The sequence below is a fragment of the Algoriphagus aestuariicola genome, assembly GCF_017254835.1.
GTDB lineage: Bacteria > Bacteroidota > Bacteroidia > Cytophagales > Cyclobacteriaceae > Algoriphagus > Algoriphagus aestuariicola.
In genome coordinates this window covers 1123635-1180235 of record NZ_JAFKCW010000002.1, presented here as the reverse complement: position 1 = coordinate 1180235, position 56601 = coordinate 1123635, and the positions used below count along the sequence as shown (strand labels likewise).

Genomic DNA, 56601 nt, shown 5'->3' with positions numbered 1-56601 from the left:
GGTGGCATTCACCTTTTTCAAGCTTGAATCGATGATAGGGGAAAATTTGGAGGAAAGGGAGTCCGTCGTTGTTCTTTGGAAATATTGGGTGGCCGCATCCGACTCGCCGAGTAGGATATTCTGCACGTCCTGGAAGGTCATCTTTTTGATGGCAGCAGTAAAGATGGGCTTGGCCTCCTTGGCGGCGTCTTCCGCAGCGCGGTTTAGGCTGGTGATGGCTTGGTCGCAGAGTGAGCCCAAACCCAGGCTCCTCAGCGTTTTTTCCACTTGCTTCGCTTCGTCGGGAAACAGGATTTTCACGTCGAGATTTTTGAGATAGCCATCCGTCAGCGAGAGTCGATCGGTGCTGATTCCGGTCCCCTTTTCCAAGGCCTCCTTTAGACCCATGCTGATCTCGGAGTTGGTGGGAGTGCCGGTCAACCCTCCGGCTTGTTCCAGGATTTTGGAAATCTGCGCGGTGGACTGACAGGAATAAAGAAGGAGAGTGAGCAGGAAAGATAGGGATAGAAGACCCTTCTCAAGCTTGGCTATGTAATTCATGCGATTTGTTTTACACCTTATCAAGGAAAAATTAAGCCAACTTGTCCGTAGCTCATAAATCAACAAGGAGCGGCGGGCAGTATTCGTTTTTTATTTCCTTAGAAAAATTGTGTATATTTTTAATATTGTATAATGAAGTGTGCTGATTATTCTTGTAGACAGAATATAATAGCTTTTCAATTGAATTTTTGTCAAAGATGAATCTTAGAATAAACTCCGAGTTTGGGACCTTGAAGGCGGTCTTGATGCACAGGCCGGGAAAGGAAATCGACAGACTGACGCCATACAACAAGGAATTTTTGCTGTTTGAGGATGTGCCTTATCTGGAGGCTCTGCAAAAGGAGCATGACACTTTTTCGAGGTTGATCAAGGATTCTACAGGCGCCCAGGTCTATCAATTGCGGGAATTGCTGATCCGGGTTTTGTATGACGGGGAGATTTTGCTGAAGCTGATGCGGGATTCCCTGAAGCGCTCTGGGCTTTCGCACATAGCAGAAGATATTTTGGACCGCTATTCCACGGCGGAGTGCGCCGGTATCTTGACTGCCGGCTTGAAAATCCACGAGCTGAAGAAAAAGCTTCCCAAGCTAAACGCCGGCGAACTCTATGATTTTGCCTTTGCGATCCCACCCTGCCCAAACCTCTACTTCCAAAGGGACCCGATGGCATTGACTCCCGGGGGGATTATTTTTTCCTCCATGAAGATGGAAGGCCGACAACGTGAAGCCGATCTGCTCAGGACAGTCTTCGAAAATCACCCCGACTTCAAAAACCATGTGAAGACCATTTACCCGATCGACGGGCATGATTCTCCGCCAAGCATAGAGGGTGGAGATGTGATCATCCTTTCGCATGAGGCCGTGGTCTTGGGAAATTCAGAGCGTACGGATGAGAAGGCGATCTACCATGCCGCCAAGGCTCTCTTGGCAGAAGGATCTGTCAAGCGGGTTTACGAAGTTCACCTGCCTAAAAAACGGCAGTTTATGCACCTGGATACGGTGTTTACGGTTCTGGATGAAAATCTCGTGTTGACCTATCCAGATGCGATGAACTCGGTGCTCCAAACTTCCCTTTACACATTGAAAGATGCCAATGGCGATAGGGTAAACATCAAGCGAGAGGTACTGAAAGAGTCGCTCCTGACCGTATTGGCGAGAGAAATCCCGCACTTGGAAATACTGAGCACCGGCGACGGCAATCCTGATTACGCGATGCGGGAGCAGTGGTTTGACGGGGCTAATGTATTTGCCATCGGCCCCAGGCGGGTAATCTCATATAACCGGAACATCCATACCAACCGTGCGCTGAGAAACTTGGGAGTGGAGGTTCTGGAGATTCCGTCGTCAGAACTTAGCCGCGGCTTGGGTGGACCCAGATGCATGACTATGCCGCTAAGCCGAGCCAGGATATAGAGAGTTCGACACCGAAATATAAAAAAGATTTTTTCGCTTAGAGGTCGAAGAAAGAACGTCTCCTTGACACCTTGAGATCCTGCAGGATGCTAGATTTTACCCGGATATCTATACTGTAGGAGGTAAACTTGCCAAAGGGTACCCAGGAGACGTTCATCTGCCAGCAGTGGAGATCCCGTGAGATGCCTATCATGGTTTGGGTGATTGCCGCTGCCTGGAAGTCAAAGCCGGTGTTGAAATTGATTTTCCATTTTTCGGAAAGGGACAAATCCCCACTGACGTTCATCGTCTGCGTGATGTTTTCCTGGTTGTTGATCTGCTTGGAGTAGGACAGGTTATAACCCAGAGATACGTTCCAAGGGATGTCCCAGTCGATGTACTGGCTGGGATCGGAAACAATCCGGTTGATTTCGTTTTGGGCAAACTCGTCCATCACCCCACCCCGCTCGAGGAAGTCCTGGGTCAGCTCATCCCGGACCTCACCGGGTGTTTGCCCACTGCGCGGATTGATGGACATGTTCATATTCATGGATGCCGATCGGATCTTGCCAATGCCCTGACCGGCTGTCCAGGCGAACTGGTTGACGCGGCGAAAGCTGCTGCTACCACTTTCTAAACTTGTTTCTTGGACAGCGTAGGGGTCAATGCTGCTGGTAAGGTTTACGGAGAGCTTACGCTCAAAAAAGCTCGTTCTGGCTGAAATGGAAAAGGGGGAAAGCTTGAATGAGTCTGCCGCAAAGTTATATGCCGTGTTGATGTTGAAGGATTCCAGTAGCGGAATCTTTTTCGTCGCGTTTTCGGTGGTACTGTCCTTGAGGTTTAGGATTTTGGCTTCCAGTACATTTCTGATGCCAATGCTCAGCGCTCTGGATTCTCCCAAAGGAGCTCCGCTGTAGACAAATCCCTGATGTCTGGAGAAAAGTTGGGTTCTTCCTGTGCTGTCCACCTGAACGCGCTGGTAGTAACCGTATGAGGGGTCTGAGAAATCAGGGGTATAGTTGAACGCAAAGGTGGGGGCGATATGATGGCGGATGGTCTGCATCTTGCTCCCTGGCTTGAAATTGTAGTAGCCGTAGAAGTTGGTGTTCATCGAAAATGAACTATTGTAAAATCCCACTCGATTGAAGCCATCTTCCACGATTCTATCCACTCGTTCTTCGGTGGGATTATAGTAGTAGTTGATTCGCTGGAGATACCAGAGTTCGTTATAGTTGACGGATGCTGTACCTGTGAAGTAGTTGAAAAGCGTGAAGTTGGATGAGATAGGAATGGTATTCCTAGCTCCGTTGTTCGCGTTTTTCAGGAGCAGGCTCATGTTTTCCAGTGTAAAGTCAACGATTTCTGGTCCTGTGCCTATCTCGGGATTGTTCACTCCGAACTGCTGCTGTATGCGGTTGGAGATCGTGTTTTGCATGTTGAAATTCCAAGCCACGTTCAGTGTCTTTAGCGGCTCAAATTTTAAGTTCTTAAAAGGGCTTTGCCGGTTCATGTTGACCGCGACGGTCGGCAGATCGAGCCGCACTTCTCCGGTCTGTACGCTTTGGGAGTGGCGGAAGTTGGCCGACATCGAGAAGGGAGTGCCGGAGAAAGTCTTAGAATAGGAAATGTTCGAGTTCAGGTCAGCGGTGACGTTGTTGGTGAAGTTGTTTTGGCTCGCTACGTTGTTGAAGTAGCTGGTCGATCCCGCATTGACCGAGGCGGAAAACCGGCTCGTGCCCCGGCTCACAGGCGTGTGGTTCCACTGTACTCTAAAAGTATTGTAGTCGACCGGATTGAGTTCAGTCTCCGGGCTTTTGAACTTTTGGAAATCCACGTTGAATCCCCCATTGAACCGGTAGCGCTTGGTGTAAATGGCTTGGGACTTTAACCCCCAGCCTCCCTTGGAGTAGATGTCCCCCGTCACTCGGGCGTGGATATAGTCGTTGAAAGCGAAGTAATAGCCCAAGTCTTGGAGGAAGATCCCACGGGTATTTTCCTTTCCCCAAGTTGGAAAGACAACTCCAGAAGCCTTTTCTTCTGGAGTATCCGGGATCAAACCAAATGGAAGTCCCAGCGGCGTTGGGATTCCATTGAAATAGAGGTTGAATGGGCCTGAAACGACCTGTTTGCCAGGGATGGCCTTGATCTTGTTGGAGGAGATGTGCCAGTGCGGAGTCGTCAGTTTACAGGTGGTATAGTAGCCATGATCCAGATAGATACTTCCGTCTTCGGTTTTCTTGATGGTTTCGCCTCGCAATACACCGTCTTGCTGCTCAGTGACCACATCTTTGATGATGGCTTTTTGGGTCTTGAAGTTGTAGCGCATCTCCTTTCGGATCTCGTAGGAGGTACCACGATCGGTGAAAAAGGGGTTTCCTGTCACTGCTCCTAAGCTATCCGTGACTCCCGTCGCATAGAGTTCGGAGTTTTTCCAATCGATGACGATCCGGTCGGCTTCGAGCTTCATCTCCCCATACTCAAACCATGCTTTTTTGTAGAGGTAAACCTTGTTTTCTGTAAAATCGGTGATGATGCTGTCCTCCGCGAAATAAAGAATATCTGTTTGGATATCGCTTGTGGGCATAATTTTTGCCGAATCGAGCTTGATCAAAGTGTCTTGCTTGGCAAAGAGGCTGTCTGAGGAAGGAAGGGTTCGCGGCGGTACAGTCAGAGTATCTGGAGCGATTAGGACTCTTTCACGCTGGGATTTAGTCGGTCGCTGCGCCAGTGCAATCTGCGGGAAAATCCAAAGCCCTGAAATAATCAAAAAAAGGATTCTGAAACCCGACACTGCTGCTTGCGCTTTGTTTAATTTGGTTGAAATTTTGCGTAAAGTTAATTCGATTGCCCTCATGGAACGGTTCAATAACAAAAAAATTCTCTTAAGTTTTCTTATTGCTATTCCCTTTTTCTTCGGTGGATTTATCCCCAATGAAACGATGATGCCAGCCTTTAGGATGAAAAAAATCGTGTTAGATGCGGGACATGGAGGAAAAGATCCAGGAAATCTCGGTTCCAGGTCCAAAGAAAAGGACATCAACCTCGCCGTGACGCTTTTGGTTGGTAAGTATATCAAGGAAAACATGCCGGATGTAGAAGTGATCTATACCCGCGATGACGACAGCTTCCCGGAATTGAAAAAACGTCCCCAGATCGCCAACAACAACAAGGCTGATCTCTTTGTGTCCATTCATTCCAATTCTGCTCCCAATAAGTCCGCCTACGGCACGGAGACCTTTGTGATGGGTACCAAAAACTTTGAAGCCAATTTCGATATTGTCAAAAAGGAAAACTCGGTAATCCTTCTGGAAGAAAATCATGAGGAAGAATATGAAGGCTTTGATCCGACATCTCCCGAATCCTACATCATGTTTAACCTGATGTCCAAGGCTAATTTCACTAACAGTGTAACGTTGGCAGACCATATAGAAACCCAATTCCGAGATCGCGTAGGAAGAAAAAGCCGTGGTGTTAAGCAAGCGCCTTTGTGGGTTCTCTGGACTACATCGATGCCTTCGGTTCTAGTTGAGGTTGGCTTTTTGTCTAACTCTACGGAAGAGCAATTTTTGATGACCAAACAGGGTCAGGAATACATGGCTTCCGCGATCTATAGATCAATCAAGCAGTATAAGGAGGAAATTGAGGCGAATTGATTGAGTCAAGCTGCCCTTTAAGCATTCAAGCCCTTTTCTTCGCGGAAAAGGGCTTTTCTGTATCTTAGCTTTTCGGCTTTCCGTGAAAAGAAGGTCAATAGCATTCATTGTTTTCCAACTAGACGAGTTACCGGAATGGAGAAAATAGCCCAGACTTGGGAGGATTTGCTTGCTCAGCTGCATCAAAAATCAGCTGAAGTGAAGCTTGGTGGGGGAGAAGCCAGAATAGCCGCTGAACATAAAAAAGGGAAATTGACGGCCAGGGAGCGCATCGACCATCTGGTAGACAAGGACGCCCGTTTTCTGGAAGTAGGGGCTTTTGCCGCGGACGGAATGTACGAGGAGGAGGGAGGATGTCCATCCGCTGGAGTGGTCGTCGGGATAGGATATGTCAGCGGAAGAATGTGCGTGATCGTAGCCAACGACGCCACTGTAAAGGCCGGAGCCTGGTTTCCAATGACAGCCAAGAAAAGTCTAAGGGCTCAGGAAATTGCAATGGAAAACCGCCTGCCGATTATTTACCTTGTCGATAGCGCGGGGGTTTTTCTGCCTATGCAGGATGAGATTTTTCCAGACAAAGAGCATTTCGGGAGGCAGTTTCGCAACAATTCCAAGATGTCTGCCATGGGCATAGTGCAGGTCGCAGCGATCATGGGAAGCTGTGTGGCAGGAGGAGCTTATTTGCCAATCATGTCCGATGAAGCGCTTATCGTGGACAAAACCGGGACTATCTTTCTTGCAGGCTCCTACTTGGTCAAGGCAGCCATCGGTGAAAGCATAGACAACGAGACACTGGGTGGCGCCACCACCCACAGTGAAATTTCCGGCGTAACGGACAACAAATACGATTCGGATCAGGAATGCCTCGAGGCGATTCGCAGGATTTTTTCAACTCTCGGTGAAAATCCCAAGGCCGGCTTTGATAGGACAGCCGCGAAAGAGCCGAGTCTCTCGGGAGAGGAACTTCTGGAAGCATTCCCACTCGAAAGGGTGAAGCCCTATGAAATGCTGGAAATCATCGCCGGATTGGTGGACGGAGGCGAGTTGGACGAGTATAAGAAAGACTACGGAAAAACCCTCATCTGCGGCACGGCCCGCATCGAAGGTTGGGCGGTGGGAATCGTTGCCAACCAGCGCAAAGTTGTGAAGACCGCCAAAGGCGAAATGCAGATGGGTGGCGTGATCTATTCCGACTCGGCGGACAAGGCGGCCCGGTTCATTATGAACTGCAACCAACGTAAGATTCCGCTGCTGTTTCTGCAGGATGTGAGCGGATTTATGGTGGGATCCAAAGCGGAGCATGGAGGAATCATTAAAGACGGAGCGAAAATGGTCAACGCAATGGCCAATTCCGTCGTCCCGAAGTTTACGGTCGTACTTGGCAACTCCTACGGCGCGGGTAACTATGCGATGTGCGGCAAAGCATACGACCCACGACTGATTTTCTCCTGGCCAACGGCCCAAATGGCCGTGATGTCTGGCTCATCCGCAGCCAAGACCTTACTCCAGATCAAAGTTGCTTCGCTCAAAAAAACCGGAAAAGAAATCTCAGAAGAGGAAGAAAGCAGGCTTTTTGAAGAGATTACCAATAAATATGAAGAGCAACTGAGTCCGTACTATGCCGCTGCGAGGCTGTGGGTGGACGGGGTGATCGATCCTAGGGATACCCGCCAGGCGATCAGCATGGGGATCGAGGCCGCCAACCATGCTGCAATTTTGGAGAGATTTAATGTAGGCGTGATACAGACCTGAACCTTTTTATTAATTTAAAGAAAGTGAACTAGCACAAGTATGAGTGAATTGACCCCCGCGCAGCTGGACGCATTGGTTTCCCTGTTGGACGATCCTGATCTGGAGGTGAAAAACCACGTTCGGGACAAGATCATTTCTTTGGGCGCAGAGATTATTCCATTCTTGGAGCAAAAATGGGAAAGCAGCTTCAATCCCGAAGTGCAAAAGGAGATCGAAGAGTTGGTTCACGACTTGCAGTTTTCTCTCGTAAAGTCTCGGCTGGAGGAGTGGAAAAATACCGAAGATCGTGACCTGCTGACTGGGCTCTGGATTGTAAATACCTACCAGTATCCGGATTTGGACTTTGCGAAGCTCAATGCGGAAATGCATCAGATCTATTTCGAGGTCTGGACTTCCTTCAAAAATGACTTGCAACCCTACGACCAGATCAGGATTATCAACAATGTCTTGTTCAACACACTTAGGTTTTCCGCGAATACCAAAAACTTCCACTCTCCCGGCAACAGTATGCTTTCTACGGTGCTGGACACCAAACGGGGAAATCCGATCAGTCTTTGCGCGATCTACCTGCTGGTAGCCAAAAAGCTGGGCCTGCCTATTTATGGGGTGAACCTTCCGAATCTTTTTGTCCTCACCTATAAGTCTGCGGACATCACCTTCTACATCAATGCCTTCAACAAGGGCCTGATCTTTAGCCGACAGGATATCTTCAACTATCTGGAGCATCTCAAGATCGAACCGCGGGACAATTTCTTTGAGCCCTGTGCCCATCTGGACATTATTCTCAGGTCACTGAGAAATCTCGGAAATGCTTTCGAAAAGCTCGGCGAGGCCAACAAAGTGGAAGAGGTGCGGGAAATGATCGCGATCCTGGAAAATCAGTAAGTCCTGAGGTTGCAGCCTACAGCTCTCACTTGGGCGGGAGTACTAGTTTCGCCTCTTAGGATTTGGTTGAGGGCCCGCTCAAGATGCTTTTCGCTCACTGCGGTTTCGGCTTGGGGATTGTTGTCGATAGCGCCTCGATAGGCGACTTCAAGACCATTTTGTCCTTTGACCAGCACGATGACCTCGGGGATTTTTGTGATGCTAAACTGTTTGGCCCATACTTGGTTTTCGTCGATAAGGTAGGCCATGTTTAGCCCGCTTTGGTCGATGTGGTTTCTTAGGGGAAGCTGATCTGCTTCGGTAGTTCCTACCTCGGGATTTACTAGCGCAAAACCGATTCCCTGGTTTTGGAAGGTCGATTTGAGAGCTTTCAGCCGACCTTCGTACATCTTGGTAAAGGGACAATTGAGGCTGTGAAACACCAGCACGATTCCTTTTCCGCTTACCATCGAGCCGAGGGTTTTGCTGGAGCCGCTGACGGCATCCACGGCGGACAGTTCGGCGAAATTCTGGGCAAGGGCGGAAAAAGTCAGCGAGATGAAAAGAAGAAATGCGGTAGCTGGGTTTTTCATGGATTACCAAATCGTATAGGTCAAGATAACATTTTCTAGCTGCCTTACTTCGACGGTATAGTGATGGTCGGCAAATTCCGTCCCCCTGATCCTGCCTTTGATCCGAGTGGTATTCACGTCAAAAGGATCGAGCAAGATGTTGTCCCTAAAGGAAACTCCCTTCCTTCCTTGGCATTTGAAAATGGACTCTTTCGCCGACCAGGCCATAGTATAGTGCGCCGGGTCCTTTTCGAGAAAATCCAGCTCGGAGCTGTCCAGAAAGCGGAAGCCTATCTTCAGGATTTTTTCCCTAACCAGATCCATGTCAATCCCTACCGGCTGCTCCCGGTGGAAGATGGCACCGGCAAAGCCGGGAGTGTGGGTCAGTGAGACGTATCCCTGTCCATTCATTGCGTGTGATTTCCCATGTTCATCTTTGAAAAAGCCGGGATAAGGTACCTGAAGCGCTTCCAGTGCGTCGTGGATAGCTATGCGGGCGGTGGCCCATTCCTTTTTCTTTTCAGGATGGGAAATGTTGGCAAACGAGAGCCTTTCCCGAAAACTAAGGAAATCAAGCTCATGACTCTCCACCACTCCGATAATCTTCACGGCAAGGGCTGAGGAAGAATCAATTTTTTCTATTTTTGTTTGCATAGGCCAAAAGGGCGCCGCTGAGTGATCGTCCAATATATGTCAAAAATCCAAGTAAATAAATTACACACGCTGACCGGCCACAACGACTGCATCTATGCGCTGGTGGAGGGGAGTGATCCCCGTTTTTTTTATACAGGGGCGGGTGATGGAATGGTCGTAGAGTGGGATCTTGATCAACCGGAAGATGGGCGTCTGATCGCCAGACTGCCGCATTCTGTCTATGCCCTGGCAGTCGACCATGAGCGAAACCAACTGATCGTAGGCCACAATTTCGAAGGCATCCATGTCATCGATCTCACGGCCAATAAGGAGATCTGGAGTTTGAAGCTGACAGACCAGGCGATCTTTGATATCAAAGTCTATGGAAGTGATATCCTGATCGGGACAGGCGACGGCCTGCTCATAGTCGTGGATACGGTTGATCGTTTTGTCAAAAAACATGTCAAGCTCTCTTCCAAAAGTATCCGTGTGATGGCTATCGCTACAGAAAAAAAACAACTGGCGATAGGCCTGAGCGACCACAGCATCAAGATTCTGGATTTGATGGATGACTTTCAGCCATTAGCCAGTTTGACTGGCCACACCAATTCTGTCTTTGCCTTGGCATACTCTCCGGACGAAACGCAGCTCGCGTCCGGCGCGCGTGACGCCCAGTTGAAATTCTGGGAAACGGAGAATTACACCCTCACCGAAAACGTCATCGCCCACATGTATGCCATTAATTTTTTATCTTTCAAAGAAGACGGGAAGTATCTGGTCACCTGCTCGATGGACAAGTCCATCAAAGTCTGGGATGCAGTCAATCCCAAACTTTTGAAAGTCATTGACAAGGCCCGAAATGCAGGGCACGGCACCTCTATCAACAAAGTGCTTTGGAGTACCTATTCTGATGATGTCGTCTCCGTGTCAGACGACAGGACCATTTCTATCTGGAAAATTGAAGCTGAAACCCTATGAAATCTAGCATGTCTATGTCTGACTACGGTGGAATGATGATCTCCCATGCGAGACTCCATGTGGCAATTAAAAAACAACTATAAGCACATGAAAATATCCCCAACTGCCATTCGGCAAAAAGCGTTTGAAACAGCGTTTAGAGGTTACGAGAAAAAAGAAGTATCTGCGTTTCTTGAAGAAATGAGCGTAGCTATGGAGCAGATCAACCAAGAAAATCTCGATCTCCGCTCCAAACTACAGCAGGTGGAGGCGGAGGCGAAGCGGTTGAAAGACGTGGAGGATTCACTTTTTCGAACCCTAAAAACGGCGGAGGACACGGGAGCCAGCATCATTACAGAAGCGTCAGAGGCTGCAGACCAGATCATCTCGGAGGCAAATTCCATCGCCGAGCAAGCCACCAAGCAGGCTACCCAGTATGCACAGCAAGTACAAAAGCATGCCGAGGATCAGGCAAGGATCATCACCTCGGCCGCGGAGGCCAAAGCAAAATCAACCATCAAGGAAGTACGCGAAAGCATGCGGAGCCTGATCAGAAGCTACGAAGGGCTACTCGATCAGCGTGAAGCTTTGGTGAAAAGCCTGAAGCGTCTTTCCCAAGATGCGCTTAATCAAATAGAACTTTCTGACGCGCATTTTTTCAGGATTGATGGCAAAGCCTATCAGCGTGCCATGGAGGAGTTGAGCCATTCCAACCATTTTACCGTCGCCAATATTGCGGCGCTGACGGAGGATCCAAACCAGCATGCGGAAGAAGACATGGCCAGCGCCACGCTAGACGAGGAAACCCAGGAGACCATCACCGCGATGGAGCATGAGCTGGAGGAAAAAGGTGAACTTCCTGTCCTAGTGGAGGAAACAGAGGAAATAGAAGAAGTGGTAGAGGAGGAGCCTGTCCAGGCGAGTGCTCCCGAGGAGGCAGTTCATCAGATAGAAGAAGAGATGGAAATCCAAGAGGAGGTTCCCGCAAAAGTTGAGGAAAAAAGACAGGCCGAACCTCCAAAGCCCGAGACACCGAAAAACTCCTCTGGCTCATTCTTCGACCAATTTGACTAATGGGGAAGGTAGCACTGGAGGGGATAGAGTTTCATGCCTACCACGGCGCCTATCCCGAAGAATCCATCTTGGGAAACCGGTTTACGCTCGATCTGGAACTGGAGACGGATTTCAGAGAGGCGATGCTCCACGACAGCCTCAAGGACACCGTGGACTACGCCAAGCTCTATCAACTGATCAAAGCTAGGATGGACGTGAAGGTAAAATTACTTGAGCACCTCGGGCACCGGATCATCACCGATATCCTCGAAGTATATCCTCAGGTGAAATCGGTACGACTCACCTTGAAAAAACATCATCCGGCACTTGGTGGGATCGTACAGTACTCGGCTGTAACTGTCTGTTATCCGGAGGACTTTGGCTAAAAACCTTTATGTACAGCAGAGCTGAGACTTCCAAGATCAGGGCTGATTTTTGGACTGCCTTTGGACAATACATGAAGCCAGTACCCAACGCGCAGAGAAGGCGCATCAACTGGCCCAATTACCGCACAGGAGTCAAAGACATCTACTTCAGGATGCGAGCGGAGCGGGACTATGCCTCGATCGGAATAGAGCTGGGACATGCTGACGAAGAGATGCAGGAACTTTTTTTTGACCAGTTTGTCCAATTGAAAAAGCTTTTCTCAGCCAGTGTGGGAGAAGAATGGGACTGGAAGCTGCATGCCAAAAACGAAATGGGGCAGACCGTATCCAAGATCGAGACTATTATGCCCAATGTCAACGTGATGGAACGGGAAGACTGGCCAAAGATCATTTCTTTTCTCAAGCCAAGAATTATCGCATTGGATGAATTTTGGGACAATGTGAAGCCTGGGTTTGAGGATTTTTAAAAGAGAAAAGGATGACTTTCTATTGGAAAATCATCCTTTGAGAGAGAGTGGGGAATTTCTGTAATTCTCTATTTCAATCCCGCAATCAACTGATCCAATGCAGTTTTGATCTTCTTGGTATTCAAGACTTCATTGGCGGTCAAAACCCCAGTTCCGGTTCCCATCCAGAGCACTTCGTTGGTTTTTGCATCTTGGATGAGGAAAATCACTTTGCCGTATTGTCCTGATTCTTTTTTTGGTGGCGAGTAGGCTGAATTGTCTGTCAAACCCACAGTGGAAGAAAAACCAAGCTTTTCAGTTTCAAAATTGACTGATGAAATGGCTGTTTGAACCAGGAGATCTGGATTTTCGCTTTGCACCAAAAATCCGTTTTCAATCAGTTTATTTTCAAATAGACGATTTAGCTGGACAATGTCTTTTGGAGCATCGGTTTGTTCAATGACTTTAAATGTCTTCTTATTCGCAAGTTCAGCAGATTTGCTGACCTGATCATAAACCAATTGCTCTGTGGATTTATTGCCTTCATTCGCAGTGGCGGAGTCAGTGGATTTACAGGAAGTAAAGGCGAAAATAGCGATGAAAAGTAACAGGAGGTTTTTCATGGACTTTGGGTTTGGTTGAAAATTAGAGTAATTCACGATTCGTTTAAAATCTAGTTTAAAAAGTTAGCTGTCAAATGTTTACAGCTCCTTTTTGGTTAGCTTAAACACCTCTATCCGCCGCTCTCCTTTTTCCGTTAACGCGAGGCTGATGATCAATTCATTGCCCTTTCGCTCGTAAGTAAGTCCGTTAAACCAAGCGGCATTTGGGCCAAGTTCCACAAGTTTAAACGTTGTCCATTTTTCCTTTTCCTCCCATCCCGTCAGATCCGGGTTGAAGTGCTTCAGCTTCACCGAGACGCTTTCACCATCTTGGACAATATTCATGAACTCGGAAAAGACCAATTTCCCCTCGCTCCAAAAACGGAACGTCCCGATCATATGCCCATCTGCGGCTGGCAGCCATGCCTCCTCGCAGTCCCCGCCCAGACCCGTTCCTGTCCAAAATCCAGCGAGCCAATTGAGCTCTTCGACTTTCGCCTTCCCGGGCGCTTGATCGGCTTCCAGCTGGCGGACTTGCGAATTGGCGAAATGACCAATTGTCAGAAATAAGGTGAAGGTGAGGAGAGTTTTCATAGTGCCGGGAGTAAGGCACTGAAATTAAAAAAATAATCAGATATCGTGGCGTTTTGGGAGGTCGGGGTTGACAAAAGTAAATCCCCTGGCCTCGTCGCCTTCGAAGAAATCAATCTGCATTCCCATCAAAAACATAAAATGTTTTTTCTCAATCAATACGCGGATTCCGTCAACCTCAAACTGCTGATCTTCAGGCTTTGGTTTGTCAAATCCCAAGGCGTAAGACATGCCGCCACAGCCTCCGCCTTTCACCCCGACCCGAAGAAAATAATCCGATGGGATGTTTTTGTTGGCCATGATGTGCTTGATCTCGGCCTCGGCCTTCTCGGTGATGGAAATAGGAATCAGCATGCGGGGAAAATCGATTTTGCGGGTTTTTGGTTCGCAATTTGGATCAAAATTATCGAATCGGCCGGTTTTTTGACAAGCCATAAATGCTGATATTCGAAGCAAATACTCACAATGGATTACATACTCGACTTGTTGAAAATCATCCTGCCGGCGGGCATCGTGCTGTATGGGATGTATTTGGTGGTGGTTTCTTTTCTTTCCAAAGAGCGGGAAAAGCTGCTGGTGGATCTCAAAACCCAGAACACCCAGATTGTCCTCCCCATTCGCCTCCAAGCCGCCGAGCGTCTTTGTTTGCTCTTGGAGCGTGTCTCCCCAAATAATCTGGTCAGAAGATCCAATCCCAGCCAATTTACGGCTGCCGAGCTTCATCCCATGCTCTTGGCGGAAGTCAGGGAGGAGTTTAACCACAACCTTAGCCAGCAGGTTTACTTTTCTGACGAGACTTGGGAAGCCGTGCGCCGCGCCATAGAGGATGTGGTCACGCTGCTAAACTTGAGCAGACAAAGTCTCGAAGCGGAATCGAGCGGTATGGAATTGGCTAGGGCCATCTTTGCCCAATCCCTCGATCAAAAGAACGATGCCATCACCTTTGCGCTCAGGAAAGTGAAATCCGAAATCCAACTTTATTTCTAATCCTATGGAAACAACCAGTAAGACGGCAGAAATGATAGAGAGGGCAAAGGCGCTTTTTGGCAAACAGGTCGACATGATCGTCCGGCAAGAGCAGAAGGTAGTGGAGCTGGTACAGAATGTTGGCGAGAAGCTGGCTAAGCTGGCCCAAAACCCCAAAGTCAAACGACTTACCGAGCCGGTTCAGATTTTTATCAGAATGATAAGGGCGCATTTCAAAGGGGAACACAAGATTTCTTTTGGGACGCTTGGCTTGATCGTCTTGGCGATGGTTTACTTCCTTTCCCCCATAGATTTCATTCCGGATTTTCTGGGATTCTTTGGTTTTGCAGATGACTTATCCATCGTTTTGGCGGTCTACGCGAAAGTGAAGGATGAAGTGGAGGTTTTTTTGGAATGGGAAAAAAGCAAGCTTTGAACACTTGTCACCCAATTTATCGAGTAAAATCATGGAACATGTATTGGGGCCAATCACCCGGGAAATATTCAATAGAGGTCTGTCGTATCAGGATTTCAAGAAACTGACGGACCAGTTGGTCTTAGAAGGTAAAACCACCGGAGCCAATCAAAGCCAGGCCTATCTGGAATACACTCGGCTCAACCAGCAGCGCATGCACCGTTGGGACAAGACCCTGAAGGTCTCCGCCCGAATGGCAGAACTGGTCCAGTCCATATCAGAGCATCAAGCCTGGACGGTCATCACCGAGGCCTGGTGCGGCGATGGCGCACAGTCCATTCCCTACATCGCCCGACTGGCGGATCTCAACCCGAATATCGAGCTGAAAATCATCATGAGGGACGAATGCCCGGAAGTGATGGATGCCTATCTGACCAACGGAGCCCGGTCGATTCCAAAGCTGGTGGCTATGACGGCCGATTTGGTTTGTGAGCTTTTCACCTGGGGCCCTAAGCCAACCTACCTGATTGAGAAACAAAAGGCCTACAAGCACGATTCGCAGGGAGTGTCCTATCAGGACTATTCCGCTGAAGTGCATCTCTGGTATGCCAAAAACAAGAACCATGACCTCGAGCTGGAGCTCTATCCCTTAATTCAGTCTTCTTTGATCTTATGAAAATCGCCCTAATTTCCGGTACCTCAGGCTTGGTCGGTATGCAGTTGCTACATCAGCTCTTGAACAGAGGCGAGTATTTGTGGATCATCAGCGTTGGGAGACGGAAGCTCGCTATCAAGCATGGCAAATTGATCCAAATCGAAGGTGATCTGGCTAAAATCATTGACTGGGACTGGGAGGAAAAGATCAAGGAGCAGTCACTCGGAGGCGAGTACCATGAGTTGATCAGTGCCATTTCGGGAAAGACCGCGGAAATCCACGCATTTTCAAGCTTGGGTACCACGATTAAAGTTGCGGGTTCCAAGGAAAAGTTCTACGCAATAGACCACGATCTGGTGCTTGGCTTTGCAAAGTGGGCCAAGGGATTGGGCGCGGAAAAATTCCTTTTCGTTTCCGCAATGGGTGCCGATACGGGTTCCTCTATTTTCTACAACGAGGTCAAAGGGAAAACAGAGGAGGATCTCAAAACCTTGAAATTTGGTTATTTGGGCTTATTCCGGCCTTCGCTTCTGCTGGGAAATCGCCACGAGTTTAGGTTCGGTGAGCAGGTGGCGACGATTCTGATGAAGCCATTGGTGTGGCTAAAGCTGGCAAAGAATATTCGGCCCATCTATGACTATCAGGTCGCCAAGGCCATGGTCCTCACCGCAAACCAATCCAAATCCGAGCCGATGGAAATCATCACTTCCGGCCAAATGCAAGACCTAACCCAATGATTGTAGTAATACAGCGAGTTTCCGAGTCTTCGGTGAAGATTAATGGAATGATCAAATCTGAAATCGGAGAGGGAATGATGATTCTCTTGGGCATTGAGGATGCGGATACCCATGAAGACATTGATTGGCTTTCCAGGAAAATTGTTAATCTGAGAGTCTTCCCCGATGAAAACGGAGTGATGAATCGAAGCGTACTTGACGCAGGAGGCGATATTTTGCTGATCTCACAATTCACGCTCCATGCCAGCACCAAAAAGGGCAATCGTCCTTCTTACATCAAGGCCGCCAAGCCGGACTTCGCCATTCCCATGTATGGAAAAATGATTGCCGCTCTTGAGGCCGAGTTGGGCAAGTCTATCAGAACAGGAGAGTTCGGAGCCGATATGAAAGTCAGCCTTGTCAACGACGGTCCGGTGACAATCATGATTGATTCGAAAAATCGGGTTTAGCTCGATTACAGAGCAGGACAGACGGTAGTTTGAAGAGCTTATTTTTAAGTAAATATCCTCATCCGATGCCGATCCTTTTAATCTTTCAGCTGCTGTTGCTCTTTTGGGAAGCATTTTTTGGAAGTCTTTCTTCGAAGGATTCTCCTAATTCATTCCAATCTGAATCACCCAATTTGGTATTCATCTTGGCGGATCAATGGAGGGCCCAGGAAATGGGCTATGCAGGGAATTCCCAGATTTTGACCCCGAATTTGGATAGTTTGGCATCGCAAAGCCTCATTTTTGAAAATTCCATTGCAACGCTTCCTGTTTGCGCTCCTTGGCGGGCGAGTTTCCTGACAGGGCAATATCCACTTACGCATGGGATTTTTTACAATGACAAGCCCCTTCCAAACGAAGCGCTCACATTGGGGGAGATCTATCAGGCCGCTGGCTACAAAACGGGATATATAGGAAAATGGCACCTCAACGGACATCAAAAGGGCGAGGATCCCTTTAGCGGTCGAGACAAACCCGTTCCTGCTGATCGGAGACAGGGTTTTGAATACTGGAAAGTCCGTGAGGTAACACATAACTACAACAACAGCTTTTACTTTGACGAAAAGAACGAGAAGCATTTTTGGCAGGGTTATGACGTGTTTCCTCAAACAGACAGCGCGATCAGCTTTATCTCAAAGAACAAATCCAAACCCTTTGCTTTGGTATTGTCGTACGGCCCTCCTCATGACCCTTATTTTTCTGCTCCGGAGCAGTTTAAAAAGCTCTACGGTGCTTCCAAGTTGCAGTTGAGGCCAAATGTGCCGGAGGAGTTTCAAGACAGTGCAAGGAAGGTTTTGGCCGGATACTACGCCCACGCCGCAGCAATCGATCATGCAGTAGGGAAGCTGCTTCGCTCCCTGGATAGTTTGGGAGTTTCAGACAACACCTTGGTGGTATTTACCTCAGAGCACGGCGACATGCTGATGTCCAAGGGAGTGTTGAAAAAACAAAGGCCTTGGGATGAGTCCATAAAAGTCCCTCTTTTGATTCGATATCCGGAGAAATTGGGGGAGTCTTCGCGGCGACTACGGAATCCAATCGGAACTCCCGATTTGTTGCCGACAATCTTGGGTCTGAGTGGAATCAACATACCTGTTTCCGTCGAAGGGGAGGATTTTTCCAAAGAACTTTTGGCAGGAGAGGAACTATCTTCGGAAGCTGCATTGATTATGCTTCCTGTTCCTTTTCATGAATGGCAATTTTCAAACGGAGGGCGGGAATACCGAGGTATCAGGACCGCCCGTTATACCTATGTAAAAGATCTACAGGGTCCTTGGTTGCTTTATGATAATCAAACGGATCCTTTTCAGCTTAGAAATTTGGTGAACAATCCCCAATACATGGGATTGCAAAAAGAATTGGAGGCGGTTCTCCAAGCCAAGTTGGATGAACGAAAAGATGGGTTTTTGCCAGCGGATGACTACATGACGCAGTGGCACTATTTGTACGACCGGACGGATAGCATCCGACCGGTCGATTATTTGTCACGAAACAGATTTCCTTAATTCAGAAATGCTTCCAGCCTTGGGCTTTGAGTTGCACGGCTGTGCCGCTTTTGGTCACTAGAAACTTGCCCTCTTCAGCTTTGGTGATGTGGCCAATGAAGTGGATGTCGGGATGCTTTTCCAGCTGCGCAAAATCTTTTTGGTCAATAGTGAAGAGCAATTCGTAGTCCTCGCCGCCGTTTAGCACGCAGGTGATCGGGTCAATATTCAGCTCCACGGCAGTATCAAAAGTCTGCTTGTCGATGGGAAGTTTGTCTTCATAGACGGTGGCTCCGACATTGGAAGCCTTGCAGATGTGGAAAATCTCCGAAGCCAATCCGTCTGAAATGTCCATCATGCTGGTTGGCACCACGCCAATTTCTCGCAGTTCGTGGATGATGTCCATCCTTGCGTCGGGCTTTAGCTGGCGGCCGGTTACCACACCATATTTCTCCAAATCCGGTTTCATGTCGGGATTGGCTAGAAACACCTGCTTTTCGCGCTCGAGGATTTGCAAGCCGATCAGCGCGGAACCTAGATCGCCCGTGACACAAAGAATGTCATTGACCTTGGCTCCGGATCGATAAGTGAGCTGTTCTTTTTGGGCTTGGCCAATGGCCGTGATCGAAATTACCAATCCTCCTCTGGAGGCAGTGGTGTCTCCGCCAATTAGGTCCACTCCATAGTGGTCACAGGCAGCGTTGATTCCCTGGTAAATGGCATCCACAGCCTCGACAGAAAATCGGTTGGAAAGTGCGATGCTGACCGTGATTTGGGTTGGGATGGCATTCATCGCTGCGATATCCGAGACATTGACTGCCACAGCTTTGAACCCGACATGAGTCAACGGTGCGTAGGAAAGATCAAAATGCACTCCTTCTAAAAGCAAATCCGTAGTTACCACTTTGACGTGGTCACCTGCATCGATCACTGCGGCATCGTCGCCGATCCCTTTGAGTGTGGAGGCGTTTTTTAGGATTACATTTTTGTTCAGATGATCTATCAGGCCAAACTCACCCAATTCACTGATTTCTGTACGTTTATCAGACATGATTTATGATTTACGATGCTTCGACAAAGCTCAGCACAAGTTTTTGATTTACGATTTACGAGGTTTCGACGCCAGTCCTGTCGGATTGGCAGGCACTGAGCACCAATTTTTGAATTACAATCCGGTTTTTTTCAGATTTCTCACTTCAGCTTTCTGAATACCCTAACTGCTCACTGCCCACTGCGACTGCCTACTGTTCCTGGCACAATTCCACCAGCACGCCATTCGTGCTTCTGGGATGCAAAAATACCACTAATTTATTGTCTGCGCCCAGTTTTGGCACTTCATTGAGGATTTCAAACCCTGCTTCTTTTAGTCGGCTAACTTCCATCCCTATATCTTCCACATCAAAGGCGATATGGTGCACACCCTCCGGTCTCTTGTCCAGATATTTGGCAATCGGACTGTCCGGCCTAGTGGCTTGGAGCAGTTCAACTTTCGTTTCGCCCACCTGGAAAAAGCTGGTTTCCACCGCCTCGCCATCGACGATCTCGGTTTTGAAATGAGCTTTTCCCAAAAGCTTCGCAAAAAGCTCGTTGGATTGCTCGAGATTTTGGACGGCTATTCCGATATGTTCGATTTTCCTCATCGCCATTGATTTTGTATCTTTGCAGCTGAATCTTTTTGGGAGAAAGCCTGTTTCAGACTTATCTTCACTCAACCTAAAAGTAAGGGTAAAATTATGATAATCGTTTCTGACAAGGCCAAGGAGAGAATTCTCGAGCTTAAGAAAGAGGAAGGCCGCTCCGAAAATGAGAATGTCCGCGTTTCCGTGAAGGGCGGAGGCTGCTCCGGTCTTATGTATGACCTGGGCTTTGATGCTAACATCGTGGAGACAGACCACGTCTTTGAGGACAAGGGCGTGAAGATCCTGGTTGACCGCAAGAGCCTACTTTATCTGGCCGGAACGGTCCTTGAGTTTTCTGACGGATTGAATGGAAAGGGTTTCCAGTTTATCAATCCCAACGCAAGCCGAACTTGTGGCTGCGGCGAAAGTTTCTCTGTCTAGCATTTCCATCCATTTTGGAACTCTGAAAGCAGCACTATTGGGCTGCTTTTCTTTTTTGGGTCTTTTCTCGAGTTGGGAAATCAAGCAACTCGACAAAGCCGTCATCAAGTCGCTGGAGGCATTTTTCGAATTTGGCTAAGCTAATTAGCTCCCAATCCTTACCTTTGCGAGCGTCAAAAAAACCTGAATATGGAAGCCCAAATCAAAAACGTCCCTCTCAACGACCTGCACATCGCCCTCGGCGGCAAGATGGTGCCCTTCGCCGGTTTCAACATGCCTGTGCGCTACAGCTCCGACAACGAAGAGCATCTCTGTGTGAGAAATGGGGTGGGGGTTTTCGATGTGTCCCATATGGGAGAGTTCTTGGTAGAAGGACCGGAGGCCCTCAATCTGATCCAAAGGGTAACTTCCAATGACGCTTCCAAGCTTGTGGTCGGTCAGGCTCAGTATTCCTGCTTTCCTAATGAAACTGGTGGGATAGTCGACGATTTGATTGTTTACAAGTTTGGCGACGAGAAGTATATGCTGGTGGTCAACGCCTCCAATATCGACAAGGATTGGGCTTGGGTCAACAAGCACAACAGCATGGGTGCCATGCTGACTAATGTTTCAGACGAGTATTCACTTTTTGCCGTGCAGGGACCGAAGGCCATCGAGGCGGTGCAGTCGCTGACTCCAGTCAGCCTTTCCGAGATCAAATTCTACCATTTCACGGTGGGGGAATTTGCGGGAATCCAGGATGTGATCATTTCCGGGACGGGCTACACAGGAGCTGGAGGCTTTGAGATTTATGTTAAAAACGCCGATGCTGAACATGTTTGGAAAGCCATTTTCGAAGCGGGGAAGGATTTTGATATCAAGCCGATTGGTTTAGGCGCGAGAGATACTTTGAGGTTGGAAATGGGCTACTGCCTGTACGGCAATGACATTACCGATACTACCTCACCTTTGGAGGCAGGCTTGGGATGGATTACCAAATTCACCAAAGACTTCACCAATTCAGAAGCCCTGCTTAAGCAAAAGGAAACTGGCGTTTCCCGTAAGCTCGTAGGCTTTGTGATGCAGGAAAGAGGGATTCCAAGGGGACATTACCCAATTGTAGACGCAGCTGGTGAAGTAATCGGCGAAGTGACCTCCGGTACGCAATCTCCAAGCATGGGCGTAGGTATTGGAATGGGCTATGTAAAGACCGAATTCAGCAAGCCGGGAACGGAGATTTTTATCCAAATCAGAAATAAAAACCTGAAGGCGCTGGTTGAGAAACTGCCTCTGCTGAAAGCCTGATGAGAAAAGTAGAAGTTTGCTTCAGTCCCGAGCTGATTCATTTGCATGAGCTGGAAGGAAAGATCGTAGTGGTTGTTGATATTTTCCGCGCAACTTCCACGATGGTTGCGGCGATTGCAAATGGAGTGAAGGAGATTCTTCCTTTTCCGGATTTGGAAAGTTGCAGACAGATGCAGCAAAAGGGATTTCTAATCGGTGGGGAGCGAAATGGCTTGACAGCCCCAGGATTTGAGATGGGGAATTCGCCGATCGCGTATCTCAAGGAGAACCATTCTGGACGGAGTCTTGCGATGACTACCACCAATGGCACCCAGGCAATTGAAAAATCTAAACAGGCCAGCCAAATCCTGATCGGTGCTTTTCCGAATCTTCAGGCGACTGTGTCATATATTCAGAGCCAAGACGAAGATGTTTTGATCCACTGTGCGGGTTGGAAAGGGCATTTCAACTTGGAAGATTCGATTTTTGCTGGGGCAATGGTGAAATCTCTGGAAGCTACGCACGTGACTGAGGACGATGGAGCGATTGCGATGAAGCAGCTCTTCGAAAAAGCTGGACACGATCTCTCGGGATTTTTGTCCCAAGCCTCCCATGCCAAGCGACTTCAAAACCACGGGATCGAGCACGACATCGACTTTTGCCTGAGTTTTGACCTTTATGATTTGGTCGTGAAAGTGAACCCTGAAGGTTTCTTGGTGAAAGTTTAAGCCGCTCATAATCCAAAAGACATTAATGGCCCTACCAATCGGAGGGCTGTTTTGCTAAGTTGCTGAATGTTTGTATTATTAGAACCCACAACAAAACAGCTACCATGTTCGATCTTTTTTGGAGTTTCTTCAATGTGGCCTTTCTGGTAGCATTTGTCTATTTTTTGTTCAAACTAGTGCGTAGGGCGATTCTCCAATTGCCGGATCGTCAAAGTCTATTGGCTACTCCGGTGTTGACTATTGGGTTGATAGCTTTTCTGGCTGGATTAGGAGAAAGTGCGCCCGAAAAAGGAAAGACTATTGGAAGAGAATTTACTGCAGAACATCAGACGGTTAAACTGACGTTGGCGAATAGACTACATGTGACTTTGGTGAAAAATAATTCGGATGGACGCGTCGATCCCGGACTTTCTTATTCCATAGTTTCCGGTTTTGTTCTTGGGAGAAAATGGAATCACCTTGGCATAAAAGAAAAAAATGGTCAAATCGCGATTTTGGGCCACATGAAATACAATTTGTTGGGTTGGGAAATCATGGGCTTTTCTCGGGAAATCCCGCTTTAATGGTAGAACAATTTTCCCTCGGCCAGCGCGGGAGCTGAGCTTCCCTACTTCAGCTTCTCATTGTTGCGATGCCGGTCTTGATCCCGGATGTTTTTCTTTTCTAGGTTCTTTTTCCAGGCCTCCGTCAGGTCCACGCCGGTTTGGTTGGCCAGGCAGATCAGCACCCAGAGTATGTCGGCCATTTCATCGCCCAGATCTTTTCCCTTGTCGCTGTCCTTGAAGGACTGCTCGCCGTAGGTGCGGGACATGATCCTCGCCAGTTCTCCGACTTCTTCCATGAGAATGGCCGTATTAGTCAGTTCGTTGAAGTATCGGACGCCAACAGTCTTAATCCATTCGTCGACTTTGGTTTGGGCTTCGGAGAGGGTGATGTCTTGGTTCATGGGGGTTGGTGATTTTTGCGACTTGAAAATAGTGGTCGCATAAGGGGAATCCAAGCGATTTGCTCCCATGGGCTTTTTCTGCACATGTCTTTTTGACCGTTCTTATTCCTAGGTCGCAGCAATTACCAATCTTGTTTTGGCTCTCCGCCAAATATGGGTTACTTCAAGGATCAAACCCCAACCCCTATGAAAAAACTAACCTTGTACATTTTTCTGGTTTTAATGGTTTTTTCCTGTGCTGAGAAAAAGAAGGAAAAGACTTTGCCCAGAATCGCAATCGCAGGACTCGCTATCGAGTCGAGTACTTTTTCACCTGCCCGATCCACAACGGCTTCATTCCGGGTGAGGACGAGTGAGGAGATTTTTTCCTATTACCCCTTTATGGAAGCTGACTCAGCGGATAGGAAGCGTGCCGAGTGGTTTCCTACGTTACGTGGACACGCCATTCCCGGGGGGATGGTGACCCGCCATGCCTATGATTCATTGGTGGGAGTGACACTGGAGATGCTAAAGGCTAATCTTCCCTACGATGGGCTCTTCTTCGATATTCATGGGGCTATGAGCGTGGAGGGACTGGACGATCCGGAGGGAGACTTCATCACTAAAGTTCGTGATGTGGTTGGCTACGAAACCGTCATTTCTACCTCCATGGACCTTCATGGCAATGTTTCTTTGGTTTTGGCGGAAAATTCTGACCTGATCACCTGCTACCGCATGGCACCTCATGAAGATGCTTTGGAATCCAAAAAGCGCGCAGTTGAAAATCTGCTGGACCGATTGGAAAGCGGTAAGGGCAAGCCTGGCTACAAAGCTTGGATTCCAGTTCCTATTTTGCTTCCCGGTGAAAAGACTAGTACGAGGATCGAGCCGGGCAAAGGCCTCTATTCAAAAGTAGATCCGGAGACCAAGAAGGTTGGAGTCATAGACGCGGCGATCTGGATTGGCTATGCTTGGGCGGATGAGCCTCGAAACCACGCCGTGGTAATGGTGACGGGTGACGATCAAGCTCAAGTAAAAGAATCCGCAGAATACTTGGCGAAGAGCTTTTGGGATGTTCGATCTCAGTTTGAATTTGTCGCACCGGTAGCGAGTCTGGACGAAAGTTTGGACATGGCTTTGAAGAGCGACAAGCAACCGTTTATGATTTCCGATATGGGTGACAACCCCACAGCGGGAGGTGCTGGAGATGTGACTTGGACTCTTCACGAGCTGTTGAAGCGCCCCGAGTTCAAGTCAGAAAATGGGCCAGAGTTGATCTATGCATCGATACCTGGTCCAGAATTGGTAGAGAAGGCGCTTGCCGCTGGTGTAGGTGGCAAGGTGGAAGGCGAGGCTGGAGCAGCAGTGGACAGCCGATTTGCCGGCCCGGTGAAACTTTCCGGAACTGTTGAAGCCATCAAAGAAGGGGATAAAGATGCTGGGACAGAGGTAGTCATCAAAGTGGGCTCACTGAAAGTGATCGTGACTTCCAAACGCAAGCCCTATCACAATGAGAAGGATTTTACCGATCTGAACCTGAAGCCGAGAGAGGCTGACATCGTCATGGTCAAGATTGGATACCTCGTGCCGGAGCTGTACGATATGAGGGGAGATTGGATCATGGCGCTGACGCCAGGCGGTGTGGACCAAGATCTGGAACGCTTGGGCTACAAAAGGATTGACAGACCAATGTATCCGCTCGATAAAGACATGGCTGATCCAGATCTTACGGCGAAGTTTATTCCCGTTTCTGGAACCTCCAAGTAAATTCAAGAAGCCGGACGGAAGTCCGGCTTTTGCATTTTTGATTTATGAAGTGCGATCTGCGAGGCTATCCTTGTATCAATAACCTCTCAATTTTAGATAGGAGGTGGAAGGATTGTCCTTGTCTTTGGCACCGGACATCGGACACCCGACTTCCTACTTCCCAGCCCAACAACTTCCTCACTTCTCTTTATGCTTGACGGGCAGCTTCATGAAGATGTTCCTCACGGCCATTTTGAGGTCTGATTCGAGGTCGGTTTCAAAGGAGATCTCCTCCTGGGCCCAGCCTCTCCAAATGAGCTTCCCTGTTTTGGGTTCATACATTTCTATGCTCAGCACACCTTCTTCATAATTGTACTGCGTAACCTGACCTCCTGAAACTGGCATTGCTCCACCGACATAGTAGCCCGGGCCGCCAAAGCCGACTCCCACGCTTACAGTTGGGGATTGATTGTACTTCACCCGGTTTTCTATCTCCGTATCAAACTTGAAGACCGCATCGGGATTGTCCACGTCGAGCTTGAAGCCTTTTTTCACCAATTCTTCGTTGGCCAAGTCCAGAATGTAGCGTGCGTAGCGATTTTGTCCCTCCTTATTTTCTTCGGCGATCTGTTCTAGATTTACCCAAGCATAGGTTTTATAGCTGTCCAATTCAACTCCTTTTGCCTTATAGGAATAGGTTTGCATGATGGAACCGCATGATGACAAGGCGGTGGACAGAAGTATGGCGGCAATGGTGTTTTTTAGCAGGTTCATTTTCAAGGTGATTTTGACGGGATCCAAAAAATCAGAGGATGGCCAACGGCCATCCTCTGTTGTGTTAAGCTAAGTCGGGCATTAATTTCCCATAAAGACGTATCCAATATTGAAGGACAAATAGGATTGGGAGGAATCAAAATCTCCTGCAGCAAGTCCCATATTGTATTTCACTGCCAAGGATACCCCTGCATATCTGTTGAGAGAATACATGAATCCCACCTGCGGGGCAAAGGCAAAACTCCAAGCATCCTCCGTAAGTCTATAGATACCCATATCTGTTGCCCTTTCTGTATAGATTGTGCCAACTCCAAGCCCAATGAAGGGATTCATATCTTCCCCTGGCTTCAAATAGTAGTCGGTAGCTACCATCAAAGGGACGCTGTTTACATAACGATATTGCTTGCCGGAGATGGACCTGTTGTCCATCGTGTAGGTGTCAAATGGTCGCTCGTCATAGAAAACGTTCCAGCCGGAGTAGAACCCCACGCCGACATTGGGCTGTACCATCCTTCTATAGTCTATCGTAAATCCTCTGCCGCTGAAAGTGGACGCGTAGTCGCCCAGATCACCGGTGCCTAATCCCATGGAATACGATACAGTCGTCATGCTTTGCGAATTCGCGTTCCCAGCGAAAACCATGACCAAAAATGCGGCTATAATTAGAAATTTTTTCATCGCTATAAAGTTGATTAGTTGGTCTTCAAATAAGGGGACTGTTCAAATGCCTGATTAATCGCATCCGTTATTCTGCTGACGTTGTTTGATCCGGAAGCAAGGCCATTTCCGATCATCATCCAAGCCACCGGCGCTCTGTCCACGGGATTATCTACATTAGGATCTGCCATATTGATGACCATCGATCCTGTAGTGATGCTGGAGATGGTGTAGTAGGGAGGATAATACCAACCCCAACCCGGATACCATCCGCCCCACCACCAGTCATACCAGTAGCTATAGAAGTAGGTTGTGTTTTTGAAAGCTGCGGGAGTAAGAACTACATCTGGGCTGGCGCTGATCGCTACCTTTGTCCAGCCATATTCGGACATCTTTGCGTCGATGGTCTGAAGGATAGGAGTCGCATAGACATCCCTCATGTACACATAGGAGGTGTCGCCATTTTCTATCTCCACATCCACGACAATGCGGTCAGGAAGCGCATAGGTTTGCCGAGAGGCAAAGTCAAATTCACTGTCGTGTTGGGTAAAAGTGATGTCGGTGTCTTCATAGTAGTCCGGCCCATCCGGATAGCAGCTCCAAAGTCCGATTGCGGCTGCGAACACGAGCATAAGCGTTGAAAATTTGCTTTTCATTTTTTTGTAGTTTAAGTTTTCAAAATAGTATAAGGTGGATTAGTTATCATAAAGTAAGGCGTTGAATTTGGCGAAATTCATGATTAAAGTCATTTTTGATAATAAAATTCTGGGATGATATCCGATTTAAATAAAAATACTGTTTTGAAAACTTATTATTAGTCTTGCGGCCATGATGAATCCAAAACCCCAATCTGTCGATGAGTATTTTTCTTGGTTTTCGGGAGAAATATTGGAAAAGCTCCAAGCAATTAGAGCCAGAATACTCAAGGAAATCCCTGAGGCAAAAGAGGTGATAAGCTACCACATGCCTGCGGTCAGGACGTCGGAAGTGCTGGTCTACTATGCGGTAGCCAAAAATCATATCGGGTTCTATCCAACCAATAGTGGAGTCAGCGAATTCAAGAAAGAACTCGAAGGCTACCAGACCAGCAAAGGGGCTATCCAATTTTCCCATGACAAACCCCTGCCTCTGGACTTGATTGCAGAAATAGTCAAATTCAGGTTTTTTGAAGTTCAGGCAAAAGCCGCTAAAAAGAAGAAAGTTTAATCCAGTGCCTTTGGCAGCACTGCGAGAAATCGATCGATCTCCAGCTTTGAGTTATAGATGTGGGTAGATACTCGAATCCCGTTTGTTCTTCCTTCCGGTACCTGCCTTATTCTAAACCCAGTCTCCCCCAACTTATTTCCCACAGATTGATAATCGGTCTTTTTGGGTCGGATTGTCAACATGCAAATCCTCGATTGCGGTTCTGTGGGCGAGAGAATATTAAGCCTGTCGCCTAGCTCCTGCATCCCTTCAAAAAGATATTGGTTTAGCTCTCGGATTCTTGCTTCGACGCGTTCCTTTCCTATCTCGATATGGAACGCTGCCGCGGCAGATACGCCCTTCATCAGTGAGGTACTTTGAGTTCCATAGTCATATCGGTGGGCATTTTCGATATAGCCTTCGAGTACGGGAGGATTGCTGAATAAGTCCCAGCCTAAGTCTCCGCCAGCGCCGAAATGTAGTGGCTGTAGGCTGTCCATGGACTCGCTCCGGACATAGAGAAACCCCGTGCCGGCAGGACCCAGCATCCACTTGTGACAACATCCGGCATAAAAGTCGCACCCCAGGTCTTGAAGGTTTAAGCCGAAGGTCCCAGCGCCGTGTGCTCCATCAATGGCTGTTAAGATGCCCTTGTTTCTTGCAAATTCCGAGATTTCTTTGATGGGAAAAACCAAACCAGTGGTACAGGTTACGTGGGGAATGGCAATGACCTTGGTCTTGGGAGAAATCAAGGACTTGATCAGTTCGAGATTTTCCTCCTGCGTGAGGAGCGGGGAAAAAATTTTTGGAACTATTCCATGCAGCTTGGCCCTATTTAGCCAAGGCAGGGCATTTCCCGCGTGGTCTTGATTAGTCATGATCACCTCGTCACCTCTTTCCAACTCAATGCCCCAAGCCATAATATTGATTCCCTCTGTGGTGTTGTGGGTAAGGGCAAGGTCAGAAGTGTTCACTCCAAGAAAGGCAGCCAATTTTTCCCTTTCCGGACTAGTGCTGCCATACTCTCCCGTAGTGTTGATTTCCGTCAAGGAAGATTCCAGCGCTTTTTGGACCACAAAGGGGGCGGGGCCGAAGGTTCCGTTGTTGAGATACACACGATCCTTGGTTAATGGAAACCTGGCTCTAACCTGAGCCCAAAAATCCTCTCCCTGTAAAGATGGATCAATCGGATTCGAAGTAGGCCCACTTAGGGAGTTGAAAGAAACCAGACTTGGAATTGCGATCCCTGCACTGAGTTTTTGGATAAATTGACGTCTGCTCTTCATGCTGTAAACGGAATATTACTGGAAGTCTGGGGAGATGGAGCGGAGGGAATTGGAATTCTGGTTTGTCTAATGTAATTATTTCCATCAAAACTTGGCGTGGATTCGGCTTATCCGTGAAGAATTGCAGAATGAGTGTGGAGAATTCCAATTTTAGAAGTTACCAGTTCCTTAACCCTGCCGAGTCCGCTCTATTCACTCCCAATTTTTTTTGGTATGCTCCCAAGCCTAGGTAGAGGTTGAGACCATCTTGACAAACACGTAGATTTTCATTTCATACTAATAAATTGCATCTTAAAAGACCTCGTTGCAGGTGTCCTAAAAAAGCCCGAAATGATCCATTACCTACCAGTTCTACTTTTTGTTTTCAACTTATTTTCTACCAATGAACCGAAAGCCGAGTTCATCGACGCTGACATTTTCTCAAAGGAACGGGAGAGAGTATTGCGGCTGGCAGAAGAATACAAGAGTCTGATACCCGTCACAGTAACCGCGACAAGCAGCCCCAGAACGGCAGGCGGAGTCCATGATTTTTATTCCGAGGGAGATTACTGGTGGCCCGATCCGGCAAATCCAGAGGGGCCTTACATTCAGCGGGATGGGTTGACCAATCCCGGCAATTTCACTGCTCATCGGGAAGCCATGATCCGCTTTAGCCAGATTTCAGGGGCGCTGGCCTCGGCCTATCTGGTGACCGGAGAGAAAAAGTATGTGGAATATTTGCTTCCTCATCTCAGGGCTTGGTTTATAGAGGAAGGCACCAAGATGAATCCAAACCTGCTTTATGCCCAGGCCATCAAGGGCAGAGTGACTGGGCGTGGAATTGGGATCATCGATACCATTCAGCTGATGGAGGTAGCCAAAGCTATCGAAACAGTGGAAGGCTCCGGAGTGATCTCCGCCTTGGATATTCAGCAAATGAAAGACTGGTTTGCTGCCTACCTGACCTGGATGACTACCCATCCTTATGGCATTGATGAGCGGGATCACGGCAACAATCACAGTGTATGCTGGGCGATGCAGGCGGCAGTTTTTGCGCAACTGGTCGACAATAAGGAGGTTCTGGACTATTGCAAGAAAATGTTCAAAACGGTGCTTTTGCCTGACCAAATGGCCGAAGATGGTAGCTTTCCTTTGGAACTAAAGCGCACTAAGCCTTTTGGCTATTCCCTGTTCACCTTAGATGCCATGGCAACACTTTGCCAGGTCTATGTGGATGATTCCGAGGACCTGTTTGCGTATGAAACGTCCGACGGAAAATCGTTGGAGAAAGGTATTTCATTTCTTTTTCCATTTGTAGCTGACAAGGATTCTTGGCCTTATCAAAAAGATGTGATGTATTGGGATCAGTGGCCCGTCCGGCACCCTTTCTTGCTTTTTGGAGGATTGGCGTACGATCAGGAAAATTACCTTCAGCTTTGGGATTCGCTTGACGCGGACTTTGCAACTCCAGAAATCATCCGCAACATGCCCGTAAGATTTCCGTTGTTGTGGCTTTCAAAGAAAGAAAAGAAGGAAATCGGAAAGTCAGTAGTGAACGCGGATCTTGCTTCTAGACTGATCGCCTCCGGGGAGGTTCGTTACAGTGATTTTGGTGCCAAGGGAGACGGAAAAACCGATGATATGAAAGCCCTCGTAGCAGCACATGAATTTGCCAATGCGCAAGGATTACCTGTGAAGGCCGACGATGGAGCTATTTATTACATCGGAGGGAAGGATCTGACGGCTATCATTAAGACAGATACGGATTTTGGAACAGCATCATTTGTGATTGACGATAGGGAAGTGGGAAACCGGAATTCCCCGATTTTCTTGGTCAGTTCCAGTCTTGAATCTTACAAAGTCGAGGGGGTAAAATCACTTAAGAAAAATCAGAAGAAGGTTGATTTGCAGTTGCCAGGCCCTGCATTGATTACAGTCACGGATACAACTACGAAACGGTACATCCGTTTTGGGCCTAACCAGAATAATGGTGCTTCCCAAACAGATATTTTTTTGGTCGATCGAGATGGGAATGTGAGTGAAGATGCACCGATCATCTGGGATTTTGATCAGATCACGGAAATCACCGCTCTTCCTATCGATGAAAACAAGCTGACCATTATAGGAGGACAGTTTAAGACGATTGCCAACCGTGAAGAATCGAAGTACAACTACTATATGCGAAATATCTCGATTCAGCGCTCGAATGTAATTGTAGATGGCCTGAAGCACGAGATTACTGGTGAGGGCGAACATGGCGCGCCTTACAGCGGATTTCTCAATATCAGTAATTGCACCGATGTACGGGTAGAGAATGTTGTTCTTACCGGACATCAAACTTACCAAACCATAGGCTCGGCGGGCGCGCCTGTATCAATGGGTTCTTATGATATTATAGTTGGTCGTGCCTTGAATGTATCCTTCGTTAACTGCAGCCAGACCAATGACATTGATGACAGCAATTTTTGGGGGATTATGGGATCCAATTTCAGCAAAAATCTGCTTTTCGATAATTGTACATTCTCTCGCTTCGATGCGCACATGGGAGTAGCAAATGCAACGATTCGTAATTCAACACTTGGGCACATGGGAATCAATGCGATTGGCAGTGGGACTTTCACCGTAGAGAACTCCGAGATCCGAGCTAGAAGCCTTGTTAACTTACGCTCGGACTATGGCAGTACTTGGGAAGGTAAAATGATAATAAGGGACTGTAGGTTTGTGCCAGCCGCTGGCAAACCTATCCATGCCTCTTTGATCAGCGGATCCAATTCCGGGCAACATGACTTCGGATATATCTGCTATATGCCGGAACAGATCATCATAGAAAATCTCATAATCGATGATTCAAATCATCCTGAGGACTATGGGGGACCAACTATTTTCGGAAATTTCAATCCCAAGAGGATTGATGACTCATATCTGGAAAAATTCCCCTATGTCATCACCAAGGAGGTCTTCATCAAGAATGTGACCACATCCAGCGGAAAGGATTTGAGGATAAGTGACAACGAGGTGATGTTTAAGGGAGTGAGGGTAGAGAGAAAGTAGTTATTTATTTATGGTAATATTCTATCGCAATCATTTTAGATGGATTCAATGGTCTACAAACATTCTTTTGGTTTGTTAAAGATGCCCAAAGGCATAAGCATAGCGGAGGCGCCTGTAAGCAATTTTTGCGGACGCTGTGTTCCAGAGACCAATTAACCCAGCTCGAACACCTTTGTCACTCCCTCCGGTACATCCTCGGCATAGTGGCTGACATAGATAAGGGTAATGGGGCAGAATTCACAGACCTTCTGAATGGTCTCCCGAAAGAGCGCCCGCTGGAGATCGTCCAGACCTTGGGCAGCTTCGTCCAGGATTAATATCTTCGGATGCTTGATTAGGGCGCGAGCAAGCAAGGTCCAACGTTGCTGGGCGAGCGAAAGCCGCTGGATGAGCAGGTCTTTTACTGGCTCGAGATCAAAAAGCCTGAGCCATTGGTCAGCAAATTCCTCTTGTTCGGCTGTGGTTTTCTTGAAAAGGCCCATGGTATCGAAGAATCCGGATAGGATCACTTTCCGACAGGTTTGATTTGCGGAGAAATATCTAGGCAATTCCGGCGCGACAAAGCCTAGCGGCCGTTTCACGTCCCAGATACTTTCGCCACTTCCTCGTTTTCTGCCAAAGAGAAAAATCTTTTGGGAATAGGCTTGGGGGTTTTCTCCGATCAAGAGGCTGATCAGGGTGGACTTCCCGGCGCCATTTGGACCTTTCAAGAGCCATTGCTCTCCGGAGCGGATCTGCCAGTTGAGATTCTTTAAAATTTGCTTTTCCCCATAGCGGATGTTCACATCCTGTAGGTCGACTACCATTTCGTCAGAGGGGGCTGGAGTAGGGAGCAGCGCTTTCAATAGGTTCCAGTCCCAAGCAAGTTTGGTTTGTTGTAGATCCTTGTGTGGGAATGATTCCCTAGGCCAAGTTTGGATGATGCCCGAGGCATTCAGCTGGGCGACGTGGGTGATGCCATCGGGAATCTCTCCGGGGGAGGTCGTCAGCAGGACGTGGATTCCAGATTGGATCATAGCTTGAAGCGTCTTTCCAAACGCTGCCCTCGTCTTCACATCCAGGCCGGTCAGGGGTTGGTCCATGAGATAGAGCCGTGGCTGTCGCATCAATCCCATGGCAAGGACAAGCCTTCTGGTTTCACCATTGGAAAGTTTGAGCAGGGATTGGTCCAGAAGACCGTTTAGGTTCAGTGCACGACTGGCGTTTTCCACGGTCCAAGGGCCCTGTATTTTGGGTTCGACCTGTTTCAAGCATTCCTTCACCGTCAGGGTTTGCTCTGATTCGGAGGAATTGAATCGCTGTTGGAAGTAGAAGTTCTGCTGATTTGATCGGTTTTTGAGCTCATACTTCTGAGAAACATAGGCTATCAGATCACGAAAACTGTGAACTTGCCCGTCATTGTGTTTTTGTTGGGAATACTCCCAAGAAAACGGTCGGGAGATCTTGCCCGCCGACACGATGGTATGGCCACGAAGTGTTTCCAAAAAAGCGCTCAGTTCTTTTCCGGAGTTTCCAACAATAGCCCAGTGTTCGCCTTTTTTCCATGAAAAGTTGAGATCGGAAAACTGTTGGATCCCTCCGTGGAGGATTCTTGCTGATTGTATAGACAGTAGAGTGGTCTGGTGCACGCGGTGGTTTTGTTTTGGGAAATTTAGAAAATCCGATGTGATCGGGGAATCTAAAAAGGTCTGGAGGCCAAAATATGATTTTTATCATTTCATTCAGTCCGAATGTATCGATGGGATTTGACGATAATAAGCGAAATTCAGTGAAGAATTGACCGGCACTATTTTAACTCATCCCATGAAAACTCTCCTATTGATTCTATTGGGTGCTTTTTTTATCCCCACCACTTTTGCTCAAGATAGCCTTGAAGTCGCCAGCAGAAAGAACACGCTAAAACTTGATTTGACTCACAATTTGATCTACAGAAATGCATACAATCTTTCTTGGGAGCGGATCACGAAGCCAAATCAAAGCATGGGATTCACTGTAGGGTATCAGGAGTTTCCCCAAGTACTAAACTTGGGTGAGAATATCGAAGCAAAGCGGGAAAGCGATGCCGGGGGCTATAAATTTGGGGCAGAATACCGCTTTTACTTAAAAAAAGAAAATAAACATGCCGCCCCTCGCGGGGTCTACATTGGGCCATATTTTACGACGTTGGGATTCAATACCTCCCGGGAAATTGTCTATACCCAAACGGCAGAACCTCAGGAGGCTAGATATGGCGCCAAGTTTCGTCTGTACAGTCTGGGAGCGCAGCTGGGATATCAGTTTGTGTTTAACGACCGGTGGTCTTTGGATTTGGTATTGGTAGGTCCCTCCATTACTCGATATGATGCCGGGATTAGACTTGAAGGGGATTTTGAATTCGATCCAGAAGATGTACAAAATGAGATCTTGGATGCCCTGATCAATAAATTTCCAGGTTTGAGCGATCTCCTCAATGAAAAAGAATTGGACAGCTCAGGCAAGCTTGATGTGTTAGGGATTGGCTACCGATACCAGTTTTTGATTGGCTATCGATTTGGGAAATACAAGCAAAGGTAGCCTCGGAATCTGGATGATCATCACGACCAAAAGCAAAAAGCCTTTTCCGATTTGGAAAGAGGCTTTTTGATGTCAGTCATTGGGATATGGGATGTAAACGAAACTCGTAAACGCGCCATCCATCACGAAAAGGCAGCAGAATTCATCGGGGTCTTTGTAGGCACGTTTAAATTCCTCCAAAGCTTCCTCTGCGATTAACTTTCTCTGGACAAATTCATCCACATAGGTGATGAAATAGTTCCAGTCAAGGTCTTTTTCCACTTTTCCGATAAAGATCTTTCCGATAGGCTGCATCTCCTTTGAAATGGGAAAGATTGGGAAATCCGAAAATCCTCTGGTTCGAATTTGATAGGAAGCTTCTTTGAGCACGTCTGAGATCTTGACGAAGTCACTGGTGATCGTGCCCAAGTATTTGCCGCTCAGTTCGGGATCGTTGAAGTCAGATATCATGGTTTGAGGGTTAAGAGTACGACGTTTTCCACATGGAAGGTCTGCGGAAACATATCCACCGGTTGGACTTTTTCGACTTGATATTTTTCTCCCAATAGCGCCAAGTCCCGGGCTTGCGTGGCTGGATTACAGGAGACATAGACGATCTTCGGTGCCTCCAATCTCAAGAGCATTTGTACCACTTTTTCGTCCATGCCAGCACGGGGAGGATCGGTGATGACGACGTTTGGTCGCGCATGGTTAGCGACAAATACGTCGTTCAGGATGTCTTTCATGTCACCTGCGTAAAAGAGCGTATTGTCGATTCCGTTAAGCTGGGAGTTCAGCTTCGCATCTTCAATTGCCGCTTCCACATATTCAACACCGATGACCTGTTTGGCTTTTTTAGCGACAAAGTTTGCGATCGTGCCGGTACCGGTGTAGAGGTCATAAACCACCTCGTCTCCCTTGAGATCTGCAAAATCCCGCGCGACTTTGTATAATTCGTAGGCTTGTTCGGAGTTGGTTTGGTAGAAAGACTTGGGGCCCACTCTGAATCTTAGCCCTTCCATCTCCTCTTCGATGTAGGGAAGGCCGGCAAAAGTCACCAGCTCCAAATCGTGGAAAGTCTCGTTTCCTTTTGTATTGATTACATAGAGTAACGAGGTAATTTCATGAAATTTTGTGGACAAAAAATCCATCACAACTTGGATGAGTTCTGGGTCATTTTCACCAAACTGGACAATCACCATGGTCTGTCCGGTGCTCGTTGTCCTAATGATCAGATTCCTTAGCAGCCCCTTTTGGTTTCGGATGTCATAAAAGCTGAGTTGGTTTTCCCTAGCGAATGTCCTGAGTTCATTCCTTACGTCATTTGACAGGCCTCCCTGCAAATAGCAGTGGTCGACATCTATGATCTTGTCAAACATTTTCGGGATGTGGAACCCCAGCGCATTTCGCTCAAATTCCTGCCCAGAATTGATTTCTTCTCGTGTCAGCCAGCGGGAATTCGAAAAGGTGAAGTCCAGCTTATTTCTATAGTATTGGGTTTTAGCTGAGCCCAGGATTGGCATAACTTCCGGGATCGGTACTTTGGCAATCCGTTCAAATTGATCTACCACCTGCTGTCGCTTGTAGTCCTTTTGAAGAGAGTAGTCGATGTGCTGCCACTTGCAGCCGCCACAGGTGCCGAAATGGGAGCAAAAAGGGGTAATCCTGTCTTTGGAGTACTCGTGGAAATGAACGGCTTCGCCCTCCATGAACGAGCTTTTGCCTTTTGTAATTCTTACATCCACCACATCTCCGGGAGCCACGTTGGCTACAAAAACGACCTTGCCTTCGTGATGTCCCACGCACTTTCCTTCGGAGGCGATCCGCTCGATGGGGAGGTGGGTGATGACCTTGTTTTTCATTTTTCGCGACATGGCCGCAAAATTAGGGAAAAAAGAGAAGACCTCATTTCCGGATTTGAAATGCATCGGGGCAAGTGGGGAGAGAACGCCTATATTTTCAGGCTATAAATTTTCAATTTCCTATCTTAGCGGGTGAAACTAGACCCATGAAGCTCAAAGACAAAGTTGTGATCGTTACGGGTGCCACCTCGGGGATTGGAGAGGCTTGTGCCCTTGTTTTTGGAAAGGAAGGCGCCAAAGTAGTGATTACAGGCAGGAACGAGCATAAACTCGCCCTCAGCTCCCAGCTGCTGAAGGACAATGGGGTAGACTTTTTGGCCGTTTTGGCAGATGCTGGTTCAGAGGTGGACAACAAACGAATGGCCGAGGAGGCCCTGAAAGCTTTTGGCAGAATCGATATCCTGATCAACAATGCGGGGATATCCATGCGTGCGCTTTTTGAGGACCTTGATCTGGAGGTATTCCGCCGGGTGATGGATACCAATTTTTGGGGGACGGTCTATGCTACCAAGTATTGTCTTCCAGCAATCATCGAAGCCAAGGGTTCGGTGATCGGGATTTCTTCCATCAACGGATTCCGCGGCACTCCTGCGCGTACAGCCTACTCGGCGAGCAAATACGCGATGAATGGATTTTTTGAGTCCTTGCGAACCGAGGTGATGCATGAAGGAGTTCACGTGATGGTGGCGGCTCCCGGCTTTACCGCTTCCAACATCCGAAATAACGCCCTGACAGCCCATGGCGAAACTCAAGGAGCATCACCTCGCGACGAGGGCAAGATGATGACAGCATATGAAGTAGCAGAAGAGATATTGAAAGCTACACTGAGAAGAAAGCGCGACCTAGTCTTGACCGTGCAGGGCAAGATGGCCGTTTTCCTAAACAAATGGATTCCTGGTATCATGGATGGAATGGTGTTTCGGGAAATGGCAAAAGAAAAGGACTCTCCATTTAAGTAAATGGCCGAATCCATCTTTCAAAACTATCTGAACAGACTCACAGACCTGTCCTCCAAGAACAGGTCGCTCTATTTGGCCAAGTTGGAGGGTTCTGGATTCGTGGATATCCGAGACCTAGATTTTTTGGACGGAAGGCCAGCTTTTGAGATAGTAAGGCAGGTCATTCAGGGCAAGAATGAAATCCCGCTTATCCCTGAGGTGGATCCCAGAATGGGGGAGGCAAACCAGCTTTCTAAATCGCTCTCAAGGATTGCGTTTCGCGATCAGTTGACAAGGGAAGAAACTGGAGATCGAGGCCTTTATCTGGCTTGGCCCTTTGTCGAAGGAAAGCTGATCAACGGGCAGATCGTGCGGGCGCCGCTGTTGTTGACGCCAATTTCACTCTTGTCAATAAAAGGCAAGTGGCATTTGGTGTACGAAAGCTCTTGGGAATGGAATCCTGCTTTTTTGTTGGCCTATAGACACGCCTATAAAAAAGAGATTGACTCGGGATTGTTCGAAGAGGAGCTACAAAACCTTTCCCTTGATCCTACGGAATTTCGAGTTCAGGTAAGCAAGCTGCTCTCCGAAAACTTTTCCATCCAGCTGAGCTCTGCCCTTTTTGAGGACCAGATTCTTGGCTTTCCCTCCTCGCAAATCTCCCTAGACCAAGGGCGCTTTGAGGATGGAAAGCTTGCCCTGAAAACCTATGCCGTGCTCGGCCAATTTTCCCAAAAGAGCAGCTTCCTTTTTCGGGATTATGAATCACTGATATCCAATTATGGGGATTTGTCGCTCGAGGAATTGTTTGTCAAGCATTTTGAGTCGGAGAAAAATCCACCGAATCCGAGAGAAGAGCAAATGTTTCCGGTATTTCCCCTGGATGCATCGCAGGAAGCTGTATTGTTCAGTGTGCGCAAGGGAGTGAGTTTGGTTGTTGAGGGTCCTCCGGGAACTGGAAAATCGCAGTTGATTGCGAATCTCATTTCGGACTACATCGCAAGGGGCAAAAAAGTCCTTGTCGTTTCCCAAAAGAGAGCGGCATTAGACGTCGTTTTTGAGCGCATGGAGAAGGCTGGCTTCGGGGATTTTTTGGCTTTGGTACACGATTTCAGGGGAGATCAAAGCGCTCTATTTGAAAAGCTTCGCTCGCAGATCGAAGCGATAGAATCTTATCAGGAGCAAAATCGAGGCATTGATTCTATCCAACTTGAGCGGGATATTTCCAGGCTCTCGATGAGGATAGGTGCCCTTTCGACGAAGTTTGAAGAGATGAGAAAGGAACTCTTCAATGAAAAGCCCGCTGGTATTCCGATAAAGGCAATGTACTTGAAAGCACGGCTCGACAAGCCAGCCTTGAATAGTCCGACTTTGCTAAATCTCGACTACGAACGCACTAGGGATTTTGAGTCGGGGTTTCGGATTTTCGATCCCTATCATCAGAAGTTTTCTGGCGGTTTTTGGGATGTTCGCAGGTCCTTTTCTAGGGTAGAACCTGCAGATTTTGACCGAATACGGCAATGTCTCCAATCGGTGGAGAAATTTCGTGAATCCACACCTAGGGATCTCGAATACGAGAGTTGGGCTAACTTGATCAATTCAACTTTGAATGGGCGGTCGATTTCAGAGCCTATTTTTTCCCTTTTGAAATCTCTTGATGAATTCCTTGAGCCCGAGTCCATTCTTCAATCCGCCTTTCAAAAGCGAGATGTTCGAAACCTAAAAAAGGTTCAGGAATGGCTTCGAAAAACCATGGCGGAGCTTGCTGAGCTGGAGTTTGGGGTAATTGGCGATTGTACACAGCTTGAGGGCTTATCATCCGAACTCACAGTCCTCGTTCCAAAAGCCGGTTCGTTCTTCCGGCTTTTGATGGCGAAATGGAAAAAGAGTAAGTTTCCCTTGACTTTTGGTGCTTTGGCTGAAAGAGGGGTGAAAGTGGATTTGCATACTTTGGAGCGGTTTGAGCAGGAAGTCAAAGTCCAACTCCGACTGCTGGAAGAATTCCGAAATCTTCCTGCGACTGCCGCCTTTAAGGCTGGATCATATTCGTTTGAATCTTTTCAGCTTTTGTTGGCTCAGTCTACGAATATCCTGAATTGGATACGAGATTGGGAAAAGCTTGCTTCGATTCATGAGTTGACAGACTGGGGGAAAATGAGCCTTGAATCATTCCGATTTAAACTTTTGGAGGTTGGAAATTGGCTTAGGGATTTTGAAAAAGCGGCTCCGGGCTGGAACATATGGCTTGAGTCGAGTCAGATCATCGAGATATTAGACAGGGGACTTTCAGGGCTTTCTTTGGATAGTGAATTGGGCTTAAACCAAGCTTTCGTCGAGTTGTCTGCCTTCGATAGCTTTCTTTCCGAATGGGGCGAAGAGAGCAGGAGTGTCGCAATGGCACTGGAAAACCAATTTGGAGAATTGGCGCTGGAGGAGAAACTTTCGGCATTTCGCAACGGCTGGTGCCTCGCCTGGATCGGAGAGTTGGAACGTAGAAATCCTGTCTTGGCTGAGGCTGGTAGCCTAAAGCTTTCTGCAGAAATGGCCGAGCTTAAAGACGCAATTCTGGAAAAGCGGAAAATCGCGAAGTACATCGCTTTGCTTCGTCTGCGTGAACAGGTGAGTTTTCCTCTGGAATATAATCGGCTTGGCAATCGTCTAACCTATCGAGATCTGTACCATCAAGTGAGTAAAAAGCGGCAGCGTTGGCCAATTAGGAAGTTGGTTGAGGAGATGGAGTCAGAGGTTTTGCGTCTGCTTCCCTGTTGGTTGGCGAGCCCGGAGACGGTTTCGGCGATTTTTCCGATTGGGGAAAAGTTTGATTTGGTGATTTTTGACGAAGCTTCCCAATGCCAGGTTGAGCGCGGTTTGCCGGCGATGTTGCGTGGCAGGCAGGTAGTCGTAGCGGGAGATTCAAAACAGCTTCGTCCATCGGATTTCTATCAGCTCCGCTGGGAAGGCGATGAAGAAGGAATGGAGTATGAGGCGGAGTCGCTTTTGGAGTTGGCAGGTTGGTTTTTCCAAAAACATCAGCTCAAGGGGCACTACCGTTCTGCCGATCCGGCGCTGATCTATTTTTCGAATCTGAATTTTTACGGCAATCAGCTTGAGACCTTGCCTGACTACCAGACGGTTCAGCGGGGGGCATGTCCCTTTTCCTGGGAGAAAACTGAGGGAATCTGGGAGAATCAAGTAAATAAAACAGAGGCTGAAGCGGTTGTCGAAAAGGTAAGATCAATCCGTTTGCAGGCTCCCGGCGATTCGATTGGCATTGTGACCGGCAACTATTTTCAGATGGAACTCATCCGTGACAGACTCTGGAGTGCAGGTACTCAGGATGGTGAAATCAAGGTCAGGAATATAGAAAATGTTCAGGGTGACGAGTTTGATCAGGTTATTTTGTCCTTGGGCTATGCTCCAAATAGGGAGGGGAAGTTGGCGACCAATTTTGGTTTGCTGGCGAAATCAGGAGCCGAAAACCGTTTGAATGTAGCGATTACTAGGGCGAGGAAAAAGATGCACGTGATCAGTAGCATTGCCCCCGAAGATTTCCGTCCTGGACAGATTCAAAATTCGGGTTTGGCTTCGCTCCGGGAATTTTTGGTGTTTGCTAGGTCTCAGAGTAATCAGCGCTCCATAGCTGCTCCTGAAGTAATCAGCAAAGGTTTTGAGATAGAATGGAGCTTGAAAAAAAGGCTTTTGGAAAAGGAGGGAGGTTTTTCTGCAGCCATTCCTTCCTCTGTGATGGATTTGGTTGGTGTCTCCCAAGGCGTTGGAGTGGTGATGGCCATTCTCACCGACGATCAGCGGTTTTTCAAAGCGCCCACGGCAAAGGCTGTAATGGCCTACCATCCGATCTTGTTGGAGCAAAAAGGTTGGAGCTGGCAGTGGAAATGGTCTCGGGTTGAATTTTTTGACATTGACCGTCTTAATGAATGATATATAATTCATTAATAGTTATCAATGTATATAATGAATTGTCTTTCATTCGATAAATAAGTTCTTTATTTGTGTTGAAATTCATTCAATAATTGTAAATTTATGGCTTAATGAATGATATTTAAGTCATGAATATTTCTCAATTATCAGATTCTGCCATACTCCATTTGATCGGAGGTTTTGTCAAAAAGAAGCGCATGGGTCTCAATAAGACCCAAGATGCATTGGCGTACGAGGCTGGGATCAGTCGATCCACGCTCAGTTTGCTTGAGCGCGGCGAAAAGGTGAATCTCATTACGCTGATTCAAGTGCTGCGTGTACTGGGTGAGTTGGGGATACTGGAGGTTTTCGAGGTCCGGCAGCAGATTAGCCCAATAGAATATATCAAGCTCCAAAAGAAGCATGAGCGTCAGCGAGTCCGCAATTCCGACATGGCTGCCGAAAATCCTCCCTCCGAATGGTAGTGGCCGCGGAAATTTGGCTTTGGGATAGACTGGCCGGAGCAGTGCTTTGGAATGAGACAGAACAGCTGGCGACTTTTGAGTTTGATGCCAATTTTTTGAAATCGGGTTGGGATATCTCCCCAATTCTGATGCCTCTGTCCCAAGGCCGGCGCCTGTATTCATTTCCCGAGACCCGACGTGACAAAGGAGATGCGTTTGATACGTTTAAGGGACTTCCCGGGCTTTTGGCTGACATGCTGCCAGACAAGTATGGTAATCAGCTAATCAACGCTTGGCTGGTTCAGAATGGCCGGCCCACAGGCAGCTTGAATCCGGTCGAATTACTTTGCTTTATCGGCAAACGAGGGGTGGGGGCTCTGGAGATCAAGCCCTCATTGCGCCAAGAAACTGCCAGTGCCAGTACTCTTGAGATGGAAAGTCTCGTTGACATTGCTTCAAAAGTGCTGAACTCCAAGCAGGGTTTTATCAGCCATTTGTCCAAGGAAGAGGAGTCGGCCTTGGCTGATATTCTCAAAATCGGGACTTCGGCTGGTGGGGCAAGGGCTAAGGCCGTGATCGCCTTTAACCCGAAAACAGGCGTAGTGAAGAGTGGCCAAGTAAAAGCTCCCGCCGGATTTTCCTACTGGATCATCAAATTTGACGGAGTCCATGATTCGCAATTTGGGGCAACCTCGGGTTATGGGCGGGTTGAAATGGCCTATTACCTAATGGCGACGGACGCTGGAATCCAGATGAACGAATGTCGAATGCTTGAGGAAAACGGTAGGGCGCACTTTATGACCAAGCGCTTTGATCGTACGGATAAGGGTGAGAAGATTTACATGCAGAGCCTCTGCGGGATCAGGCACTTCGACTTCAATCGGGTGGGATTCTACAGCTATGAGCAAGTTTTTGAGACCATGCGGATGCTTCGGTTGTCATATCCGGAAGCAGAACAGATGTTTTTGAGAATGGTCTTTAACGTGCTAGCACGAAACTGCGATGACCATACCAAGAACTTTGCTTTTCTCATGGACTGTGAAGGCAAGTGGAGGCTTTCTCCGGCGTATGACGTTTGCCATGCCTATCGGCCGGGGAGTCTTTGGGTGAGTGCTCAGTCACTCATGGTCAACGGAAAAAGAGAAGGGATAAGCGATGAGGATTTTTTGGAGGTTGCGAGAAAGATGAACATTAAAAAGCCCCTCGAGAAAATCGGACAGGTGAGGGCTTCGGTACAGAAATGGACGGATTTTGCCGAGGAGGTAAGTGTGGACGCTCCGCTGCGTGACTCGATCAAAAAGACTTTATTGGCTTAAAAGATTAGGGTAGCGGATTGTTCGGGTCGTTTGGGATGCGTAGGTTCGTTCCCAGCCTGCCGTTCAATTTCTCGATGAAGTGGGCAGAAAGGAGGGGAGAGGCTTCCTCGATGTTTTGGTGGACGAAGAAGTAGAGTTTTTGAAGACCCTGTTCTTTCCACGATTCGATGCGGTCAATCCATTCGTCTAGTCTGGTATAATCGCTGGCGACATTTGCTCCCACAAATCTCACAAAAGCCTCTTCGCTGGACAGGCGCATATGGAGCATGTCCCGACGACCGGCCGTGTCCACGATGATATTGGAGACGTGATAGCTTTGAAGGATTTTGTAAAACTCATCGGCGGCTTTTCCCTCAAACCAGGTTTTGTTTCTGACTTCGATAGCCAGCGGGACGTCCTTTGGGAATTCAGCAACGAAGCGCTCCACTCGGCTCATGTCCTTTGGTTGGAAATTGTCATGAACCTGAAGGAAGATCATACCCAGCTTTTCGTCTAAATGACTCATGGTGGCCACAAAGTTGTCCACCTCGGTCTTGACCTCGATCAGGCGCTTGAAGTGGCTGATCGTCTGAGGGATTTTTGGGAAAAACTTAAAGTTCGCCGGCGTCTTTTCCTTCCAGATGACCACCTGTTCAATTTTTGGAACCCCATAGTGCGTGGAGTTGAGCTCGATGGAGTTAAACTGCTGGGAGTAGTAGGCTAGCTCATCCTTTGTGCCTTTTGGATAGAATCCCTTGAGGTCGGTTTTGTTCCACTTTGCGCAGCCTACAAAAACTTCAAAGGGCGCATTGTCTGACTTATATTCGGCCAGAATCCGCTTGGTATCCGGATGGTCTGCTGGTAGGGTGAAATCTATGGCTTCTGGGTTGGCTACGGCTCCGAATTTCATTTTTTGGTAGGTTAAAAGTTGCCCTTAAAGATATCCCGCGACTTTGTACATCGCAATTCCAATCCATTCTTTGACAAGCTTTGTCCAGTATTCTAGGGAAAAGGGATCCGGAAAAAGTAGGGAAGGCAAGTCGTATTTCAGGTCGTGGGAGTAATAGTCTGTCGGGAAGGTTAGGGTTTTTAAGCCCACTTTGTCAAAACATCCCTTTGCGCGGTACATGTGAAAAGCCGAGGTGATTAGAATGAATTCCTGATCCGTGGAAATTCCTTTTTGCTCCAAAAATGCTTTCGTGAACTGGGCATTTTGGGCGGTGTTTTTACTCTGGTCTTCGATCAAAATGTCGGATTCTGGCATTCCTGTCATCAGCAAAAAACGCTTTAACACTTCAGCCTCCGATTGCGGATTGACAGGGTTCAGGCCTTGGCCTCCCGTAATGAGGATTTTTTTGATCTTGCCCATGCGATAAAGCTGGAGTGCATGGGTGATTCGGTCGGCGCCCTTGTTGAAAAATGTCCTATCGTAGGCTGTCTTGCCCAGGTTGGTCACGCCGGTAAGGACAATGCCGATTTCATGGTTTTCAATTTCATCGAAGGACTTGAACTCGGGCTCCCAAGCCAATAGCGCCAGATTGGAAAGAAAGGGATTGGTGAAAAAGAGCAGAAGAGTGATTCCAATCCAGAGGCTTTTCTTGCCCCATTTTCTGCGGATGAAGATTGCTCCGGCCACAATGAAAACCATTACTATGGTCATTGGCAGGGCTAGAAAGCTCAGAAACTGGGAAAGGTAGAAGAACATGGGGTGTTAGATTAAGAGCGATATCTCTGTTTTTTTCCTATTTAATTAATCTTGGGTCAAGTTGGAATGGCCGCCTTTCCAGAATTCTTACCTCTCCATAATTTGGGTGCTGGCAATTGAGTATCAAGATCGAGGAGGTTTTGATGATGCTGCTCGGGACTTGAAGGGCCAGATTTTTTCCATCTTCGATCCATCGCTGTCCAATTTCTGAAAGGATAGTAGGTGCTGGATAGTCCGACCAATTGGAAGGGAGGTCTGATTCTTTGAGTTCTAGTATAGAATTGTCAGGAAGTTCCAGGACGAGTAGATCCAAGGCTGGCGCAAGCATAGGTGGAAGGTGGACGATGATTTCCAAAAGCGCGATTTCGGGATTGACGCCCGTATATAATACTGGATAGCCTCTTTTGTTCCATCTCCCAGGATGGATTGCCGCACCCGTTCCTGAAATGTCGCCGGCATATTTAGATTTGGCGAGTCTATAGACCTGCATTTGATCAGCTGAAGACTCCGTGGTCAATACGCCCAAGTAGATCTCGGACTTTAGAAAGTCCCCCCGGAATCTCCAGAACTTCTCTAGGTTCAAATCCTCCCAATGCCATGTTGGGTAATTCGAGCCATTGGAAAAAATTGTGCTGGTTTTCAAAGACTTCTTCCCCGTATAGAAAAAGATCGGTCAGTTCGAAGATCTGGATCGAATAGTTCCTGTCGAGTTTTTTTCCGGATTTCGTCCAGCGATAGATGGTTGGCTCGGATATGTTTAGAAGTCTGGAAGTTTCAGCCTTGGATAGTTCAAAATGTGTCCAGAAATTCTCAATAATTTGGGCATCGACTCCTTCCGTGGCTATTGCTATGAAATCAAACGGGTTTCGTATTTGCCATTGCATAGCCCTTTTCCAGAGGATTTGTACTAGCTTTTTGTAGTGGGCAGTGGTCTGATAATCTTCCGTTTCGAGTATCATTTGATAGTATATTTTATCAATTGATACGAATGTAGCAAGAATGCGGTTAGAGTCAATGTGGTTTTTTTGGTCTTCGGATTTTCTGTTTCCATAGAATGGTCGTCCAAAGTCTAGATTGTAGGCATGGATTTTCTGTTTCTCTGGTTTTTTTTGGATAAAAATTCTTTTCCTGTGACTTTTCCTTAATCTGGTGGGGAAAGCTATTTTTGGGCATGAGTTCAAATCAGCCTAACCTATTGCCTTTATTGGAAAAACTTGCCAGCCAACTCGAGGGAAGCCTGCAAGTCGACCGATTAACAAAGACCCTCTATGCCACTGATGCTTCCGTCTATCGGGAGATGCCTTTGGCGGTAGCCTTCCCCAAGTCGGAATCAGACATCCAGAAACTCATTCATTTTGCGAATGAAAATGGCACCTCACTGATCCCCAGAACAGCAGGAACTTCCTTGGCTGGGCAGTGTGTGGGCAATGGAATTGTGGTGGATGTTTCCAAGAATTTCACCAAAATACTGGAATTCAACAAAGAGGAACGCTGGGTGCTGGTGCAGCCGGGCGTGGTGCGGGATGAACTCAATCGATACTTAAAACCTCACGGCTTTTTCTTCAGTCCGATCACTTCCACTGCCAACCGAGCGATGATCGGTGGAATGGTCGGGAATAACTCTTCCGGGACTACATCCATTGTCTATGGCGTAACCAGGGACAAAGTCATTTCCCTCAACACGATTCTGAGTGACGGAAAGCAGGTGGTTTTTGGGGAAATTTCCCAGGATGATTTCGACCGGAAATGTGCGCAGCAAGACCTGGAAGGCACTCTTTATCGCCAAATTTTTGACGAACTCAACAATCTGGAAATCCGGGAGGAGATCCATGCCCAGTTCCCAAAAAAGTCAATTCACCGACGAAATACAGGCTATGCTGTAGACGAATTGCTAAAAGCTGAGCTTTTTGAAGGAAAGGAAAAGTTCAACTTCTGTAAGCTACTGACAGGTTCCGAAGGGACTTTGGCTTTCACCACCGAAATAAAAATCAGTCTGGATCCGCTTCCTGAACCGGTGGAAATCGTTGTGGCGGCACATTTTGCAACGATTCATGAAAGCATGAAATCAGCTCAAGTAGCGATGAAGCACCCAGCTACTGCGGTGGAATTGATGGACAAGATCATTCTGGACTGCACCAAAGAAAGCATTGAATATTCCAAAAACCGCTATTTCGTAGAAGGAGATCCTGAGGCGCTTTTGATGATTGAATTTCGGGGGAATACCCTTGAAGAGGCAATGGCCAAGGGAGAGGCGCTCGTGGCTGACCTGAAAGCTGGAGGGTATGGCTATGCCTATCCAATCATCGAGCCTGCCAAAGTCGCTTCAGCTTGGGCTTTAAGAGCCGCGGGATTGGGGCTTTTGGGTAATATTCCTGGGGATCCAAAAGCCGTGGCATGTATCGAAGACACAGCAGTGGACATTGAAGATTTGGCTGACTACATCGATGAGGTCGATGAAATGATGGCTGGATTCAAGCAAAAGCCGGTTCACTACGCGCATGCTGGTGCAGGTGAAATTCACTTGCGCCCCATTCTCGATTTGAAAAAGGCAGAAGATGTAGAAGAGTTTTATCAGATCTCTTTGGCTTCGGCCAAATTGGTCAAGAAATATAACGGATCGCTTTCCGGCGAACATGGAGACGGACGCGTTCGTGCGGCTTTTATCCCGCTCATGGTTGGGGAAAAGAATTATGAGCTTTTCCGAAGAATCAAGTTCACCTGGGATCCGAAAAATATTTTCAATCCCGGGAAAATCGTGGACGCCGCTCCGATGAACAAATTCCTGCGCTATGAGCCGGGAATGAAGACGCCAGAGCACAAGACCATGATGGACTTTTCTTCCGTAGGCGGGATTCTTCGATTAGCGGAGAAATGCAATGGTTCTGGGGATTGTCGCAAACTTCCAGGTTCAGGCGGCACAATGTGCCCTTCCTTTATGGCGACCCGAAATGAACGCGATGCGGTACGCGGGCGGGCAAATACCCTTCGGGAGTTTTTGACTCTGGACAACAAGGAAAATGCCTTTGACCATCCGGAGATCAAGGAAGCCATGGATTTGTGCCTAAGCTGCAAGGGCTGTACCGCCGAGTGCCCATCCAATGTGGACATGGCCAGCATGAAGGCGGAATTTCTTTATCAATACCAAAAAACGAATGGTGTTCCACTTCGCTCCAAAGCCTTTGCCTACATCAATGAGCTGAATGAATTCGGATCGATCATGCCTAGTGTTGCCAATTTCTTCCTGAACAATTCCCTGACGGGTGGCTGGATGAAGTCTATCCTAAAGGTCGCTCCAGCGCGAAATTTGCCAGAAATCAGCGCGGTCAGCCTGAGAAAATGGTTTGCGAAAAACTACGAGAGCCTTCCCGGTGCAGCCAAATCCATCAAATCGGTCTATTTCTTTGTCGATGAGTTTACCAACCACAACGATACCCAAATAGGCATCAAGGCCATTTCACTTTTAAAGAAATTGGGCTATGAGGTGAAGCTCGTGGATCATGAGGAAAGTGGGCGATCCGCGCTCTCCAAAGGATTGTTGCCAAAAGCCAAAAAGCATGCAGAAGCCAACGTGAAGGCCTTTGCTCCCTTGATTGATGGAAATACGCCCTTGATTGGTTTGGAGCCTTCGGCGATTCTGAGTTTCAGGGATGAATACCCGCGCATCGTGGGGCCTGAATTGGTGGAAGCAGCCAAAAAACTCAAGTTTCATGTGAAGCTGATCGACGAGTTTTTGGCCCAAGAGGCAGCTGCTGGAAACATCAAGGCGGAACAGTTTACCTCCAAGCCCCAAAAGATCAAGCTGCATGGACATTGCCACCAAAAGGCGCTTTCTTCTGTGATTTGGACCCAGAAAATCCTTTCACTTCCGGCAAACTATACGGTAGAAAGCATTCCAAGCGGTTGCTGCGGGATGGCTGGAAGCTTTGGCTATGAGGCAGAGCACTACGAAGTGTCACAACAAGTAGGGGAGTTGGTGCTATTTCCAGCCGTAAGGAAGGCTGAAACGGACACACTGATCGCCGCACCCGGAACCTCCTGTCGCCATCAAATCGCCGATGGAACTGGGCGTAAAGCCATGCATCCTGTTGAGATTCTCTGGGAAGCGTTGAATAAATAAGGGTTTTAAAATCTTAGACTTTCTGGTTTTACTTTGATTGGTTGAGAAATACAATCTTACCTCGAGCAACTGAATGTCGCTTCAAAGCCTGTTTAGGTTATATCTTTTCTTTGTTCTTTTTTCTTGATAAAAAAGAACGAAAAAATCAAGACGCAGCAAAGCTTCCACCGCACGGGGCCGAACGCCGGCTCGCTGCTGCGTCAGCCCACCGCGCCTATCCCAAAAATGTTTGGTGCTAACAAGCTTCGGTCTTCCGTCTTCCCGCCCCAAAACCAACGGGATTTTGGCTTGCGGTACAATTGCGGTTAATCGGATTTTTTCTCAACTTATTTAGACAAAGTCCTTTTTGACTTTTTAACCCAAAATGCCTCCATTATGCTTACACCTGCCCAGCAGGAAACCTACCAAAAAGATGGTTTCCTCATCCTTTCTGGACTTTTCAGTCCGGAAGAAATTGCCCTACTGTTTTCCGTAGCCACAGACGATACCGTCACCGGAAATTCCTTTGACCTGAATGACCAAGATGGCAAGAAGACTAAATTGACCTTATGGTTTACTGCCGGAGATGATTCTTTTGGCCTGATGTCCCGCTGTCAGCGCATAGTCAATTCGGTTCAAAGTCTACTTGGGTCGGGTGAGGTTTGCCATTTTCACTCCAAGATTATGCAAAAGCAGCCCAAGGTCGGAGGAGCCTGGGAATGGCATCAAGACTATGGGTATTGGTACAAAAACGGCTTTCTTTTTCCCGAAGCGATGATTTCCGTGATGCTCGCCCTCACAGATGCAACCAAGGAAAATGGCTGCCTTCAGGTCTTGAAGGGAACCCATAAAATGCAGCGCTTTGAGCATTCCTTCGTGGGAGAGCAACAGGGAGCGGATCTGGATTTTGTCACCGAAGCTGAAAGAATATCGGAGCTGGTTTATTGTGAACTGAAGGCTGGGGATGTGCTCTTTTTTCATCCCAATCTCCTGCATCGCTCCGAGGCCAATTTAAGCGAAAAGCCGCGCTGGTCGGTTATTTCGGCCTATAATCTTTCTTACAACAAACCCTTTCGTGAGAAAAGTACCTCCTGCATTACACCCGTGGAGGTAGTTCGGGATGAGGCCATTTTGGCTAGCGGAATGCGGAAAGTGTCCGCTGCCGATTTTTTGGTCAAGGAAAAAGAGATCACCCTAAACGTAAAATAGGCATGCTAAATATTTGTATTCTGGGAGGAGGATTTATCGGGAGGTTTTATGCGGAATCGCTGATTGGAAGGAGAGGGAAAGATCAGGTTGCTGTGGTTTACGCGAGAAGGGAAGAGACAGCCAAGCGCTTTTCCAAAGATTACCAAGTTCCGGTCTGGACCACGGATATGGAAGAAGCGATCGCCCATCCCCAAACGGACGTGGTGATCATTGCCCTTCCCAACCATGTGCATGAGGAGGCGGTCATGCTTTGCGTCAAACACAAGAAGCCAGTGCTTTGCACCAAGCCCTTGGGAAGAAACGCGGAAGAGGCGCTGCGAATGACTAAAGCGGTGGAGGAAGCCGGCGTATTTGCGGGCTATCTGGAAGATCTGTGCTATACACCGAAGTTTCTGAAGTCGGTCAAAAGCGTGGAATCCGGAGCGATTGGAAGGGTTTTGTGGGCGAAATCCAGAGAAACCCATCCCGGCCCACATTCGGATTGGTTTTGGGATATGGAAAAAGCGGGCGGTGGAGCCATCGTGGATTTGGGCTGCCACTGTGTGGAGATTTCCAGGAATTTTATCGGGAAAGACGTTCTGCCTGTGGAGGTGATGTGCTGGGCGGATACCCAGGTCAAGCCCATCGAAGCCGAAGACCATGCCATTGGTCTGGTGAAATATGAAAATGGGGCGATCGGACAGTTTGAAGTTTCCTGGACTTTCAGAGGTGGGATGGACTTGAGGGATGAGGTGATGGGGACGGAGGGCACGATCTGGATCAATTCCTTTTTGAGAACAGGCTTTGAAATGTTCAGCAGCGGAGCCGGGCAAGGCTATGTCGCCGAAAAGGCGGAAACTTCCGCGGGATGGCTTTTTCCGGTAGGCGATGAAGCGCATGAACTGGGCTATCCCAATATGTTTATAGATATGTTTGAGTCCTTGGAAAAAGGGACTGCTCCAAGAGAGACTTTTTACGATGGCTATGTGGTCAATGCCATTTTGGATGCGGCCTACAAATCCGCCAAAACCAAGCTGTGGGAACCGGTTGATCTACCTCTGTGGAGAGGAAAAAGAGGCCTGAGCAAACCCTCAGTTTACAATTCTTATGATGACCATCACTGGCTGATCAAAGAGGAAATCCTGCCCAATGGGGATAAAAAGGTGATTTTGAAGGAAAAGGCAAGCGGAAGAATCTTCTCCAAAGACGAGCTGGCATCTTGAATTCTTTTTTAGAAAAGTGGAGCCCCTAAGAACGCGCTGAATGGGAATAGGGCTGAGATTTAGAATTGCATATAACGGTCATTTCAAGGATTCAATAAGTTCCAAGGGAGTAAAGATTGGAAGATGTGGCCTCGCCATTTTCAGAAAACCCTTGTCGCTGGTCACTATGGCCTGTATTCCGTTCGAAAGACACATAAAAAAGTGGATGGCGTCTTCGATGTCTTCATGGGGAGACTCCACAGCGCTCATCACGTCCAGTTTTGATCCCTCGATCAATTGAAACCTGCGGCAAATTACCCCGATGATTTCCTTGGTGATTTTAGCCCCTTTAGCTTGTGTCAAAAAATAGGAGCAGGTCTGGATCACCGAAATACTGACAAAACCGATGATTTCCCCTTGGTCTACTTTCTCAAAAAGCGAGTTGATTTCTTTTGGATTGGGACTTCTCTCGAGGAAAAAGTCCAGGATCGTATTCACATCAAAGAAGATCCTCATTGCCCCATTTTTTTCCTGGACTCGTAATATTCCTTCTTCCAGTCATAATCTTCCGGGAATTCAACTTTGGACTTGGGAAGAGACTTCATGAATTCTACCAAAGTCATCCCATTGGGTAGCGTGGACGGGGGCTTAAGTAGCGTAATGAAATGATCCTGTACCAAATCGGATACGCTTCTGTCTTGGGATTCGGCGTATTCCTTGATTTTCTCAAGCAAATCTTCCTCTATCGTGATATTAAGTCGCTTTTTCATCGCATGCGCATTGAATATAAAATATACGCATAGATCATGGAAATTGGTTCCAAATATTGAAATTTCGAATAGTGGAATCCGATTTTTTGCCGGACTTTCGAAAGAAAAGGCAAGCGGGAAAATCTTCTCCAAAAACGAGCTGGCGTCTTGAATTCTTTTTTCAGAGAAGTGGAGATGCTGAAGGACGCGCTTAAAGTTTGATGTGTAGGGGCAGTTGAAATCCGATAAAGCGAGTTTAAGTTCCTTGCCTCAGAGTGACAAGATTTCTTTGCACGATTTCGAAGAAAGGTGCTGTGCATTTGATTTTTAGTTAAATTCGAGAGAAGCGGTTAACAAGACTGAGTTCGGCCATGAAAGAATATAGAATCCCCCAGAAGGAGAAGTTCAATTTGGATACGTTCGATGAGTCGGAGCGAGTAGCCTATTCCTACGCTGATTACCTCAAATGGGACTTTGAAGAAATTGTCGAATTGATCAAAGGAAAGGTTTTTAGAAAAGCTGCCGCTCCAAATCGAAGACATCAGGAGGTTTCCGTCAACTTAACATCGAGGATTTGGGATTTTCTGAAAGGGCATCCCTGCAAGGTTTATTCAGCTCCATTCGATGTCAGGTTTTCAAGGAATCCCGAGTTTTCAAAAATCGATTCAGTCGTCCAGCCCGATATTTCTGTGATCTGCGATCCTTCCAAACTGGATGACAGAGGCTGTTTTGGCGCCCCGGATTTGATCGTGGAGATCATTTCTCCGGGAAATAGCCGTGTCGAGCTTCAAAACAAATACGACTTGTATGAGGAATTTGGAGTTCGAGAGTATTGGATAGTACATCCTACAGATTGCACCCTTTTGATCTACACCTTGGTCGATGGGAGATTTCAGCCTTCCCGACTTTTTACCTCCGGAGACCGGGTCAAGTCGACGGTACTGCCCGGCTTTTCACTCGATGTAGAGGATATTTTGTAGGATTGAAGAAATCTTTTTCAGAGCCGAGCTGGCTTCTTAAGTACCTATTCATGTAAGGAAAAAGCGAAATCTGCCTTTTTAAAATCAGAAGATTTTAGTAGGTTCGAGTCATGGCAGGGAGGAGATACGAGAGATAGGCGCAATTGCGCCTATTTTATGTTAGCTACAAGTAAAAAATGAAATATCAATACTCAGAAGATAATAAAGCTAAAGCAATAAAACGAAATAGAACGATTATGTCTGTTCAATATGGAATTGGTGCTACAGTAATGATTTATATGTTATTCAATAATTGGTCGACATTAGGAGTTGAGATAAAAGCTCCCCTATTAGTTGGTCTTATTGTTCTACCCTTCGCTTGGATTTATTTCGACAGAAACTTTCGTGCAAAATTCTCTAGCTCTTACGAGATACAAGACGATTACCTGATAATTGAAGAAAAAGGGGCTGTTAAGCACAAAATCTCTCTTGACTCTATCCGACAACTAAAAAAAATTCCAAATGGACATAGAATCGAGAGTAACTCAGGAACTGCATATATTCTTGACGGGATTGACAATAAAGATGAATTATTGAAAAAAATAAATAAAACCAGTAGCTAACACTGTATATAGCAAATAGGGGATTCGGTGGTTTACGAAAGTTAAGTGTTATTTACCAACACCGCCAAATCGTTGATTTGGCTTTTAAAGGAATAAAATAAAAACAAAATACAACGCTTTGGCTCAATGCAAAATTGAAAGTTTAGTGCTTTCTACTGCCCTACTTGCCATATACTAAACGTTGGAAATAATAGGAGTAAACAATAAAGTGATAATCAAAGATTGTAAATGGAAGGAACAAAAAAGCTCTTTTCTCAAAGAGCGATTTCTATAGCAACATATTTTGGCGGTCCTGCAGCAGCTGGGTATCTAGTTAAAAAGAATTACGAAGCTTATAACCAAGAGGATAATGGAAAAAAAGCTTTTATAATCGGAATCATCTCAACCTTTGTAGTATTTGTTGGAATATTTTCGATACCAGAACCCATAATTGATAAGATTCCAAATGCGTTGATACCTGCAATTTACTCAGGGATAATTTATTTGATCGTTGAAAGAATACAAGGACAATGGTTAAAGGAGCACAAGGAATCGGGCGGTGAATTTTTCAGCGGATGGAAAGCAACCGGCATCGGAGCGATTTTTATGGTGATACTACTTGCCTTGATTATGGGGTCAGTTTTTGTAGAGGGAGAGTTATCTCAATCTGATTTTGATACTGTAGCTTACGATAAGGAGATTGAAAGATTTGTTGAGAATGAAAGCACGTCACTCGCAGTGTTTAGCGTGATTGACACGTCCGAACCACAATATTTGATGAAGGAATTTAGCAAGGGGATTGTGTTGTGGAATGAAAACAAGGAAATAGTAAAAGGGCTTAATTCTATCGATAACTTGCCAGCTGAATTTATAGAGCAAAATAAACTGCTTTTGAAGTATTGTGATTTAAGAATACAGCATAGCGAGATAATATTAAAAGCGATAAATGAGGATACTGACAAGTATGTTGCGGAGATTGACAGAATTGGAGTGGAGATAGAAAAGATTTTGGAAGAACTTCAATAGTGACATTACCAAAGTAGAATTCCGCAATACAAAAGCCGGACGATCAATCGTCCGGCTTTTGTATTGAGAGAGGGTTCATCAAAGGGTTGGTCAATGAAGAGCTTACCTTAACTCTGATCCACATCCACCACCCAGCGTACGGAGCGGAATTCGGGGCGGGACTGTAGCTCTTCGAGGATTTTAGCGAGCTGTTCCTTAAATACAGCCTGCGTGTTTCCCGATCTATCCAGCTTGATCATACTTTCAAACTGGTATTGGTTTTTGATGCGGGCGATGATGCCTTTTTCCGGTCCCAAGACGATTTTTTTTGCCTGAACATTCGCCATCTCACGATGCAGCGCATGGGCGGCCTTTTCGGCGATTTTGAAGTCGGCATGGCGGGTGGTGATCTTCACCAGCTTCACATAGGGAGGGTAATAGAACTTCTTTCTGTCGAACATTTCCTGACGGAAAAACTCGAAATAGTCTCCTCTGAGGACTTTGTCGAACAGTTCGTTCTCGGGATTTCTGGACTGGATGACCACTTGGCCTTTTACATCACGCCTTCCTGCCCGACCTGCGACCTGCGTGATCTGTTGATAGGCGCGTTCTCCGGCTCTGAAATCTGGGAAGTTTAAGATCCGATCTCCATCCCAGATGCCCACGACGGTGACTTTGCCAAAGTCCAAGCCTTTGGTGATCATTTGCGTTCCCACCAGAATATCGATCTGCCCAGCCCCAAACTCGTCCAGCAGCCTTTGGTAGCCGTATTTGTTTCGGGTCGTGTCCAAGTCCATCCTCCCCATTCTAGCTTCGGGAAAAAGCAGACTCAGCGATTCTTCGATCCGCTCTGTGCCTATGCCTTGGGTAGTCAACTGTGTGCTTCCGCAGGCCGGACAGCTTTGCGGGATTTTTTCCTTGTAGCCGCAGTAGTGGCAGCGCAATTCCTCGGCAAATTGATGGTAGGTGAGGCTCACGTCACACTGCACGCATTGCCCTGTCCAGCCGCAATCCTCGCACTGCACGTAGGGAGAATAGCCTCTACGGTTTTGGAAAATGAGCACCTGCTCTTGGCGATCCAATGCTGCTTGGATCTTTTCACGCATCATACGGGTGGAATCCAGTTTTAGCAGGTTTTTCTTTCGGTCCGCCGAAAGGTTTGCCAGATGATACTCGGGCATGCTGGCATCTCCAAAGCGGTGCTGGAGTTCGGTCAATCCATATTTTCCTTGGGTGGCATTGTAATAGGACTCGAAAGAAGGCGTCGCTGAGCCGAGGAGCGTCCTTGCCTGATGGAAATAGGCCAGCATGATGGCGGCATCCCGGGCATGAAACCGCGGTGCCGGGTCAAATTGCTTGTAGCTAGGCTCATGCTCTTCGTCCACGATGATCAGGCCCAGGCTGTCGAAGGGCAAAAAGACGGAAGACCTCACGCCGACGACGAATGAAAACCTCCCGCTGAGGACTCCATTCCACACCTCAACCCGCTCATTGTCGGAATATTTGGAATGATAGACTCCCATCTGCGAGCCAAAGACCTGTCTGAGGCGACTGACAATCTGTGTGGTCAAGGCGATCTCGGGCAGCAGCATCAAGACTTGGGAACCACTTTCCAAGACTTCCTGGATCAGCTTGATGTAGATTTCGGTCTTGCCGCTCCCGGTCACGCCATGCAGCAGCACGCATTGCTTGCTTTCAAAATGGGTTTTGATCTCCTCGAAGGCAGCCTGCTGTGTGGACGAAAGATCGTAGGCTTCGCGCTCGGCTTTTTCCTCCTCAATCCGGTTGACCACATGCTTGAAGGATTCGAAAATTCCGTTTTTGATCAGTGTTTTCAGTGAGCTTTCCGAATCGCCTTCTTCCAAAAGGGATGCTTTGTCCAGTCCGTTTTCATTCAATTTGGGATTTTGAAAAACCGGCACGTCCCGAAGGTATTTCAGAAGGATGGACTCTTGCTTGGGCTTGCCTTGGACGGTTTCAAATATTGCCTGGAGCGCGTTTTTGTCCGCTGCGAGCTCGGGTACCAGCCTGACTCTGGTTTCGACTTTCGGCGTGTATTTTTCTTGCACCCGTTCGAAAATCAAGATCGCTTCCTTGGCGACCAAGCTTTTCAGAATGGGGTGAATTGTCTTTACTCCGAGGATTTTTTCGCAGTCCTCGTAGCTGAGTTCATCCTTGTTCTCGAGTGCTTCGAGGATTTTTTCCTCACGAAGGTCGAGCGGGTATTTACTCGTTTCCGGGTTAAAA

The 56601-nt window shown here is 47.5% G+C and carries 56 protein-coding genes (2 of these 56 running past the window's edge); 32 read left to right on the top strand and 24 right to left on the bottom strand.

Annotated elements, in window-relative coordinates; genetic code table 11:
• Positions 1-540, bottom strand: the 5' portion of a protein-coding gene (locus tag J0A67_RS12190; RefSeq protein WP_206569601.1) for a DUF4197 domain-containing protein. 219 nt of this gene lie to the left of the window's left edge; the window shows 540 of its 759 coding nt (coding positions 1-540); it begins with the start codon at positions 538-540; the stop codon falls past the left edge of the window.
• Positions 541-737: 197 nt separating this feature from the next.
• On the opposite strand from J0A67_RS12190, the gene J0A67_RS12185 reads away from it, so the two are divergent.
• Positions 738-1952: an arginine deiminase gene (locus J0A67_RS12185; RefSeq protein WP_206569600.1), complete on the top strand. Its 1215-nt coding sequence runs from the start codon at positions 738-740 to the stop codon at positions 1950-1952.
• 37 nt (positions 1953-1989) lie between these two features.
• On the opposite strand, the gene J0A67_RS12180 is transcribed toward J0A67_RS12185, so the two are convergent.
• Entirely contained in the window at positions 1990-4722 is a 2733-nt protein-coding gene (locus J0A67_RS12180) for a putative LPS assembly protein LptD (RefSeq protein ID WP_317195061.1), read from the bottom strand.
• A gap of 61 nt (positions 4723-4783) precedes the next feature.
• On the opposite strand from J0A67_RS12180, the gene J0A67_RS12175 reads away from it, so the two are divergent.
• The 3 genes from J0A67_RS12175 to J0A67_RS12165 all read left to right on the top strand — a co-directional run bounded on the left by J0A67_RS12175 (position 4784) and on the right by J0A67_RS12165 (position 8221).
• Positions 4784-5584 carry an N-acetylmuramoyl-L-alanine amidase family protein gene (locus J0A67_RS12175; RefSeq protein WP_206569599.1) on the top strand — a complete coding sequence of 267 codons (801 nt, stop codon included), beginning with the start codon at positions 4784-4786 and terminating at the stop codon, positions 5582-5584.
• A 135-nt stretch (positions 5585-5719) separates the two neighbouring features.
• Positions 5720-7336 (top strand): acyl-CoA carboxylase subunit beta, encoded by a 1617-nt coding sequence (locus tag J0A67_RS12170; protein WP_206569598.1) that lies wholly within the window; start codon positions 5720-5722, stop codon positions 7334-7336.
• A 39-nt stretch (positions 7337-7375) separates the two neighbouring features.
• Complete coding sequence (locus tag J0A67_RS12165; RefSeq protein WP_206569597.1) at positions 7376-8221, top strand: transglutaminase-like domain-containing protein; 846 nt, start codon at positions 7376-7378, stop codon at positions 8219-8221.
• Here the strand turns inward: J0A67_RS12165 and J0A67_RS12160 are convergent.
• Positions 8215-8793, bottom strand: a complete 579-nt coding sequence (locus J0A67_RS12160) for a redoxin domain-containing protein (RefSeq protein WP_206569596.1) — start codon at positions 8791-8793, stop codon at positions 8215-8217. The two genes, J0A67_RS12165 and J0A67_RS12160, sit on opposite strands and share 7 nt — an antisense overlap.
• 3 nt (positions 8794-8796) lie before the next feature.
• Positions 8797-9426, bottom strand: a complete 630-nt coding sequence (locus tag J0A67_RS12155; RefSeq protein ID WP_206569595.1) for a 4'-phosphopantetheinyl transferase family protein — start codon at positions 9424-9426, stop codon at positions 8797-8799.
• Between the two features lie 36 nt (positions 9427-9462).
• On the opposite strand from J0A67_RS12155, the gene J0A67_RS12150 reads away from it, so the two are divergent.
• The 4 genes from J0A67_RS12150 to J0A67_RS12135 all read left to right on the top strand — a co-directional run bounded on the left by J0A67_RS12150 (position 9463) and on the right by J0A67_RS12135 (position 12268).
• Entirely contained in the window at positions 9463-10383 is a 921-nt protein-coding gene (locus J0A67_RS12150) for a WD40 repeat domain-containing protein (protein WP_206569594.1), read from the top strand.
• Positions 10384-10470: 87 nt separating this feature from the next.
• Positions 10471-11436, top strand: a complete 966-nt coding sequence (locus tag J0A67_RS12145; RefSeq protein ID WP_206569593.1) for a DivIVA domain-containing protein — start codon at positions 10471-10473, stop codon at positions 11434-11436.
• Positions 11436-11801, top strand: a complete 366-nt coding sequence (folB, locus tag J0A67_RS12140; RefSeq protein ID WP_206569592.1) for a dihydroneopterin aldolase — start codon at positions 11436-11438, stop codon at positions 11799-11801. The genes J0A67_RS12145 and folB overlap by 1 nt, the downstream gene beginning before the upstream one ends.
• Positions 11802-11809: 8 nt before the next feature.
• A complete protein-coding gene (locus J0A67_RS12135; protein WP_206569591.1) occupies positions 11810-12268 on the top strand; it encodes a DUF4268 domain-containing protein in 459 nt (152 codons plus the stop codon).
• A 68-nt stretch (positions 12269-12336) separates the two neighbouring features.
• Here J0A67_RS12135 and J0A67_RS12130 read toward each other — a convergent pair whose 3' ends face one another.
• From J0A67_RS12130 to J0A67_RS12120, 3 genes are all read right to left on the bottom strand, one after another.
• Positions 12337-12870: a DUF4136 domain-containing protein gene (locus J0A67_RS12130; protein WP_206569590.1), complete on the bottom strand. Its 534-nt coding sequence runs from the start codon at positions 12868-12870 to the stop codon at positions 12337-12339.
• 78 nt (positions 12871-12948) lie between these two features.
• The gene (locus J0A67_RS12125; protein ID WP_206569589.1) at positions 12949-13443 is read right to left on the bottom strand and encodes a DUF6265 family protein; all 495 of its coding nucleotides are present in this window, start codon (positions 13441-13443) and stop codon (positions 12949-12951) included.
• A gap of 36 nt (positions 13444-13479) precedes the next feature.
• Positions 13480-13794, bottom strand: a complete 315-nt coding sequence (locus J0A67_RS12120; RefSeq protein ID WP_206569588.1) for a HesB/IscA family protein — start codon at positions 13792-13794, stop codon at positions 13480-13482.
• A 111-nt stretch (positions 13795-13905) separates the two neighbouring features.
• On the opposite strand from J0A67_RS12120, the gene J0A67_RS12115 reads away from it, so the two are divergent.
• The 6 genes from J0A67_RS12115 (at position 13906) to J0A67_RS12090 (ending at position 18206) form a co-directional block, all read left to right on the top strand.
• Entirely contained in the window at positions 13906-14427 is a 522-nt protein-coding gene (locus tag J0A67_RS12115; RefSeq protein WP_206569587.1) for a DUF7935 family protein, read from the top strand.
• A 4-nt stretch (positions 14428-14431) separates the two neighbouring features.
• The gene (locus tag J0A67_RS12110; protein WP_206569586.1) at positions 14432-14842 is read left to right on the top strand and encodes a YkvA family protein; all 411 of its coding nucleotides are present in this window, start codon (positions 14432-14434) and stop codon (positions 14840-14842) included.
• A gap of 31 nt (positions 14843-14873) precedes the next feature.
• Entirely contained in the window at positions 14874-15497 is a 624-nt protein-coding gene (locus tag J0A67_RS12105) for a thioredoxin family protein (RefSeq protein WP_206569585.1), read from the top strand.
• Positions 15494-16213 carry a Rossmann-fold NAD(P)-binding domain-containing protein gene (locus J0A67_RS12100; RefSeq protein WP_206569584.1) on the top strand — a complete coding sequence of 240 codons (720 nt, stop codon included), beginning with the start codon at positions 15494-15496 and terminating at the stop codon, positions 16211-16213. Before J0A67_RS12105 ends, J0A67_RS12100 begins: the two co-directional genes overlap by 4 nt.
• Positions 16210-16662 carry a D-aminoacyl-tRNA deacylase gene (dtd, locus tag J0A67_RS12095; RefSeq protein ID WP_206569583.1) on the top strand — a complete coding sequence of 151 codons (453 nt, stop codon included), beginning with the start codon at positions 16210-16212 and terminating at the stop codon, positions 16660-16662. Before J0A67_RS12100 ends, dtd begins: the two co-directional genes overlap by 4 nt.
• Positions 16663-16727: 65 nt before the next feature.
• Positions 16728-18206, top strand: coding sequence for a sulfatase family protein (locus tag J0A67_RS12090; protein WP_206569582.1), 1479 nt, complete (start codon positions 16728-16730; stop codon positions 18204-18206).
• Between the two features lies 1 nt (position 18207).
• Here the strand turns inward: J0A67_RS12090 and thiL are convergent, their stop codons facing one another.
• Positions 18208-19236 carry a thiamine-phosphate kinase gene (gene thiL, locus J0A67_RS12085; RefSeq protein ID WP_206569581.1) on the bottom strand — a complete coding sequence of 343 codons (1029 nt, stop codon included), beginning with the start codon at positions 19234-19236 and terminating at the stop codon, positions 18208-18210.
• Between the two features lie 190 nt (positions 19237-19426).
• Positions 19427-19825, bottom strand: a complete 399-nt coding sequence (gene mce / locus J0A67_RS12080) for a methylmalonyl-CoA epimerase (protein WP_206569580.1) — start codon at positions 19823-19825, stop codon at positions 19427-19429.
• 93 nt (positions 19826-19918) lie between these two features.
• Here mce and J0A67_RS12075 point away from each other — a divergent pair, with 93 nt between their 5' ends.
• From J0A67_RS12075 to J0A67_RS12060, 4 genes are all read left to right on the top strand, one after another.
• Positions 19919-20245, top strand: a complete 327-nt coding sequence (locus J0A67_RS12075; protein ID WP_206569579.1) for a HesB/IscA family protein — start codon at positions 19919-19921, stop codon at positions 20243-20245.
• 189 nt (positions 20246-20434) lie between these two features.
• Positions 20435-21529, top strand: coding sequence for a glycine cleavage system aminomethyltransferase GcvT (gene gcvT / locus J0A67_RS12070; RefSeq protein ID WP_206569578.1), 1095 nt, complete (start codon positions 20435-20437; stop codon positions 21527-21529).
• The gene (locus tag J0A67_RS12065; protein ID WP_206569577.1) at positions 21529-22236 is read left to right on the top strand and encodes a 2-phosphosulfolactate phosphatase; all 708 of its coding nucleotides are present in this window, start codon (positions 21529-21531) and stop codon (positions 22234-22236) included. Before gcvT ends, J0A67_RS12065 begins: the two co-directional genes overlap by 1 nt.
• Before the next feature lie 104 nt (positions 22237-22340).
• Complete coding sequence (locus J0A67_RS12060; RefSeq protein WP_206569576.1) at positions 22341-22799, top strand: hypothetical protein; 459 nt, start codon at positions 22341-22343, stop codon at positions 22797-22799.
• 44 nt (positions 22800-22843) lie between these two features.
• Here the strand turns inward: J0A67_RS12060 and J0A67_RS12055 are convergent, their stop codons facing one another.
• Positions 22844-23182, bottom strand: a complete 339-nt coding sequence (locus J0A67_RS12055; protein WP_206569575.1) for a nucleotide pyrophosphohydrolase — start codon at positions 23180-23182, stop codon at positions 22844-22846.
• 186 nt (positions 23183-23368) lie between these two features.
• On the opposite strand from J0A67_RS12055, the gene J0A67_RS12050 reads away from it, so the two are divergent.
• Positions 23369-24928 carry a M81 family metallopeptidase gene (locus J0A67_RS12050; RefSeq protein ID WP_206569574.1) on the top strand — a complete coding sequence of 520 codons (1560 nt, stop codon included), beginning with the start codon at positions 23369-23371 and terminating at the stop codon, positions 24926-24928.
• Positions 24929-25105: 177 nt separating this feature from the next.
• On the opposite strand, the gene J0A67_RS12045 is transcribed toward J0A67_RS12050, so the two are convergent.
• From J0A67_RS12045 to J0A67_RS12035, 3 genes are all read right to left on the bottom strand, one after another.
• Positions 25106-25681: a DUF4136 domain-containing protein gene (locus tag J0A67_RS12045; RefSeq protein WP_206569573.1), complete on the bottom strand. Its 576-nt coding sequence runs from the start codon at positions 25679-25681 to the stop codon at positions 25106-25108.
• 81 nt (positions 25682-25762) lie between these two features.
• Complete coding sequence (locus J0A67_RS12040) at positions 25763-26359, bottom strand: OmpW family outer membrane protein (RefSeq protein WP_206569572.1); 597 nt, start codon at positions 26357-26359, stop codon at positions 25763-25765.
• A 14-nt stretch (positions 26360-26373) separates the two neighbouring features.
• Positions 26374-26994, bottom strand: coding sequence for a DUF4136 domain-containing protein (locus tag J0A67_RS12035; RefSeq protein WP_206569571.1), 621 nt, complete (start codon positions 26992-26994; stop codon positions 26374-26376).
• Positions 26995-27166: 172 nt separating this feature from the next.
• Between J0A67_RS12035 and J0A67_RS12030 the strand changes: the two genes are divergently transcribed.
• Positions 27167-27544, top strand: coding sequence for an iron chaperone (locus J0A67_RS12030; protein ID WP_241265156.1), 378 nt, complete (start codon positions 27167-27169; stop codon positions 27542-27544).
• Here J0A67_RS12030 and J0A67_RS12025 read toward each other — a convergent pair.
• Positions 27541-28809, bottom strand: coding sequence for an aminotransferase class V-fold PLP-dependent enzyme (locus tag J0A67_RS12025; protein ID WP_206569570.1), 1269 nt, complete (start codon positions 28807-28809; stop codon positions 27541-27543). The two genes, J0A67_RS12030 and J0A67_RS12025, sit on opposite strands and share 4 nt — an antisense overlap.
• Positions 28810-29139: 330 nt before the next feature.
• On the opposite strand from J0A67_RS12025, the gene J0A67_RS23225 reads away from it, so the two are divergent.
• Positions 29140-31839, top strand: a complete 2700-nt coding sequence (locus tag J0A67_RS23225) for an alginate lyase family protein (protein WP_206569569.1) — start codon at positions 29140-29142, stop codon at positions 31837-31839.
• A 152-nt stretch (positions 31840-31991) separates the two neighbouring features.
• Here J0A67_RS23225 and J0A67_RS12015 read toward each other — a convergent pair whose 3' ends face one another.
• Positions 31992-33467 carry an ATP-binding cassette domain-containing protein gene (locus tag J0A67_RS12015; RefSeq protein ID WP_206569568.1) on the bottom strand — a complete coding sequence of 492 codons (1476 nt, stop codon included), beginning with the start codon at positions 33465-33467 and terminating at the stop codon, positions 31992-31994.
• A 175-nt stretch (positions 33468-33642) separates the two neighbouring features.
• On the opposite strand from J0A67_RS12015, the gene J0A67_RS12010 reads away from it, so the two are divergent.
• Positions 33643-34392, top strand: coding sequence for a DUF3575 domain-containing protein (locus tag J0A67_RS12010; RefSeq protein ID WP_206569567.1), 750 nt, complete (start codon positions 33643-33645; stop codon positions 34390-34392).
• Between the two features lie 72 nt (positions 34393-34464).
• Here the strand turns inward: J0A67_RS12010 and J0A67_RS12005 are convergent, their stop codons facing one another.
• Positions 34465-34842, bottom strand: coding sequence for a hypothetical protein (locus tag J0A67_RS12005; RefSeq protein ID WP_206569566.1), 378 nt, complete (start codon positions 34840-34842; stop codon positions 34465-34467).
• On the bottom strand, positions 34839-36245 hold the full coding sequence (gene rlmD / locus J0A67_RS12000; RefSeq protein ID WP_206569565.1) for a 23S rRNA (uracil(1939)-C(5))-methyltransferase RlmD: 1407 nt from the start codon (positions 36243-36245) through the stop codon (positions 34839-34841). Before rlmD ends, J0A67_RS12005 begins: the two co-directional genes overlap by 4 nt.
• A gap of 134 nt (positions 36246-36379) precedes the next feature.
• On the opposite strand from rlmD, the gene J0A67_RS11995 reads away from it, so the two are divergent.
• The 4 genes from J0A67_RS11995 (at position 36380) to J0A67_RS11980 (ending at position 42869) form a co-directional block, all read left to right on the top strand.
• On the top strand, positions 36380-37192 hold the full coding sequence (locus tag J0A67_RS11995) for an SDR family oxidoreductase (RefSeq protein ID WP_206569564.1): 813 nt from the start codon (positions 36380-36382) through the stop codon (positions 37190-37192).
• Complete coding sequence (locus J0A67_RS11990; protein ID WP_206569563.1) at positions 37193-41110, top strand: AAA domain-containing protein; 3918 nt, start codon at positions 37193-37195, stop codon at positions 41108-41110.
• A 128-nt stretch (positions 41111-41238) separates the two neighbouring features.
• Positions 41239-41574: a helix-turn-helix domain-containing protein gene (locus J0A67_RS11985; RefSeq protein ID WP_206569562.1), complete on the top strand. Its 336-nt coding sequence runs from the start codon at positions 41239-41241 to the stop codon at positions 41572-41574.
• Positions 41568-42869 carry a type II toxin-antitoxin system HipA family toxin gene (locus J0A67_RS11980; protein WP_206569561.1) on the top strand — a complete coding sequence of 434 codons (1302 nt, stop codon included), beginning with the start codon at positions 41568-41570 and terminating at the stop codon, positions 42867-42869. The genes J0A67_RS11985 and J0A67_RS11980 overlap by 7 nt, the downstream gene beginning before the upstream one ends.
• Positions 42870-42873: 4 nt before the next feature.
• On the opposite strand, the gene J0A67_RS11975 is transcribed toward J0A67_RS11980, so the two are convergent.
• Genes J0A67_RS11975 through J0A67_RS11960 form a run of 4 tightly spaced genes read right to left on the bottom strand, consistent with a single transcriptional unit; the run spans position 42874 to position 45512 of the window.
• Entirely contained in the window at positions 42874-43758 is an 885-nt protein-coding gene (locus J0A67_RS11975) for a DUF72 domain-containing protein (protein ID WP_206569560.1), read from the bottom strand.
• A 24-nt stretch (positions 43759-43782) separates the two neighbouring features.
• Positions 43783-44553, bottom strand: a complete 771-nt coding sequence (locus J0A67_RS11970; RefSeq protein WP_206569559.1) for a YdcF family protein — start codon at positions 44551-44553, stop codon at positions 43783-43785.
• Positions 44554-44590: 37 nt separating this feature from the next.
• Positions 44591-45043, bottom strand: coding sequence for an RES family NAD+ phosphorylase (locus J0A67_RS11965; protein ID WP_206569558.1), 453 nt, complete (start codon positions 45041-45043; stop codon positions 44591-44593).
• 4 nt (positions 45044-45047) lie between these two features.
• The gene (locus J0A67_RS11960; protein ID WP_241265155.1) at positions 45048-45512 is read right to left on the bottom strand and encodes an Xre family toxin-antitoxin system antitoxin; all 465 of its coding nucleotides are present in this window, start codon (positions 45510-45512) and stop codon (positions 45048-45050) included.
• A gap of 212 nt (positions 45513-45724) precedes the next feature.
• Here J0A67_RS11960 and J0A67_RS11955 point away from each other — a divergent pair, with 212 nt between their 5' ends.
• From J0A67_RS11955 to J0A67_RS11945, 3 genes are all read left to right on the top strand, one after another.
• Entirely contained in the window at positions 45725-48670 is a 2946-nt protein-coding gene (locus tag J0A67_RS11955) for an FAD-binding and (Fe-S)-binding domain-containing protein (protein ID WP_206569557.1), read from the top strand.
• 375 nt (positions 48671-49045) lie between these two features.
• Entirely contained in the window at positions 49046-49858 is an 813-nt protein-coding gene (locus J0A67_RS11950) for a phytanoyl-CoA dioxygenase family protein (RefSeq protein WP_206569556.1), read from the top strand.
• Between the two features lie 2 nt (positions 49859-49860).
• Positions 49861-51060: a Gfo/Idh/MocA family protein gene (locus tag J0A67_RS11945; RefSeq protein WP_206569555.1), complete on the top strand. Its 1200-nt coding sequence runs from the start codon at positions 49861-49863 to the stop codon at positions 51058-51060.
• Between the two features lie 78 nt (positions 51061-51138).
• Here the strand turns inward: J0A67_RS11945 and J0A67_RS11940 are convergent, their stop codons facing one another.
• Positions 51139-51555 carry a type II toxin-antitoxin system VapC family toxin gene (locus J0A67_RS11940; protein WP_206569554.1) on the bottom strand — a complete coding sequence of 139 codons (417 nt, stop codon included), beginning with the start codon at positions 51553-51555 and terminating at the stop codon, positions 51139-51141.
• Positions 51552-51809, bottom strand: a complete 258-nt coding sequence (locus J0A67_RS11935) for a DUF6364 family protein (protein WP_206569553.1) — start codon at positions 51807-51809, stop codon at positions 51552-51554. Before J0A67_RS11935 ends, J0A67_RS11940 begins: the two co-directional genes overlap by 4 nt.
• A 350-nt stretch (positions 51810-52159) precedes the next feature.
• Here J0A67_RS11935 and J0A67_RS11930 point away from each other — a divergent pair, with 350 nt between their 5' ends.
• The 3 genes from J0A67_RS11930 (at position 52160) to J0A67_RS11920 (ending at position 54375) form a co-directional block, all read left to right on the top strand.
• Positions 52160-52768 (top strand): Uma2 family endonuclease, encoded by a 609-nt coding sequence (locus J0A67_RS11930; protein WP_206569552.1) that lies wholly within the window; start codon positions 52160-52162, stop codon positions 52766-52768.
• 176 nt (positions 52769-52944) lie between these two features.
• Positions 52945-53370 (top strand): hypothetical protein, encoded by a 426-nt coding sequence (locus J0A67_RS11925; protein ID WP_206569551.1) that lies wholly within the window; start codon positions 52945-52947, stop codon positions 53368-53370.
• A 228-nt stretch (positions 53371-53598) separates the two neighbouring features.
• Entirely contained in the window at positions 53599-54375 is a 777-nt protein-coding gene (locus tag J0A67_RS11920; protein ID WP_206569550.1) for a hypothetical protein, read from the top strand.
• 107 nt (positions 54376-54482) lie between these two features.
• Here J0A67_RS11920 and priA read toward each other — a convergent pair whose 3' ends face one another.
• Positions 54483-56601: the 3' portion of a replication restart helicase PriA gene (gene priA, locus J0A67_RS11915; RefSeq protein ID WP_206569549.1), read on the bottom strand. 401 nt of this gene lie beyond the right edge of the window; only the last 2119 of its 2520 coding nucleotides appear in the window; its start codon lies off the right edge, out of view — the gene reads right to left on this strand; its stop codon occupies positions 54483-54485.

Coding starts and splice junctions, on each gene's coding strand:
- J0A67_RS12185 (WP_206569600.1), top strand. CDS start 738: ATGAATCTTAGAATAAACTCCGAGTTTGGGACCTTGAAGGCGGTCTTG.
- J0A67_RS12175 (WP_206569599.1), top strand. CDS start 4,784: ATGGAACGGTTCAATAACAAAAAAATTCTCTTAAGTTTTCTTATTGCT.
- J0A67_RS12170 (WP_206569598.1), top strand. CDS start 5,720: ATGGAGAAAATAGCCCAGACTTGGGAGGATTTGCTTGCTCAGCTGCAT.
- J0A67_RS12165 (WP_206569597.1), top strand. CDS start 7,376: ATGAGTGAATTGACCCCCGCGCAGCTGGACGCATTGGTTTCCCTGTTG.
- J0A67_RS12160 (WP_206569596.1), bottom strand. CDS start 8,793: ATGAAAAACCCAGCTACCGCATTTCTTCTTTTCATCTCGCTGACTTTT.
- J0A67_RS12155 (WP_206569595.1), bottom strand. CDS start 9,426: ATGCAAACAAAAATAGAAAAAATTGATTCTTCCTCAGCCCTTGCCGTG.
- J0A67_RS12150 (WP_206569594.1), top strand. CDS start 9,463: ATGTCAAAAATCCAAGTAAATAAATTACACACGCTGACCGGCCACAAC.
- J0A67_RS12145 (WP_206569593.1), top strand. CDS start 10,471: ATGAAAATATCCCCAACTGCCATTCGGCAAAAAGCGTTTGAAACAGCG.
- folB (WP_206569592.1), top strand. CDS start 11,436: ATGGGGAAGGTAGCACTGGAGGGGATAGAGTTTCATGCCTACCACGGC.
- J0A67_RS12135 (WP_206569591.1), top strand. CDS start 11,810: ATGTACAGCAGAGCTGAGACTTCCAAGATCAGGGCTGATTTTTGGACT.
- J0A67_RS12130 (WP_206569590.1), bottom strand. CDS start 12,870: ATGAAAAACCTCCTGTTACTTTTCATCGCTATTTTCGCCTTTACTTCC.
- J0A67_RS12125 (WP_206569589.1), bottom strand. CDS start 13,443: ATGAAAACTCTCCTCACCTTCACCTTATTTCTGACAATTGGTCATTTC.
- J0A67_RS12120 (WP_206569588.1), bottom strand. CDS start 13,794: ATGCTGATTCCTATTTCCATCACCGAGAAGGCCGAGGCCGAGATCAAG.
- J0A67_RS12115 (WP_206569587.1), top strand. CDS start 13,906: ATGGATTACATACTCGACTTGTTGAAAATCATCCTGCCGGCGGGCATC.
- J0A67_RS12110 (WP_206569586.1), top strand. CDS start 14,432: ATGGAAACAACCAGTAAGACGGCAGAAATGATAGAGAGGGCAAAGGCG.
- J0A67_RS12105 (WP_206569585.1), top strand. CDS start 14,874: ATGGAACATGTATTGGGGCCAATCACCCGGGAAATATTCAATAGAGGT.
- J0A67_RS12100 (WP_206569584.1), top strand. CDS start 15,494: ATGAAAATCGCCCTAATTTCCGGTACCTCAGGCTTGGTCGGTATGCAG.
- dtd (WP_206569583.1), top strand. CDS start 16,210: ATGATTGTAGTAATACAGCGAGTTTCCGAGTCTTCGGTGAAGATTAAT.
- J0A67_RS12090 (WP_206569582.1), top strand. CDS start 16,728: ATGCCGATCCTTTTAATCTTTCAGCTGCTGTTGCTCTTTTGGGAAGCA.
- thiL (WP_206569581.1), bottom strand. CDS start 19,236: ATGTCTGATAAACGTACAGAAATCAGTGAATTGGGTGAGTTTGGCCTG.
- mce (WP_206569580.1), bottom strand. CDS start 19,825: ATGAGGAAAATCGAACATATCGGAATAGCCGTCCAAAATCTCGAGCAA.
- J0A67_RS12075 (WP_206569579.1), top strand. CDS start 19,919: ATGATAATCGTTTCTGACAAGGCCAAGGAGAGAATTCTCGAGCTTAAG.
- gcvT (WP_206569578.1), top strand. CDS start 20,435: ATGGAAGCCCAAATCAAAAACGTCCCTCTCAACGACCTGCACATCGCC.
- J0A67_RS12065 (WP_206569577.1), top strand. CDS start 21,529: ATGAGAAAAGTAGAAGTTTGCTTCAGTCCCGAGCTGATTCATTTGCAT.
- J0A67_RS12060 (WP_206569576.1), top strand. CDS start 22,341: ATGTTCGATCTTTTTTGGAGTTTCTTCAATGTGGCCTTTCTGGTAGCA.
- J0A67_RS12055 (WP_206569575.1), bottom strand. CDS start 23,182: ATGAACCAAGACATCACCCTCTCCGAAGCCCAAACCAAAGTCGACGAA.
- J0A67_RS12050 (WP_206569574.1), top strand. CDS start 23,369: ATGAAAAAACTAACCTTGTACATTTTTCTGGTTTTAATGGTTTTTTCC.
- J0A67_RS12045 (WP_206569573.1), bottom strand. CDS start 25,681: ATGAACCTGCTAAAAAACACCATTGCCGCCATACTTCTGTCCACCGCC.
- J0A67_RS12040 (WP_206569572.1), bottom strand. CDS start 26,359: ATGAAAAAATTTCTAATTATAGCCGCATTTTTGGTCATGGTTTTCGCT.
- J0A67_RS12035 (WP_206569571.1), bottom strand. CDS start 26,994: ATGAAAAGCAAATTTTCAACGCTTATGCTCGTGTTCGCAGCCGCAATC.
- J0A67_RS12030 (WP_241265156.1), top strand. CDS start 27,167: ATGATGAATCCAAAACCCCAATCTGTCGATGAGTATTTTTCTTGGTTT.
- J0A67_RS12025 (WP_206569570.1), bottom strand. CDS start 28,809: ATGAAGAGCAGACGTCAATTTATCCAAAAACTCAGTGCAGGGATCGCA.
- J0A67_RS23225 (WP_206569569.1), top strand. CDS start 29,140: ATGATCCATTACCTACCAGTTCTACTTTTTGTTTTCAACTTATTTTCT.
- J0A67_RS12010 (WP_206569567.1), top strand. CDS start 33,643: ATGAAAACTCTCCTATTGATTCTATTGGGTGCTTTTTTTATCCCCACC.
- J0A67_RS12005 (WP_206569566.1), bottom strand. CDS start 34,842: ATGATATCTGACTTCAACGATCCCGAACTGAGCGGCAAATACTTGGGC.
- rlmD (WP_206569565.1), bottom strand. CDS start 36,245: ATGTCGCGAAAAATGAAAAACAAGGTCATCACCCACCTCCCCATCGAG.
- J0A67_RS11995 (WP_206569564.1), top strand. CDS start 36,380: ATGAAGCTCAAAGACAAAGTTGTGATCGTTACGGGTGCCACCTCGGGG.
- J0A67_RS11990 (WP_206569563.1), top strand. CDS start 37,193: ATGGCCGAATCCATCTTTCAAAACTATCTGAACAGACTCACAGACCTG.
- J0A67_RS11985 (WP_206569562.1), top strand. CDS start 41,239: ATGAATATTTCTCAATTATCAGATTCTGCCATACTCCATTTGATCGGA.
- J0A67_RS11980 (WP_206569561.1), top strand. CDS start 41,568: ATGGTAGTGGCCGCGGAAATTTGGCTTTGGGATAGACTGGCCGGAGCA.
- J0A67_RS11975 (WP_206569560.1), bottom strand. CDS start 43,758: ATGAAATTCGGAGCCGTAGCCAACCCAGAAGCCATAGATTTCACCCTA.
- J0A67_RS11970 (WP_206569559.1), bottom strand. CDS start 44,553: ATGTTCTTCTACCTTTCCCAGTTTCTGAGCTTTCTAGCCCTGCCAATG.
- J0A67_RS11965 (WP_206569558.1), bottom strand. CDS start 45,043: ATGCAGGTCTATAGACTCGCCAAATCTAAATATGCCGGCGACATTTCA.
- J0A67_RS11960 (WP_241265155.1), bottom strand. CDS start 45,512: ATGATACTCGAAACGGAAGATTATCAGACCACTGCCCACTACAAAAAG.
- J0A67_RS11955 (WP_206569557.1), top strand. CDS start 45,725: ATGAGTTCAAATCAGCCTAACCTATTGCCTTTATTGGAAAAACTTGCC.
- J0A67_RS11950 (WP_206569556.1), top strand. CDS start 49,046: ATGCTTACACCTGCCCAGCAGGAAACCTACCAAAAAGATGGTTTCCTC.
- J0A67_RS11945 (WP_206569555.1), top strand. CDS start 49,861: ATGCTAAATATTTGTATTCTGGGAGGAGGATTTATCGGGAGGTTTTAT.
- J0A67_RS11940 (WP_206569554.1), bottom strand. CDS start 51,555: ATGAGGATCTTCTTTGATGTGAATACGATCCTGGACTTTTTCCTCGAG.
- J0A67_RS11935 (WP_206569553.1), bottom strand. CDS start 51,809: ATGAAAAAGCGACTTAATATCACGATAGAGGAAGATTTGCTTGAGAAA.
- J0A67_RS11930 (WP_206569552.1), top strand. CDS start 52,160: ATGAAAGAATATAGAATCCCCCAGAAGGAGAAGTTCAATTTGGATACG.
- J0A67_RS11925 (WP_206569551.1), top strand. CDS start 52,945: ATGAAATATCAATACTCAGAAGATAATAAAGCTAAAGCAATAAAACGA.
- J0A67_RS11920 (WP_206569550.1), top strand. CDS start 53,599: ATGGAAGGAACAAAAAAGCTCTTTTCTCAAAGAGCGATTTCTATAGCA.